Here is a 57,671-nt window from a genome sequence, read left to right as displayed (position 1 = left end):
GACGCCTCGCCCCCGGTGCCGAAGGCCCGGTCGAGCCGTTCGGCCGCGTCGGCGGGCGTGCGGCCGCGGACGAGGCAGACCAGCCGGCCGCCGGACGGGGCCAGCCGGCGGAGCCACTCCAGGCAGAGGAAGCGGCCGAGGAACCCGTTGGCGCCGGTCAGCAGGACGGTCCGGGGGGACTCCGCGGGGCCGGGCAGGCCCGGCGCGGCGGCCAGGGTCGGGGCGTCGATGAACCGGTCCGGGGTGAGGTCGCGGGCCCGGACCTCGGTCGCGCCGCCGCCGTGCACGGAGGCGGCCGTGGGCCTGCTCCCCGGGGCGGTGCGCCGGGCCTCGACGTACGCCGCCACCCCGGCCAGGTCGGTGGCCGGGCCGAGGACGACGCCGACCGGCACCTCGACGTCCAGGACCTCCTTCAGGAGGGTGGTGAAGGACAGCGCGGAGAGCGAGTCGCCGCCGAGCTCGGTGAACCGCGCGCCGGTGTCCGCGCCGGCGTCGGCCCGGCCCAGGACGGCGCGCACGGCCCGGTTCACGGTCTCCTGGACCGGCCGGTCGGCACCGGTCCGGCGCAGTTCCCGCAGCTGCCGGCCCTGTTCGTCGGCGAGTTCGGCGTAGCGGCGCTCCAGGGCCGCGCCGTAGCGTTCATGGAGCCGGGGGCGCAGCAGCTTGTGGCTGTCGGAGAGCAGGCCGTTGGCCGGGCTGAAGGGCTCCGTCTCGACCAGGAAGTCCCGGGGCACCTCGTACGGGTTGAGCCCGTTCTCCCGGGCGGTGCGCCGCAGTTCCCGGTCGATCAGCAGCTTGAGCGCCGCCGGGTCGCCGTCGGCGCGGGCGATCGCCTCCGGGGTGGGCACCACCACGGCGAGCAGGTGGGAGCGTTCGCTGTTGCCGTACACGAAGACCTGCCGGACCAGCGGGCTGCCGAGGAAGACGCCCTCCAGCCGGGAGACGGTGACGAACTCGCCCTGGGACAGCTTGAGCACGTCCTTGGTGCGGCCGACGTAGACCAGCCGGTCCGGCCCGACCTCGGCCATGATGTCGCCGGTGCGGTAGTAGCCGTCCTCGTCGAAGACGGCGGCGGTGAGCTCGGGCCGCCGGTAGTACCCGGGGATGGCGGCGCTCGTCCTGAGCAGCAGCTCGCCGCGCGGGTGCGGCCGGTCGGTGCGGAAGCAGCCCAGCTCCGGGACGTCGACCAGCTTGTAGTCGAGGACGGGCGGGCGCTGCACCACGGTGTCCAGCAGCACCCCGCCGGCCTCGGTCGAGCCGTACCCGGTGTACAGGTGCAGTCCCAGGCAGGACTCGACGAACTCCGCGACCTCGGCGGACAGCGGCGCCGTCCCGCAGAAGGCCTTCGCCACCCGCCCGCCGAGGACGGTCTCCCGCAGGTGGGCCTTGACGGCCGCGTCGACGTCGCCGGGCTCGCCGGCCCGCCGGTCGAGTTCGCCGCGGTACCGCTGGAAGAGCATGTCGCAGATCCGGGGGACCATGGTCAGCTCGGTGGGCCGGACCAGCGCGATGTCCTCGAACAGGGAGGACAGGTCGCTCCTGGCGGTGAAGCAGCCCAGGCCGCCCCGGGCGAGCGTGCCCAGCACCGACATCCGGCCCGCCTGGTGGCTCTGCGGCATGTAGTGGACGACGACGGACGGCACGTCGGCGGGCCCGTAGACGAATCCCCACCACGCGTTGCGGGCGAGGCGCTGCGGGTACATCGCCCCCTTCGGGGCGCCGGTGCTGCCGGAGGTGTAGAGGAGCAGGGCCAGCGGGTCCTCGCCCGGGGCGGGGACGTGCAGCGGGGGGTCGGGCAGCAGGGCGCCGCGCCCGACCGCGGCGGTGAGCGTGTCGAGCACGGCGGTGCCGCCGGCCTCGGCCAGCCGCCGGGCGGCGGCCTCGACGGCGGCGCGCTCGGCGGGGACCCCGGGGTGGTGGTCGAACACCAGGAGGCGGCGGACCGACGGCTGCCCGAGCACCGCGGCGACGGCGGTGTCCAGCCGTTCGACGCTGGTGGCGAGGAGCCGCGGCCCGGTCTCCGCGACGATCGGCGCCAGCTGGGAGAGCGGCGCGCTGGCGTGCAGCGGCACGGAGACCAGGCCCAGGTGGACGCCGGCCAGGTCGACGGTGGCGTGGTCGGTGCTGCTGAAGCCGAGGACGCAGATCCGGTCGCCCGGGGCCAGCCGGTACCCGGGCTCGTGCGCCCAGGCCCCGGCGAGCGCCCGGACGCGCGCCCACAGCTCCCCGTAGCTGACGGTGTCGTACCTCGGGAGCAGCCGCCCCGTCGCCTGGTCGCGGGCGCGTTCGCCGAGGGCGGGCCGGTCCCGGTAGGCCGCCATGACGGTCGCCATGATCTCGGCCGGGCTGGTGGCCGGATCGGCGAGCGCCGCCCGTACGGCCTCCGACTGCCCCGTCGCGCCCGGCCCTTCCGACTGCCCCGTCGCGCCCGGACGGTGGCCGGCCCCGGCCGTGGCGGAGCTCACCAGGCGACCGGCAGGGCGTCGGCCCCGCGGATGAGGCGTTCGGTGCGCCAGCTGATCCGCTCGGGCGGGACGGCGAGGTGCAGCCCCGGCAGACGGCGGACCAGGGAGCCGAGCACGGTGCGCAGTTCCATCCGGGCGAGCTGCGCGCCGAGGCAGTGGTGCACGCCGTGCCCGAAGGTGACGTGCGGGGATGCGCTGCGGTGGAAGTCGATGCGGTCGGGCTGCTCGAAGACCTCCGGGTCCCGGTTGGCCAGCCCGAGTTCGGCGACCACGGCGTCGCCGGCGCGGATCTTCTGCCCGCTGAGCTCCAGGTCCTCGACGGCGATCCGGGTGAACCCGGCGGTGGCGCTGATCGGGACGACCCGGGAGAGTTCCTCCACCGCGCCGGGGATCAGGCCGGGGTCGGCGACCAGCTCCCGCCACAGCTCGGGGCGGGTCAGCAGGGTGTAGACGAAGTTGCCGATCTGGTTGGCGGTGGCCTCCTGGCCGGCGGAGAGCAGGCTGACCCCGAGGCCGACCAGTTCCTCCTCGGTGAGCGCGTTCTCCTCGCCCTCGACGGAGGCCAGTTCGCCGAGCAGGTCGGCGGTGGGGTGGACCCGGCGTTCGGCGACCAGGCCCGCCAGGTAGTCGTTCAGGTGCCCGCGGTCGCGGGCGGACAGCTCGGGGTCGGAGAGCGTCAGCAGGCCGTCGACCCAGGAGTTGAACCGGTCGCGGTCGGCGAGCGGCACCCCGAGCAGTTCGCAGATCATGGTGACCGGCAGCGGCCAGGTCAGGGCCTTGGTCAGGTCGGCCGGCGAGCCCGACGCGATCATCGCGTCCAGCAGCTCGTCCACGATCTCCTGGGCGCGCGGCCGCAGCGCCTCGACCCGGCGGAGGGTGAACGGGTTGGCCACCCGGCGCCGGAGCCGGGTGTGCTCGGGCGGGTCCATGCTCAGCATCGAGGTGCGGGGGAGGCCGGCCGAGACCGTGCGGGGCACGTGGTCGCCGACCGCCTCGGCCCGGCTGAACCGGGGGTCGGCCAGCACGGCGCGGACGTCGGCGTAGCGGCTGACCAGCCAGGCGTCCCCGCCGAACGGCAGACGGACCCTCAGCACGGGCTGCTCGCCGCAGACCGCGGCCAGCTCCGGGTCGATGTCGAGCCGGTGCGTCGGGCCGAACGGATAGGCGCGGGGCCCGTCGTCCGTCGCGGTCATGTTGTCAGTCCTTCCGGTCCCGGGGGCGGTCACAGTGCCGCGATCCGCCCGCCGTCGATGACGAGGTTGCTGCCGGTGATCCAGGAGGCGCGCGGGGACACCAGGAACCCGACCGCCTCGGCGATGTCCTCGGTGCGCCCGATCCGGCCGAGCGGGATCCCCTCGGCCCAGTCCGCCGTGTCCGTCCCGAGCCCGAGGTAGTCGGCGATCCCGTCCCGGGCCTCGTCCGCGCCCGGCGTCATGACGTTCCCGGGGGAAAGCGCGACGACCCGGATGCCGTCCGGCGCCAGTTCGGTCGCCAGCCCTTTGTGGTAGACCTCCAGGGCGGCTTTCGCGGCGGCGTAGTGCAGGATCACCGGATAGGACGAGACGGTGGCGATCGAGGACATGTGGACGATGACGCCGCCGCCTCCCGAACGCATCGCGGGGACGAGTGCGGAATTGAGCCGGACGGCGGAGAGGAAATTGATGTCGACGGTGTACTGCCAGTCCTTCTCGATGTCCAGCGCGCTCTGGAAGGTCCGACAGCCGCCGGCGTTGTTGACCACGATGTCCACGCCGCCGAGGATTTCCAGCGCGGTGTCGGCGAATTCCCGGACACCGGCCGCCGTGCTGAGGTCGGACGGTACGAAGGCGGATTCGGCCGGGGTGTCCCCGGTCGGTTTGCGCGCGGTGGTGACGACGGTGGCGCCGCTCTCCAGCAGCTTCCGTGCGATGCCGGCGCCGATGCCGCGGCTTCCGCCGGTCACCACCGCCCGCTTTCCGGCCAATTCCCGTTCCATTCCGGTTCCGCCGCCTCTCCCTGGTCGGAAAACCTGTCCGCGACGCCTTTCGGCAGAAGAGACGCTTTTCGGCGTACGGGCGGGTACGGCCCGGTGCCGGTGCGGAAGGGCGGCGCGGAACCACCGCGGACCACTATCCGCGACCCGCTTCGGCAAGGTCAAGAAGATTGTGTCGATGCAGTGCATCGCCTGGCGCGGTGCAGAAAGGCGGTCGGCCGCCGGGCGGGCCGATGCCGCTGGACGCCGGGAACGATAGCCCCGATAATCGTCGAATTGCCGACGCACGGACCTCCGGTATGAGACGGACGGAAACACCGCCGCGGCGCGGCGGGATATCGCCCGGGGCGTCCGGCCCGGAATTCAGACGAACTCGGGAGGAACAATGGCGGGCTTGGGAGAGCCGTTCACCGTGGGCGACCTGACGGTCCCGAACCGGATCGTGATGGCGCCGATGACCAGGATGAAGTCCCCCGGAGGGGTGCCGGGCCCGGACGTCGCGGAGTACTACGCCCGCCGTGCGGCCCACCGGGTGGGGCTGATCGTCACGGAGGGCACCTACATCGGCCGCCCCGCCGCCGCGGCCTACGACGGGGTCCCCCGGTTCCACGGCGAGGAGGCGCTGGCGGGCTGGTCCCGGGTGGTGTCGCTGGTGCACGCGGCCGGCGGCCGGATCGTCCCGCAGCTGTGGCACACCGGGGTGCAGCGCCCGGGCACCGAACCGCCCGCCGAGGGGCCCTCGGGGATCGGCCTGGACGGCGGCCCGGCCGGGCGGGCCATGAGCCAGCAGGACATCGACGACGCGGTGGCCGCCTTCGCGCGCGGCGCCGCGGACGCCGAGCGGCTCGGGTTCGACGGGGTCGAACTGCACGGCGCGCACGGCTACCTGATCGACGACTTCCTGTGGCACGGCACCAACCGCCGCACCGACCGCTACGGCGGCGACCCGGCCTCCCGGGCCCGGTTCGCGGCCGAGGTGGTGCAGGCCGTCCGGGCGGCGGTCAGCCCCGGGTTCCCGGTCCTCTTCCGGCTCTCCCAGTGGAAGGTCGGCCGCTACGACGCCCGGATCGCGGAGAGCCCAGAGGAGCTGGAGCAGTTGCTGACCCCGCTGGCCGAGGCGGGGGTCGACGCCTTCCACGCCTCCACCCGCCGCTACTGGCTGCCCGAGTTCGAGGGCAGCGACCTCAACCTGGCGGGCTGGGCGCGCAAGCTCACCGGCAGGGCCGCCGTGACGGTCGGCTCGGTCGGCCTGGACCGCCAGTACGGCGAGGGCGTGTTCACCGACGGCTTCACCCGGCCGGCCGGGCTCACCGGCATCGAGGAGCTGGTCGAGCGGCTGGAACGCGACGAGTTCGACCTGGTCGCGGTCGGCCGGCCGCTGCTGGCCAACCCCGACTGGGCGGAGCGGGCGCTCGGCGGCGGGCTGGCCGGGGCGGTCCCGTACGACCCGTCGGTGCTCGCGACCCTGGTCTGACCACCGGACCGGCTGACAGAAGGAGGGCCGCCACCCAGTCGTCCGCCAGCCACCGGGCGGTGGCCTCCTCGAACAGCCGGGTGTCGTACTTCAGGAAGGCCTTGTAGCCGTCCTCGTCCCGGTAGACCTCCAGGGCGAGGGGATACTCCCCCGGGTAGGGCAGGTCGTCGAAGGCCCGGAGGTCCAGGTCGCCGGGAGCGGTGGGCGCCCCGTTGGTCAGCAGCTCCGCGCCGTCGAAGTTCTGGAACAGGAAGTTGGTCCGCACCAGCGGTCCGTCCCCGTCGCCCCGGGCCCGGACGATCTCGGCCAGCGGGTAGGCGCCGTGCTCGATCCCGGCCAGCACCCGGCGGTGGAGGGAGCGGAGCAGCCCGGCGACGTCCTCCGTGGCGGTGGACCGGATCGGCAGGCAGTTCGCGAACTGGCCGACGACGTCCTGGAACCGCTCCTCGTAGCGGGCGGCCGTGGTGACCCCCGCGATCAGGTCGTCCTGGCCGGTCACCCGGTGGAGGAAGCGGGTGTAGCCGGCGAGCAGCACGGTCGAGGCGCTGACCCGGTGGCTCCTGGCCGTCGTGGCGACCGCGTCGGCCAGCTCCCGCGGCAGCCGGGTCACGACCACGTCCGCGCGCGGCAGCCGCCCCGGGACCGGCGGGCGGTCGTACGGCAGGTCCAACCGCCCGTCCGCGCCGGCCAGTTCGGCCAGCCAGTGGTCCCGGTGCCGCTGCCCGCGCGGGCCGGCCAGCAGCTCCTCCTCCCAGGCGGTGTAGTCGCCGAACTCGGCGCTCCGCAGCCGTCCCCGGCCCCGGTAGGCGTCCTTGAGGGTGCGGACCAGCAGGGCCGTCGAGGTCCCGTCCAGCAGGATGTGGTGCGCGGTGACCAGCAGGAGCCGGCGGCCGTCGGGCAGGGCGGCCAGGTGCGCCCGGACCAGCGGGCCGGCGGCCAGGTCGAAGGGCGCGCCGACCAGGTCGCGCAGCGCGGCCAGCCGGCCGTCCCGCGTGGTGGGTGTGAGGTCGACCCGTTCGAAGGAGGGCCCCCGGGCCGGATCGACGTCCAGGTACGGGACGCCGTCCCGCTCGGCGACCACCGCGCCCAGCAGCGGGTGGATCCGGGCCTGCTCCCGGACCGCGCGTTCCAGCGCCGCCTCGTCCGGGTCGCCGTGGACCTCGAACAGGAGCGGGAGGTGGTAGGCGACGGAGTCCGGGCAGCGCACCTGGTCCCGGTACATGGTCAGTTGGCCGCGGGACAGCGCCCAGCGCCGGCCGGGTTCACCGGTGGTGCCGGTGCTGTCGGGGGCGCCGGTGGTGTCGGGGGTGCCGGCGAGGCGGGCGCAGAGGGCGTCGACGCTCTCGGCCTCGAACAGCAGGGTGGGGGAGACGTCCTCGCCGAAGTCCTCGCGCAGGGCGTTGGTGAGCTGGAGGACCAGGATCGAGTCCAGGCCGTAGTCGGTGAGCGGGGCCGAGGAGTCGATCCGCTCGGCCGGGATGCCGAGCACGGTCGCCGCCTTGGCCAGGACCAGCGCGGCCGGATCGGCCGGCGGCCGGGCGGGCAGGGTGTCCACCGGCAGGGTGTCCACCGGCCGGGCGGGCCGGGCGTCGACGGGCCGGCTGTCGACGGGCCGGGCGGGCCGGGGGTCGACGGCGGGCGCCTGCGGTCGGGCCGGCGGGGTGTCGACCACCCGGGCCGGCGGCCGGGCCTCCGAGCGTCGGTCGGGCGCCGCGGACGTCTCCCGTCCGCCTCCCGCCGGTGCCGCCGGCACCCGCTGCCGGGCCACCCCGTCGCTCTCCGCCGCGATCACCTGCTGCCCCAGCGGGAGTGCCCGGGACACCGGGAACACGACGGTGCGGAAGCCCTCACCGGCCAGCACGTCCCGCCAGTTCCCGGGCGACAGCGCCGGCGAGCCGGGGATCCGCAGCGACCGGTCGTCGAACAGCCACCAGCCCTCCAGCAGGCCGAAGGTCACGTGGCTGAACAGGTCGAACGCCGAGAGCTCGTTCAGCAGCAGCCAACCGCCGGGCCGCAGCGCGGCCTTGGCGTTGCGCAGGGTGTTGCGGGTGTCCTTGGTCGCGTGCAGCACGTTCGCGGCGATGACCAGGTCGAAGGCGCCCTCGGCGACCTCCTGCCCGGCCAGCGGCCGTTCGATGTCGAGCAGCCGGCAGTCCAGGTACGGGACCTCCGGCCCGTACGAGGCCCGGGCGTGGTTCAGGAAGGCCTTGGAGACGTCCGTGTAGACGTAGCGCTCGATGCTGTCCCGGTACGGCTGGAGGGCGGCGAACATCCCCACGCTGGTGCCGCCGGTGCCCGCGCCGACCTCCAGGATCCGCAGCCGGGCGCCCGGGTCGCGGCGCAGCCGGTCGGCGACCAGGCCGGCGGCGGTGGCGGCCATGGCGCGGTTGAACAGGTCGGCGGCGCGGTTGTCGCGGTAGCAGCCCTCCACCAGCTCCATGGAGCCGCGCGGGAACATCACGTCGGTGGGCCGGACACGGCCGGTCAGGATCCCGGGCAGGGCCCCGAGCATGGCCGCGGCCAGGCGCAGCTCCGCCGCCCGGTCGGGGTCCGCGGACCACCGGGCGCACTGCCGCTCCCACCGGGCCAGCACCTGGTCCGCGGGCTCCGCCGGCACCAGGAGCCGCTGGGCGTGCTCCCACCACTGGGCGTACTGCGGCAGGACCGCCGCGCGGTCGACGTCGGCCAGCTGGGCGGCGAGGACCTTGGCGAGCCACGGGTCCCGCTCGGCCCGCCGCCACCGGACGACCTCGTCCAGGGCGGCGTCCGTCTCGTCGGCGCCGGCCGGCAGCGTGCCGGGGCGCGGCAGGACGGCCGGGCCGTGCGCGGAGACCCGGGTGGCGCGGTCGAAGTTGGGCAGGGTGTTGCGCCGGTCGGTGCGGACGTAGGCGAGCTGCCGCTGCGGGCCGCCGAGCAGGGCGGCCAGGGCGGCGAGCCCCTCCGGCGGTTCGATCGACACCAGCCCGACCCGGGTCATCCGCTCCCGGTAGAACTCGGAGGTGACGCTCCCGAGTCCGCCCCACCAGCCCCAGTTCATGACCCGGACCGGGGTGTCCCAGTGCTGCCCGAGGGCGTGCGCGTAGGCGTCGCTGAAGGTGCAGCCGGCCGCGTAGTTGCCCTGGCCGGCGGCGGTCGTGAAGGACTGCATGGAGGACAGCAGGACCGCGAAGTCGAGCGGTTCGCCGTCGAAGGCCTCGGCCATGGCGGTCGTCACGTCGACCTTGGCGGCCAGCGCGGCGCGCAGGTCGGCCTCGTCCATCCGCGCGACGGTGCTGTCCCGCAGCACCAGCGCCGCCTGGACGACGCCGTGCACCCGGGGGTGGCGGCGCCTGACCTCGGCCAGGACCCGGCGCAGCGCGGCCGGGTCGCCGGCGTCGGTCTGGAGGTAGCGGACGTGCTCCGGGCCTCCGGCGGAGCGGATCCGGTCCGCCACGGTGGCGTCGTGCGCCCGGCGGCCGATCCAGGTGACGTGGGCGCCGTGGTTCCGCACGACGTGCCGGGTCCACGCGGAGCCCAGCCCGCCGGCGCCGCCGATGACGACGTACACGCCGCCGTCCCGGTACACCGGCCGTTCCGGGGCCTCGCACGGGGCCCAGCGGCGGGCCAGCCACTGGCCGGTGCGCCGGACCCAGGCGTCGTCGGGGGACTGGGCGGGCAGGGCGGTGAGGTCCGCGGGCCAGCCGGAGCCGTCCAGGTCGACGCGGCGGACGGTCCAGTTGCCGTACTCCCGGCCCAGCGAGCCGAACAGGCCGTGCAGCCCGGCGTGCGCGGGCTGGACCTCGTCGTCCGCGTGGGTGGCGAGCGCACGGGTCGTCACCAGGGTGATCCCGAGCGGCCTGGCGTCGTAGCCCGCCGCGACCAGCGCCTTCACCAGGCGGAACGCGGCGACCACCCCGTCCTCCTGGGCGGCGGTGTAGCCGGCGGCGTCGGTGGGCGCGAGGTCGGCCTCGGGGGCGGCCCACACCAGGTGGTCGACCGGTCCGAGTCCGCGCAGTGCGGCGGTGGCCTCCTCGACGCTCGCCGAGGCCGGCAGCGGCCAGTGGAGCGCGCCGTCGAGCGGGGCCGGTCCGCCGACGACCAGGACGCGGTCGGCGCCGGAGGGCACCGGGGGGCCGTCCGCGGGGATCGGGTCCCAGACCGGGGCGTAGAGGGCCGGTTCGACGGCGGTTTCGACGGTGGCCTCGACGGCGCCTTCGACGGCGGGTTCGGGCCGGTCCGCGCCGGCCGTTCCGGTACGGGCCTCCGGGCGGGGTTCGGTGCGGCTCCCGGTCCGGCGGGAGCTGTAGCCGACCAGCCGTACCCGGACCTCGCCGTCCTCGTCCACCAGATCGATGTCGAGCCGGCCGAGCGGCCCGGCCGCCAGGCCCCGCACCACGGCCGTCATGGCCGGGGTGCAGGGGGCGAACAGCTCGAGCCGCTCCAGCGCGAACGGCACGGCGGTGTCCCGCAGTTCGGTCAGGTGCGCCGCGACGGTGGCCTGGATCGCCGAGTCCAGCAGGGCCGGGGTGAGCGCGCCCGGCTCGGCCGCGTCGGGCAGGACCAGGTCGGCGAGCACCGTGTCGGGGCCCACGTGCGCCTGCCGGACGGCCCGCAGGCTCGGGCCGTGCTCGATGCCCATCGACCGCAGGGCCTGGTGGATCCGTTCGCCGGGCACCGTCTCCGGGCACCGCGCGCGCAGCGCGGCGAGGTCCACCCGGGCCGGGCGCGGGGCGTCGGAGGGGGCCAGGGTGCCCTCGCTGCGGACCGTCCCGCCGGTCGACAGCGTGAACCGCCGGCCGCCGCGGGCGTCGGTGCGCAGGTCGACCAGCACCTCGACGGGTTCCGGCCCGACCTCCAGCGGCCGGACCCACGTCACGTTGGTCATCCGGACGCGGGTGCCGCCCAGGGCCCGACGGGCCAGTTCCAGGTGGGCGACGGCGGGCAGGATGTGCCGGCCCTGTACGACGTGGTCCCGCAGCAGCCCGTCCGTACGGGACAGCGTGACGCGGTCGCGGTCGCGGCCCGCCGCCGGCCCGTGCCGGTCCGGGGCGAACGGGTAGGTCGGCAGCGGGACGAGGCGTCCCCCGGCCGGGGCCGGCGCGTCCCCGACCGGACGGGCGGGCGCGATGCCGTCGAGCACCGCGACCAGTTCGGCGGTGTCGCCCGCCAGGCACTCGAAGCGGTGCTCGAACCGCTTCCGGCCGACCCACAGGGTGTGGGCGAGGTCGCGCAGCTCCACCGAGGGGTGGGCGCGCAGGTGCGCCGCGAGCCGGCGCCGCTGCTCGGCGAGCTGCTGCTCCGTCCGGGCGGACAGGACCACGGGGTGGTCCGCCCTCGGCGCCGGGGGCCGCTCGGCCGACGGCGCCTCCTCGATGACGACGTGGGCGTTGGTGCCGCTGGCCCCGAAGGAGCTCACCACGCCGCAGCGCGGGCCGCCGGCGGGGGCCGCCCAGTCACGGGTCCGGGTGTTGACGTAGAACGGGCTGCCGGCCAGCGGGACCGCCTCGTTGGCGGTCTCGAAGTTCAGCGCGGCGGGGATCCGCCGGTGCCTGAGCGCCAGCAGGACCTTCAGTACGCCCGCGATGCCGGCGGCGAACTGGGCGTGTCCGATCGTGGTCTTCACCGAGCCCAGCGCGCAGTACTCGGCGCGGTCGGTCCGGGCGCGGAAGACCCGGTCCAGGGCCCGGAACTCGATCGGGTCGCCCAGCGGCGTGCCGGTGCCGTGCGCCTCGACCAGGCCGATCCGCTCCACGTCGACGCCGGCCCGCTCGTACAGCCCGCTGATCAGGCTCTCCTGGGAGACCGAACTCGGGGCGGTGATGCCGTTGGTGGCGCCGTCCTGGTTGACCCCGACGGCGGTGATCACGCCGTGGACGTGGTCCCCGTCCGCCAGCGCGTCGGCGAGCCGCTTGAGCACCACCACCCCGACGCCCTCACCGGGGACGAAGCCGTCCGCCCGGTGGTCGAAACTGTGGCAGCGCCCGCTCGGGGAGAGCATCCCCGCGCGGCCCGCGAGCCCGTACAGCCGCGGCGTGGACTGGACGAACACCCCGCCGGCCAGGGCCATCGAGGTCTCGCCGGACCAGAGGTCCTTGCACGCCAGGTCGAGCGCCACCAGCGAACTGGAGCAGGAGGTGTCGACGGCGATCGCCGGGCCCTTGAGGTCCAGGGCGTAACTGACCCGGCTCGGGATCACCGAGGCCATGTTGCCCCACAGGGCCTGGGCCGGCGCGTCCCCGTCGAGCAGCTCCAGGTAGTCCCCGGCCCAGGCGCCGACGTACACGCCGCACGGCCGCCGGTCCATCCGGCCGGCGTACCCGGCGTCCTCCAGGGCCTTCCACGACTCCTCCAGCAGCAGCCGCTGCTGGGGGTCCATCGCGGCGGCCTCGGTGCCGGAGATGTTGAAGAACAGCGCGTCGAACTCGTCGATCCGGTCGAGGAACCCGCCCCGGGTGCACGCGCTCAGGCCGTCGAGGCGGAAGCGGGTGGCGTCGGTGACCAGGTCGTCCCCGTTCTCCAGCCGCGTCCACAGCTCGTCCAGCGAGCCGGTGCCCGCGAACCGGCCGCTCATGCCGACGACCGCGATCGGGCCGCGGTCCACCGGGCCGGGGGCGGCCACCGGCTGTCCGGTGGCGGAACGGCGGCTGGTGGCGGGACGGCGGTCGGTGGCCGGGGTGCCGCCGTCGGCGGCTCCGGCGTTCGGTGCGGCGCCCGGTGTGGCGTCGAGCGCGGCCGAGGGCCGGGCCGCGCCGCCGGTCCGGGCCGGCACCATGGCGTCCCGGTGCTCGGCGAGCAGGTGCGCGGCCAGCCGGTCGACCGTGCTGTGGTCGAAGACCACGGTGGTCGAAAGGTCCAGCGAGAGCGCGGTGTTGAGCTCGTGGACCAGCCGGACGGCGAGGATGGAGTCCAGGCCCAGATCGGCGAACGCCGACCCGTCGAGGACCTCGCCGGCCTCCATCGCGAGGGCGGCGGCGACCTTCTCCCGCACCAGCGCGGGCACCAGCCCGTCCAGGTCGGCGGGTTCGGCCGGTTCGTCAAGACCGGCCAGGTCGTCCAGGTCGACCGGTTCGGCGGCCGCGGGGGGAACGGGTGCTGCGGGGGGAACGTCCCCGGACCGGGCCAGGTCGCCGATCCAGAACCGTTCCGCGGCGAACGGATAGGTGGGCAGGGCGATGGTCCGCCGCGCCTCCCGGTGCGTGCTCCGCCAGTCGATCGCGACGCCGGACGCCCACAGGGCCGCGACCTTGGACAGCTCCCCGGCGGCGCTCCAGCGCCGGACGAGCAGCTCCTGGAGCTCGCCGTCCGCGGTGAGTTCCGCGAGCAGCCCGTCGGGCGCCGTCCCCGCGCTGCCCCGGAGCCCCCGGCCCTCGCGCAGCGCGTCCCGCAGCTCCCCGGTGGAGGAGACCACGACCGCGTACCGCTCGGCCATCGCCTCCCGTCCCACCTGGAGGGTGTACGCGAGGTCGGCCAGCGGGGTGTCCGGGGCCCGGTCGAGGAACGCGGCCAACCGGTCGACGGAGGCGGCGAGTCGGTCGGGGGTCCGGGCGGAGAGGACGACGACGTGTTCGGCGCCGTCCTCGGTGCCGTCTGCGGGTTGCACGGGGTACTCCTCGACGATCACGTGCGCGTTGGAGCCGCCGGCACCGAAGGAGGACACCGCCGCGATCCGCGGGCCCTCGCTGTGCCAGGGCGCCGCTTCGCGCTGGAGCCGGAAGGGGGACGACCCGAAGTCGATGTTCGGGTTGGGCTGTTCGGCGTTCAGGGTGGGGACCAGTTCCCGGTGCCCGAGTTGCAGCAGCACCTTGGTGAGGCCCGCCACGCCGGCGGCGGCCTCCAGGTGCCCGATGCCGGACTTCACCGAACCGAGCGCGCAGTACTGGCGGTCCTCGGTGTCCTGCCGGAACGCCGCGGCCAGGCCGGCGACCTCGATCGGGTCGCCCAGCTCGGTGCCGGTGCCGTGCGCCTCGACGTACCCGACCTGCCGCGCCGAGACGCCGGCCCGGTCGAGCACCTGACGGATCAGCGCGGCCTGGGCGGTCGGGCTCGGCACGGTGTAACCGGTGCTGCGCCCGCCGTGGTTGACGCCGGTGGCGCGGATCAGGCCCAGCACCCGGTCCCCGTCGGCCAGGGCCCGGGACAGCGGCTTGAGCAGCACGCAGCCGACGCCCTCGCCCGGGACGAACCCGTGGCCGCCGGCGCCGAAGCTGCGGCAGTACCGGTCGGGCGAGAGCATGCCGGAGCGGCACAGCTCGACGTAGTCCAGCGGGTGGGTGTAGACGTTGGCGCCGCCGGCCAGGGCGACCTCGCAGGCCCCGCTGCGGAGTTGCTCGCAGGCCTCGTGGATCGCGGTCAGCGAGGCCGAGCACATGGTGTCCACGGTCAGGCTCGGCCCGCGCAGGTCGAGCAGGTAGGACACCCGGGCGCTCAGCGAGGCGAACGACAGCCCGGGGACGACGAGTTCACCCGAGGGCAGCCGGCCCGCAGGGTGCCGGGCGTGCCCGACCTTGGTGACGCCGGCGAACACCCCGACCCGGTGGTCGTGCTGCTCGGCGAGGCGGGCGCGGGTGTACCCGGCGTCCTCCAGCACCTCCCAGGCGGCCTGGACGAACAGCCGCTCCTGCGGGTCCATCGCGTAGGCGTCGCGCGGGGCGATGCCGAAGAACCTCGGGTCGAAGTCGGCGAAGCCGTCCAGGAACCCGCCCCACTTGCTGTAGCTGCGCCCGGTGGTCGCGGCGGTGGTGTGGTCGGGTTCGAAGAAGCCGTCCAGCGGCCACCGGTCGATCTCGCGGACGCTGTCGCGGCCGGCCCTGAGGTTCTCCCAGAACTCGCCCAGGTCGGCGGCGCCCGGGTAGCGGCCGCTCAGCCCGATGACGGCGATCGGCTCGTCGGGGCCGGCGGGGCGCCCGGCGGCACGTCCGACGGCGGGTTCCCCGGCGGGGACGGTCCGTCCCGAGGGGGCCGCCGGGGCGGGCCCGGTCGCCCGCTCCGGTACGGGTTGCGGTACGGGCTCCGGGCGGCGTGCGCCGCCGAGCCGGGCGGCCACCGCCCGCAGGTTCGGCTGCTCGTAGAACAGGGTCGAGGAGGCCTCGGGGTAGAACGGGGCCAGCGCACGGTTGAGCTGGATCACCATCACCGAGTCGAGACCGATGTCGACGAACGGCCGGTCCGGGTCCACCGCCTGCGGGGGCAGCTTGCTGACCTCCGCGAAGACCTCCCGCAGGTGGTCCAGCACGGCGCGGTCCGCGGTGCGGCCCCCGGACGGTGCGGGTGCGGGCGCGGGCGGAGCGGCAGCGGCAGGAGCAGCGGCCGGGGCGGGCGAGCCGTGGTGCACCCACACCCGGTCCGCCCCGGTGTGCCAGGCGTCGACCAGGGCGGCGAGGCCCGTCGGCGTCGGCATCGGGACCAGCCCCCGGTCCTCCCACAGGTAGGCCAGGGTGCGGTCGTCGACGGTCATGCCGCCGTCCTGCCACAGCGGCCAGGCCACGGAGAGCGTCCGGCCCCGCCGTTCCCCCCGGGCGACGGCCGCGTTGCGGGAGGCGGCGAACTCGTCGAGGAAGGCGTTGGCGGCCGCGTAGTCGCTCTGCCCGGGGTTGCCGGTGACGGCGGCGCCGGAGGAGTAGGCCAGGACGAACTCCAGCGGGCAGTGCGCGGTGGCCCGGTCGAGGTGGACGAGGCCGTCCGCCTTGGCGCCGAGCACCTCCTCCCACTGCGCCGCGGTCTTCTCGGCGACCAGGGCGTCGCGGACCACTCCGGCGGCGTGCACCACCCCGGTGACCTCGCCCGCCTCGGCGACGAGGTGGCGGACCTCCTCCCAGCGCGAGAGGTCGGCCCGCACGTAGCGCGCGACCGCGCCGGCCTGCCGCAGGTCGGCCAGCAGCGCCTCCACCCGCTCGTCGGCCGGCGACCGGCCCGCGAGGACGAGGGTGGGCCGTCGGACGTCGGCGGCGATCCGGCGGGCCGTCGCGGCGCCGATGCCGCCGGCGCCGCCGGTGACGAGGTAGACGCCGCCGTCCCGCCACGGCGGGGCGGAGCCGGTGGCCGGGGGAGCGGCGGGGGTCCAGCCGAGGGTCTGCCGGACGCCGTGGCGGTAGCGGACGAGGTCGTCCGCGCCGTCGGCGTTCTCCGTGACCGCGGTGGCCGGGTCGACGCCCGCGGCGCCGTCCAGGACGATCACCTGGCCGAGGACTCCCGGGTCCTCCTTGGCCACCGAGCGCAGCAGGCCGGCCAGGGCCGCGGTGTCCGTGACCACCTGGACCAGCACCGTGCCCTCCTCGGCCGCCAGGCCCCGGACGGTCTCCAGCAGTTGCCAGGACAGGTCGCGGAACCGGCTCTCCGGCCGCTGTTTGGCGGTCTCCAGCCGGATCGCCCCGGGGACGTCGCCGTCGACCCCGCACAGCACGACCGCGCGGCGGTCGTGGCGGCGGCCCGGCGCGGCGGGGGCCGGAGCCCAGGCCGGGACGGACAGGACCGTGACGGCCTCCGGGGCGGCGGCCGCTTCGGTGTCCGGTGCCGCGACGGGCGCCGGGGCGGGCTCGGCCTCCGGGTGCCAGAAGCGGTCCCGGGCGAAGGGGTACCCGGGCAGGTGCACCCGGCCGGGCGTCGCTCCGCCGGTCCAGGCCGACCGGTCGAGGGCCTCGCCCGCGATCCAGCGCGCCGCCGGACCGGTGGCCTCGCCCCGGTCGCCGGTGGCGACGAACGCCCGCAGCCGCTCCGTGAGTTGGGCCACGCTGGACACCGTCCAGGCGATCCGCTCGGCCATCTCCTCCCGGCCGGCCAGGAGGGTCCAGGCGACCGAGCGCAGGGACACCCCCTCCGACCGCTCCAGGAAGGCCAGCAGGTCCCGGGCCCGGTCGGTCAACTGCCCCGGGGTGCGCGCCGAGAGCGGCACCAGGACGTCCCCGGCGGGCTCCTCCCGGCCGGCCCGGACCGGGACGTACTCCTCGACCACGACATGGGCGTTGACGCCGCCGAAGCCGAAGCTGCTGACCCCGGCGCGCCTCGGCCCGTCCCGGCCGTCGCGGTCGCGCGGACGCGGCCAGGGCTCGTTCTCCCGGACCAGGTGGAAGGGCCCGTCGTCGAGTTCGACGAACGGGTTGACCCGCCGCAGGTGCCGGTTCGCGGGCAGCACCCCGTGCCGGAGCGAGAGCAGCACCTTCAGCAGCCCGGCGATGCCGGCGGCGGACTCCAGGTGCCCGATGTTGGTCTTGACCGAGCCCAGGCCGCAGGCGCCGTCGTCGCTGCGGCCGAGCCGGCGGAAGGCGGTGCGCAGCGCGCGGACCTCGACCGGGTCGCCGAGGGCCGTGCCGGTGCCGTGGGTCTCGATGTAGCCGATGGTGTCCGGGTCGAGGTCGCCGACGGCCGCGGTGACCAGCTCGGCCTGGGCGTCGGCGTTCGGCGCGGTGAGCGAGTTGGCCCGTCCGCCGTGGTTGTAGGCGCTGCCCCGGAGCACGCCGAGGATCGCGTCGCCGTCCCGCTCGGCCGCCGCCAGCGGTTTGAGGACGACGGCCCCGACGCCCTCGCCGCGCACGTAGCCGTTCGCGTCGGCGTCGAAGGTGCGGCACAGGCCGTCCGGGCTGAGCATCCCCGCGCGGTGGGCGCTGACGAAGGTGCCGGCGTCGAGCAGGACGTTCACCCCGCCCGCGATCGCCAGGTCGCAGGCGCCGGACCGGATGGCCTCCATGGCGCGGTGCACCGCCACCAGCGAGCTGGAGCAGGCGGTGTCGATGGGCTCGCTCGGGCCGCGCACGTCGAGCAGGTAGGAGATGCGGTTGGCCAGGATCGAGTGGTTGGTGCCGGTCGCGGTGAAGGCGTCCGGCCGCACCCCTCGGGTGCTGAGCAGGGTCGCGTAGTCGTTGTTGGTGACGCCGATGAACACCCCGGTGTTGGAGGGGAGTTCGCTCGGGCGGTGGGCGCTGTCCTCCAGTGCCTGCCACACCGTCTCCAGCACCAGCCGGTGCTGCGGGTCCATCAGTTCGGCCTCGCGCGGCAGGATCCGGAAGAACGCCGCGTCGAAGGCGTCGACCTCGTCGAGGGCGCCCATCCGCCGGGGGAAGTCCAGGGCGGTGATGGCCCGGCGCTGCTCCTCGTCGTAGCGGTCCAGCGGGAAGGCGGTGACGGAGTCCCGCCCGGCCAGCAGGTTCGCCCAGAACTCGCCGAGGTCGCGGGCGCCGGGGAAGCGTCCGGCCGCGCCGATCACGGCGATCGGCGTGTCCGGGGCCCTCCCGGGCCGGTCCGGGAGGGGCCGGCGCCCGCTGGCGGGGGTCGTCACGGCGGCGGTCGCGGGGACGGCTGCCGGGACGGTCGCGGGGCGGGCCGCCGGGCGGCGCGGCGCGGCCGAGGCCCCGTGCTCCGCGACCAGGTGGGCGCCCAGCGCCTCCAGGGTGCTGAGGTCGAAGAACACGGCCGGGCTGACCTTGGCGCCGAAGCGCTCCTCGATCTGCTTGGCGAAGTACACCAGGGAGATCGAGTCGAAGCCGAACTCGTCCATCCCGGTCCGGGGGTCGAGCTCCTCCGGCTCGAACTTCAGCAGCCCCGCCGCGATCTCGCGCAGCACCTCCACGACCCCGTCCGCACCCGAAGGTCCGGACGTGCCCTCCGCCGGCGCGGGAGTACCCGGCTCGGGGCGGAGTACGGCGGGCCGGGGGGCCCGGCGGGCCGCCGGTGGCGTCCCCCCGGTGCCGCACAGCACGCCCTCCAGCGCGCCGAGCACCTCGCCCGAAGCGTCGGCCAGGAGGATCCGGTCGGCGCCGAGGAGGACGTGGGCGACCGGCCCGCCGGACCGGACGGTGACCCGGTCGATCCGGTGCGGCGCGACCCGCTGCCAGTCCGGGTGCCCGGCCCGGCGGGCCGTCCACTGCACGCCCAGGGCGATCGCCGCGAGGACGGACGGTTCGACGGTCACGTTCCGCCGGGCGTGGTCCTGCTGGACGCCGGGGCGGGACAGGTGCAGGACGGTGCCGCCGTCCGGGGCGGCGGACACCGCGTCGACGGCGCAGGAGGCGGCCCGGGGGACGACGCCGCCCTCGGCCAGTTCGGCCAGGAGGCCCGCCCGGTCCAGCACCTGCCGCAGGCCGGTGAGGTCGATCCGGCCGGTGGGCGCGTCGGCCGCCCGGACGGTGAACTCGACGGCCGGCGGCCCGTCCCCGGCCCGCACCAGGCCGTGGCCGTCGGCGAACTCCGTGACGAGGCGGTCGGTGGCCGACCAGTCGACCGGCCGCAGCACCCGCAGGTCCTGGACGGCCGGCTCGGCCGCGTACCCGCTGACCTTCGCGGTGGCGAGCGCGAGGTCCACGGCGAAGGTGGACACCACGACGGGGAGCCCGTCCTGGCGGTAGGTGTAGTCCTGGAGGTCGTCGAGCCGCAGGTCCGCGGTGTAGCGCAGGCCGTGGACGTCGGACTCGTTGCGTCCCAGGAAGGGGTGCAGCCGCTCGCGGTGGGCCAGCGGGGCGAGCACGGTCGGCGCGTCCTCGTCCACCTCGACCCAGCAGCGCACCCGGTCGAAGGGGTACGGGGGCAGCGGGACCCGCCGGGCCGTGGGCAGCCGGTCCCAGTCGACGCTGCGGCCCGCGAGCCAGGTCCGGGCGATCTCGTGCTCCGGGAGGTCCCGGCGGCCCGCCGCCCAGCCGTCCAGGGCGGCCAGGGCGGCCGCCTTGTCGGCCGCCACGAAGGCCCAGCGGTGCGGCAGTTCGTTCCTGCCGACCCGCAGGGTGAAGGCGATGTCGGGGAGGTCGGCCTCGCGGGCCCCGGCGAGGTGGTCGCGGAAGACGGCCAGGTGGCGTCCGAGGGCGGCCTCGTTCATGGCGGAGAACACGAACAGCTGCTCGCCGAAGGGCTCCTGGCGCACCGGCCGCAGCGGGTACTCCTCCAGGATGATGTGGGAGTTCATGCCGCCGGCGCCGATCGAGGTGAGGCCGGCCCGGCGCGGGTGGGTGACCTCCCGGCCGTCGACCGTGGTGACGACCGGCTGCCAGTCGGCGAGGGTCTGCTGGACCCGGAACGGGGTGTCCGCGAAGTCGATGTCCGGGTTGAGCTCCGTGCTGTGCAGGGACGGCACCAGCTTGCCGTGCCGCAGCTGGAGCAGCACCTTCGCCAGGCCCACCATCCCGGCGGCGGCGAGCAGGTGGCCCATGGTGGCCTTGACCGAGCCGAGGGCGCAGAACTGCCGGTCCTCGGTGTACTTCCGGTACGCCGAGGTGAGGGCGCGGACCTCGATCGGGTCGCCCAGGGCGGTGCCCGAGCCGTGGCCCTCGACGTAGCCGATCGTCCTCGGGTCGATCCCGGCGTCCTCGACGGCCTTCTCGATCGCGCGGGCCTGCATGCCGGGGCTCGGCACGGTGAAGCCGTTGCGCACACCGGCGTTGGACAGGGCGGTGCCCTTGATCACGGCGTACACGTGGTCGCCGTCGCGCTCCGCGTCGACCAGCGGCTTGAGCACCACCGCGCCGACGCCCTCGCCGAGGATGGTGCCGTCCACGCCGACGCCGAAGCTGCGGATCACGTCGGAGGTGCCGGTGGTGAAGTGCTCCTGCGAGGAGGTGATCAGGTTGTACGGGTGCAGCAGCAGGTTGATGCCGCCGGCGACCACCATCCGGCACTCGCCGGCCCGCAGCATCTGCACGGCCTGGTGGACACAGGTCGAGGAGGCCGAGCACATGGTGTCCACGAAGATCGACGGCCCGGTCAGGCCGTAGAAGTAGGACAGCATGTTCGGGATCGTCCCGGTGTAGCTGCCGCTCTGCGGGGCGCCGCGGGTGAGGCTGTTCTGGAAGCCGTACAGGTTGTAGTGGTTGCTCATCGTCCCGACGAGCACGCCGACGTCGCCCTGGTAGCGGCGCCGGATGGTCTCCCGGGAGTAGCCCGCGTCCTCCAGCGCCTGTACACCGGCCTGGAGGAACAGCCGCACCTCCGGGGACATCTGCTCGGCCTCGCGCTTGGAGATCCGGAAGTACCGGGGGTCGAAGGCGTCGATGTCGCGCAGGAAGGTCCCGGTCCGGATCACGCTCTTGCCGGGTACGGCCCGGTCGCTGTCGTGGACGACGCGGTGGTCCCAGCGGTCGGCGGGGACCTCGGTGAAGCTGTGCCGACCGTTCTCCAGCAGCTCCCACAGCTCGTCGAGGGTGTCGGCGCCGGGGTAGCGCCCGGAGACCCCGATGATCGCGATGTCGTGCCGGTCGTCGCGGTCCCGGTGCGGCCCGGACGGCTCCGCGCGGGCCTCGGCGACATCGACGGCGGCGACGGCCTCGGGGGTGGTCCGGACGGGCACATCGACCGGCTCCGGCTCGGGTTCGGCCTGCGGCGCCGCCCCGCCGAGGACGGCCTCCAACTGCTCCCGCCGGGACTCCACGAAGTGGGCGGCGACGTCGGCGATGTTGAGGTACTCGAAGAAGATGGTCTTGGACAGCGGCCCGAACAGCTTCTCCAGCTCGGCGGTCACACCCATGATGCTCAGCGAGTCGATGCCGTACGCGACGAGGTCGGTGGCCGGGTCGAGGTCCTCCGGCCGGTGCCGGAGGACCTCGGCGACGATCCGCCGCAGCAGTTCCTCGGTCCGCTCGGTCAGGTCCCCGCCGTCGCCGCCGGGTACCGGGCCGGCGGGTACGGCGGTCCGAACCGGTGTGCCCGGTACGGCGGTTCGGACCGGTGAGGCGGGCCGGGCCGCGAGCGTGGCGCCCGCGCCGTAGCCGACCACGACGTGCGCCGGGGCGTCGGCGCGCAGCGCCCCGCCGAGCGCGCGCAGCCCGTCCTCGGTGGGCAGCGGCTCCCAGCCCCGCTCGCGGCGCATCGCCTCCCGGCCGGCCGCGTCCATCGTCATGCCGCCGTCGGCCCACAGCGGCCAACTGACCGCGACGGTACGGCCGGTGCGCTCGCCGGCGTCGACCAGGGACTGCCGGTGCGCGGCGAACGCGTCCAGGAAGGCGTTGGCCGCGGCGTAGTCGGACTGGCCGGGGTTGCCGTACACCCCGGCGACCGACGAGAAGAGCACGAAGTGGTCCAGGTCGAGGTGGCGGGTGGCGGCGTCGAGGTTGAGCGCGCCGCGGATCTTCGGCGCGCCCACGGTGCGGACGTCGGCCAGGTCCTTGCGCACCAGGTACTGGTCGCGCAGGACGCCGGCCGCGTGGACGACGCCGTCGAGCGAGCCGTGGTCGCGCAGGATCGTCTCGACCGCGGCCCGGACCTCCTCGGCGTCGGCCACGTCCACCGGCAGGTGGTGGGCGTCGACGCCGTCGGCGCGCAGCTCGGCGAGCGGGCCGGTGGCGGACCGTCCGCTGAGCACCACCGTGGCCCCGGCGCGGCCGAAGTAGCGGGCCAGGTGCGGACCGAGGCCGCCCAGGCCGCCGGTGATCCAGTACACCCCGCCGGTCCGCAGCTCCGGGACGGCCGGGCCGGCCGCGAGCGGGGCGTCGACGGGTTCCAGCACCTGCCGGACCCCGTCGGCCCGGCGGCGGACCTCGCTGTCGGCGCCCTCGTCCGCGCACTCCTCGGCGACGATCCGCTCGATCGTCGCCGGGTCCGCGCCCTCCAGGCCGTCGACGCGCACCACCCGGCCGGTGACCAGCGGGTTCTCCAGGGCCACCGTGCGGAACAGCCCCGCCAGCGGCCGGTGGAAGTGCGCCGGGACCCGCCCGTCGACCAGCACCACGAACCGGTGCTCGGTGGTGGGCCGGGTGAGCAGCAGCTCCCGGACGGCGGCGAACACCGTGTCCGTCACGGCCTCGACGCCGTCGGCCGGGGCCGAGGGGGCGACGCCCGGCAGCTCCGGGGTGTGCGGGGTGCGGGCCGGGCCGCCGGGGACGGCCGGCCGGTCCGTCCACCGGGTGGTGGCGGTGACGACCCGCGGGCCGGTGCCGGTGCCGGTGGCGCGCTGGGCGAGCCCCCGGATCGTGGCGTGCACGGTGCCCTCGTGGTCGCACAGGTCGATGTCGAAGGTGGCCACTGCGCCGGAGCCGCCGGAGCCGCCGGAGGCCCCGGAACCCCCGGAACCGCCGGTCCGCCGGATCCAGGCCCAGCTCTCGGCCGGGCACGGCCCGTGGACCAGGACCTCGTCCAGGGCCAGCGGCAGGGTCGGCCCGGCGGTGTCCGGCATCAGCGTGACGGAGACCTGGAAGGCCGCGTCCAGCAGGCTCGGCGGCAGCAGGTGTCCGGCTCCCTCGGGCTCGGTCGGCCGGATGCGGGCGAGTGCCCCGTCCGGGCCGGTGCGCAGCTCCCGCAGCGCGCGCATGGCCGGGCCGTACTCCAGGCCCTGGGCGCGCAGCCGCCGGTGGACGGCGTCGGGCTCGGCCGGGTCCGGGCAGGAGGCGCGCAGCGCGGCCAGGTCGAGCGGGGCCGGCGGCGCGGGCAGGACGAGCTCGGCGCGGCCGGTGCCGTGCTCCGTGCCGTCGCGTACGAACGCGACGGCGATGCCGTGGTCCCCGGGCGTCAGTTCGACCTGGACGTCGACGGGTTCCTCGTCGACGGTGATCGGCCGCACCCAGGCCAGGTCGTGCAGCCGGACGGTCCCCGTCCCGGTGGCCGAGAGCGCCACGGCGGCCCGGGCCATCTCGACGTAGGCGGCGGCGGGCAGCACCCGCCGGCCGCCGACCCGGTGGTCGTCGAGGAAGGGCTCGGCGCCGGTGAACGTCGAGGTGTAGCGCTGCTGCGCCAGGTCGGAGGTGTTGCGGTGGACGAGGGGGTGCAGCTGCCCGGTGGCGGCGGGGGCGACGGGCTCCGGCACGCGGTACCAGTGCCGGTCCCGCGCGAACGGGTAGGTGGGCAGCCGCACCCGCTGGGCGCCGGGGTGGTGCGGCCAGCTCGCGTCGCCGCCCGCCAGCCAGTCGGCGACCGCGGTCATCAGCTCGGGGTCGGCGCCGGCGGGGTTGGCGGCCTCGCCCGCCGGGAGCTCGCCGGACACCAGCGTCCCCAGCGCGGCCACGAGCTGGTCCCGGTCGGCGACGACGAGCGCGGCCCGGACGGCCAGCGGTTCGCGGCCCACCCGCAGGGTGTGGGCGATGTCGGCCGGCGACTGGTGCGGCAGCAGCGCGGACTCCGGCGCGAGCAGGTGCTCCCGCAGCAGTCCGGCGAGCACCCGCAGCCGCTCGGGGCTGCGCGCCGACAGCGGGACGACGTACGGGCCCGGCGCGCCGGCCGAGGAGGTGCGGCGGCGCGGTTCCTCCATCAGCACGTGGGCGTTGGTCCCGCCGAAGCCGAAGGAGCTGACGCCGGCCCGGCGGGGCGCGCCGTCCACGGCCGGCCAGGGCCGGGTCCCGTCGACGATGTAGAAGGGGCTGCCGGCCAGGTTGATCAGCGGGTTCAGGCTCCGGAAGTTGACGGTCGCGGGCAGCACCCCGGCCGTCATGGCGGCGACGACCTTCACCATGCCCGCCACCCCGGCGGCGGATTCCAGGTGCCCGATGTTGGTCTTGACCGAGCCGATGCCGGTGGTGTCCGGGTCGGGTTCGGTCCCGGCGGCCTCGTGCAGGTTGCGGAAGGCGCGCTTGAGGCCGACGATCTCGATCGGGTCCCCGACCGGGGTGCCCGGCCCGTGTGCCTCGATGTAGCCGACGGTGCCGGGCGCGACGCCCGCCCGGGTGTAGACGTCCTCGATCAGCGCGGCCTGGGCGGTCGGGCTGGTCACGGTCAGCGAGTTGGTCCGGCCGCCGTGGTTGGTGCCGACGCCCTTGATCACCCCGTGGACCGGGTCGCCGTCCGCGATCGCCCGGGCGAGCGGCTTGAGCAGCAGGACCGCCCCGCCCTCGCCCCGGACGAACCCGTCGGCGCCCTCGTCGAAGGCCTGCGCCCGGCCGGTGGGCGAGAGCATGCCGGCCTTGCTGAAGGCCACGAAGTGCTTCGGGGACCAGCACAGGTTGACGCCGCCGGCCAGCGCCAGGTCGCAGTCCCCGTTGTTGAGCGCGGTCACGGCCTCGTAGACGGACACCAGGGAGCTGGAGCAGGCGGTGTCGTTGGTGATGCTCGGGCCGTGGAGGTCGAAGTGGTAGGAGAGCCGGTTGGCGACGATCGAGTACGCCGTTCCGGTCGGGAAGTAGGCGTCGGTCGCCACGTCGTCGCGCTCGATGAGTTCGGCGTAGTCGGCGTGGCAGACGCCCATGAAGACCCCGGTGCGGCTGCCCGCGAGCTCGCTCGCGCGGTAGCCCGCGTCCTCGACGGCCTTCCAGGCGAGTTCGAGGGCGAACCGCTGCTGCGGGTCCATCGTCTCGGCCTCGCGCGGGGAGATGGCGAAGAAGGCGGCGTCGAAGCGGTCCGCGTCCTCGATGAACCCGGCCCAGATGCTGTTGGTCCGTTCGCCGCCGTTGCGCGGGTCCCCGAAGTAGCGTTCCTTGGACCACCGTTCGGCCGGGACCTCGGTGATCAGGGAGCGTCCGGCGGCGAGGTGGTCGAAGAGCGTGGCGAGGGTGTCGGCCCCGGGGAAGCGCAGGGCGAGTCCGATGATGGCGATGCCGTCGGTGGTCACCGGGCCTCCTTTCCGGTCCGGACGGCGTGGCGCCGGTCCACGGTCACTTTCAGGTCGAGCGCCGGGGCGGCCGATCCGCCGTTCCGGCCGGCGCCGTCGAGCACGAACTGCCGGTGGAGCACGGCGGTGGTGAGCAGGTAGACGAAGGCCTGGTCCTCCTTGGTGCTCACGTCCTCGGCGGGCGAGGCCATGACGCGGTCCGTCAGGCGGCGGGCGAACCGCTGGTCCAGGAAGTCGAGCTTGCCCAACTCGGCGTCGGACAAGAGGAGTTCCAGGTAGTCCGGGCGGTGCTCCTTGAACACCTCACTGCCCGGGGCGCGGTAGGGCTGCTTGGGGCGGTCCGTGGTCCACTGCGGCAGCTCGGCGCGGAACGCCTTCTTCAGGACGGCCTTCTCGTTCCACCCGTCGTCGAAGCGGAGGTTGACCGCGGAGGCGGCCCGGACCACCGCCGGGTCGAGGAACGGGCAGCGGTTCTCCACGCTGTGCGCCAGGGCGACGCGCTCGCCCTGGGTCGAGAGCAGGAAGCCGGGCAGCAGGGTCTTGTACTCCAGCCACTGGGCCTTCTGCACCGCGGACATGGCCTGGTAGCCCGGCGCCCGGGCGACCAGGTCGAGCAGGTCGGCGAACGGGTCCTCCCGGGAGGCGAGCAGCCGGGCCGCGAACCTGCCGTTCTGGTACCGCAGTTCGTGGGAGAACAGGCCGGGCAGCCGCTCGGTGGCGAACTGCTGGTACAGGCCGAGCAGGTGGCCCTGGTGGGCCGGGCCGAAGTGCGCCAGCTCCGGGTGCAGGGTGGCGAGTCCGGCGCGCCGCTCGGTGTCGGTGAGCCCGTGCCAGCGTTCGCGCAGCATGGTCTCGCGGAACAGGGAGTAGCCGAGGAAGGCCTCGTCGGAGCCCTCGCCGCTGAGCACGGTCTTGATGCCCGCGTCGCGGACGTGGCGGGAGAGCAGGAACATCGGGACGAAGGAGGTCCGGAAGGCGGGCACCTCGGCGTGGTACACCGCCGACGGGAGGTTGTCGGCGATGTCCGCGCCGGTGACCGGGAGGGCGGAGTGCAGGGTGCCCAAGTGCTCGGCGACCAGCAGTTGGCTGTCGGACTCGTCGAAGTTCTTGTCCCGGAAGGCCACCGAGAAGGTGCGGACCTGGTGCCGGGACAGCTGCGTGGCGAGGCTGGTGACCACGGAGGAGTCGAGGCCGCCGCTCAGGTAGACGCCGACCTCCACGTCGGAGCGCAGGCGCAGCTCCACCGCGGTCCGCAGGCTCTCCCGGACGAAAGCGACCGCCTCCGGCTCGGTGCCGTCGAAGCCCGGTACGTCGAAGGAGAGTTCCTCGTACGCGCGCGGCGAGCGCCGGTCGCCGCCGGCCTCCAGGTAGCAGCCCATGGGCAGTTGGCGGACGCCGGCGAACGGCGTGCGGTCGGGCAGCGGCGTCCACACCGCGTAGATCGACGCGAGGTCCGGCGGGGAGAGCTCGAAGCGGAAGCCGGGGAACGCGCCGAAGGCCTTCGCCTCGGAGGCGAACAGGAGGGCGCCGCCGTGCTCGGCGTAGTACAGCGGGCGCTTGCCGTAGCGGTCGCGGGCCAGGACGAGCCCGCCGGTGGCGGTGTCCCTGATCGCGAGCGCGAACGGGCCGTTGAAGCGGGCGAAGCAGGCCGGACCCCACTGGATCCAGGCCTGGAGGGCGACTTCGGTGTCGGAGTGGTCGGTGCGGAACGGGCGGCCCAGGCCCTCCAGTTCCGCGCGCAGTTCGACGTGGTTGTAGATCTCGCCGTTGAAGCAGATCCAGTAGCGCTCCGTCGGGTCCGACATCGGCTGGGCGCCGTCGGCGGGATCGACGATCGCCAGCCGTACGGTGCCCATCGCGAGCCCGTCGTCCAGGTAGTAGCCGGCCTGGTCCGGTCCGCGGTGGCGGATGGTCGAGAGCATCGAGGTGATGACCTCGTCGGGTGCTCCGGTCAGTGGTGGGTCCGCGAGGAACCCGGCGATTCCGCACATGGCAGTCCCCCTATTCCCCGGCGAGCTTCTTCTGGACGAATTCATCGATCGCGTTGAGCGATACGAGGACGTTCATGAGGATCTCGTCGCCGTCGAGGGCCAGCGAGAACTCGGACTCCAGGAAGCGCATCATCCTGACGTAGCCGAAGGAGTCGATGACCCCGGCCTTGAACAGGTCGGTGTCCGGGGTGGTCTCATCGTCGAACTCGAAGAGGAAGCGCTCCTCCAGGTACGTCCGGATCGTGTCCGTCGTCGATTCCATCGTTCAGGCTCCAGACGTGATTTTGTCGACCATGCGGGTGAGGGAGGTGCCCCCGATCTCGGTGAACTCCACGTCGTCGTCCCGGTCGAGGAGACTTCGTACGCAGTCGGTCCAGCGCACCGGGGCGACGAGCTGTTCGGCCAGCAGCCGGGCGGTCTCCTCCGGCCGGTGCGGCCGGGCGGTGACATTGGAGACGACCGGGGTGCGGGGTGCGGCGAATGCGAAGCCGGTGAGGAATTCCGCGAAGCGCACGCGGGCCGGCTCCATGTAGCGGGAGTGGAAGGGCGCGCTCACCCTCAGGCGGGCGACCCGGATCCCGTTCTCCTCGAGGCATTCGACCGCGGCGGCCAGCACGGGGGGAGTGGCCGCGATGACGAGTTGTGACGGGGTGTTCAGGCCGGCGATGTCGACGCCGTCGATCCCGTGCTCGGCGAGGAGCTCCAGCAGCCGTTCCTCGGGGGTGTCCAGGACGGCGGCCATGCCCCCGTCGGAGGCCGCGGCCATGAGCTCGCCGCGCTTGGCGACCAGCCGGAGCCCGGTCTCGAAGTCGAACACCCCGGCGGCCAGCAGGGCGTTGTACTCGCCGAGGCTGTGCCCCAGGTAGACGTCCGCCGGGCGGTCCTCCCGGTGGGTGCGCTCGAAACCGTGCAGGGCGTTGACGACGAAGATCGCCGGCTGGGTGTACTCGGTCCGGCCGAGCAGGCCGTCCGGGTCCTTGGTGCACAGGGCGGCGAGGTCGTACCCCAGCAGGTCGGAGGCGAATCCGACCAGTCCTGGGTAGCGTTCGAGGACCTCGGCGCCCATTCCCTTGTGCTGGCTGCCCTGGCCGGCGAAGAGCATGGCGAACACGGCATTCCTCCGACGGGTGTCGCGGGGATGAGGGGGTGTGGCGAGAAGGGGGCGCGCGCCCGGTCTCACAGACGGCAGGTCGGGACGACCGACCTGAGCACGTTCAGGACCGCGCGGCCGCGCCGGTCGAGGGCGAGGCCGGGGGCGGCGGCCACGCCGAGCGACGCGGTCGGCGCGTCCCCGGCGAGTTCGACCGAGCGGATCCGGCCGCCGTCCAGCGTCGTGGCCCGGTGGGCGCGCTGGTGGACGAGGGCGAACCCGCACCCGGCGGCCACCAGGCCGCGGACGGTCTCCGGCCCGGTGGCGGTGACCACCGGTGGCAGCGGGACGCCGACGTCGGCGAAGAACTTCTCGAAGTGGAGCAGCAGCGGCGGGTCGTCGAGGGCGACGAACGGCCGCTCGGCGAGCTCGGCCAGGCGGACGGGGTCGGCCCGGCCGCACGGGTCGTCGTCCGCGACGAGCGCCCGCATGGGCAGCTCGGCCAGCGGGACGAACCGGGAGCCGCCGCTCAGGAAGTCGTAGGTGACGGCCAGTTCGCACTGCCCGTCCCGGAGCAGGGCCAGCAGCCGGTCGGCCGGTTCCTCCCGGGTGGTCAGCCGCAGGCCCGCGTGGCGTTCCGCGGTGATCCGGTGGGTCTGGGGGAGCAGGAACGGGGCGACCGGGGTGAGGAACCCGACGCCGAGCCGGCCTTCGATGCCGCCGGCCAGCGCGTCCCCCTGCTCCTGGAGGCTCCTGGCCTGTCCCAGCAGCGCGCGGGCGCCGAGGAGCAGGTCCCGCCCGTTCGGGGTGAGGGTGACCCCGCGGGCGTGGTGGCGCAGCAGCAGCTGCACGCCGAGTTGGCGTTCCAGCCGCATGATGGCCGAGGAGACGGTCGATTGCGAGGCTCTGAGCTTCTCGGCCGCTTCCGAGATGTTTCCGAGTTCGGCCGATTCCACGAAATAGCGCAACTGCGTGAGGCTGAAGTCCAGGCGGTCGGTCATTCTTCACGTCCGGAGTGATTTCTCGGTCGGTCGGATCGTGTGGGCGCGGTTCGCGCGCGTTCCGGCCGCTTCAGGTCCGGTGCGCGTTCCGGGGCGATCGTCTGGGCGTACGCGGCGCGGTTCCGGCGCCGGGACAGTGGAACCGTGGCAGGCGGTACCGGTCGTACGTGTGCGATGGCGACATGGCGGGGCTCTTCTCTGGCTTCGGGAGCGAGGAGAACACTGTCGAGCGGGTATCGCGGAACGCTGTGTGTCATGCGCGTGTCAAGAAAGTAAAAAGCGCAGGCCGGAGGGTCGTGGCCAGGAGTGTGCAGGAAGGTTCAAGGGTGCACACGGAACGAAGCGCTTCGCTCACCTTAGGCGACAGGTTGACCGTGGAACAAGGTCGCCCTGGGGCCGGGATGTGAGGAACTCGCGGGCGTATCCGGTGGGCCGGATTCCGCGGGCCGGACCGTACGGGGGCGTCCGAGGCCGGACCGTCCGGGACCGTCCGGGGTCGGATCGTCCTGGGGTGACCGGGGTCGGACCGTCCTGGGGTGTCCCGGGCGGAAACGGCGAGCGGCCCGCCCGGTGTCCTCCAGGACACCGGACGGGCCGCGTACGCACCCGAGCAACCCCTGCGCGTCAGTGCACCAGCACCGGCACGTCGTTCTCGGCCGCCGAGCCCGCGTCCGAGCCCGTCGAGGCACCCGGCCGGCCGGCGTTGATGAAGGTGAAGGCGACCACGCCGGCCGCCACCAGGATCCCGAAGGACACCCAGATCGCGGTCGAGAAGCCGTGCACCATGCCCTGGAACTGCAGCACCTTGGCGGCCTCCGGCGAGGCGGCGGCCGCGGCGGTGGCGTGCGAGGCGAGCCAGCCGGTGGTCGCGCTGGCCGCGATGGTGTTCAGCAGCGCGGTGCCGATGGCGCCGCCGACCTGCTGCGAGGTGTTGACCATCGCCGAGGCCACACCCGCGTCGCGCGGCTGGACGCCGTGCGTGGCGAGGCTCATGGCCGGCATGAACGCGGTGCCCATGCCGAGGCCCATCAGGACCAGGCCCGGCAGGATCAGCGCCGGGTAGGAGGTGTCCAGGCTGATGTGGGTCAGCAGGAACATGCCGGCCGAGGCGACCAGGAAGCCGGGCGCCATCAGGTAGCGGGCCGGGACCCGGGTCATCAGCCGGGCGCCGATCTGGGTCGAGCCGGTGATCATGCCCGCCACCATCGGCAGGAAGGCCACGCCGGTCAGCACCGGGCTGTAGCCGAGCACAATCTGCAGGTAGTAGGTCAGGAAGAGGAACAGGCCGAACATGCCGATCACGGCCATGCCCAGCGACAGGTACACCCCGCCGCGGTTGCGGTCGAGCACCACGCGCAGCGGCAGCAGCGGGGCCTTGACCCGGAGCTCCACCAGCACGAAGGCGGCCAGCAGCACGGCGGCCGCGACGAACAGGCCGATGGTGGTGCCGGACGACCAGCCGTCCGACTCGGCGCGGGTGAAGCCGTAGACCAGCGAGACCAGGCCGGTGGTCACCAGCAGAACGCCGGGGACGTCCAGCCGGTTGCGGTTGCGGCCCTCGGCGGGCTCGCGGATCACCATCACGGCGCCGACGGCGGCCACGATGGCGAACGGGATGTTGACGAAGAAGGTCCAGCGCCAGTTCATGTACTCGGTGAGCAGGCCGCCGAGGATCAGACCGATGGCGCCACCGCCACCGGCGATCGCACCGTAGATGCCGAAGGCCTTGGCGCGCTCCTTGGCCTCGGTGAAGGTCACCGCGAGCAGCGACAGCGCGGCCGGCGCGAGCAGCGCGCCGAACACGCCCTGGAGTGCGCGGGCGCCCAGCAGCATCGCGGTGTTGGCCGCAGCGCCGCCGAGCGCGGAGGCCAGCGCGAAGCCGGTCAGGCCGACGATGAAGGTCCGCTTGCGGCCCCAGAGGTCCGCGATCCGGCCGCCGAACAGCAGCAGCCCGCCGAAGGCCAGCGCGTAGGCGGTGATCACCCACTGGCGGTTGCCGTCGGAGATGCCCAGGTCCCGCTGTGCGGACGGCAGGGCGATGTTCACGATGGTCGCGTCGAGGACGACCATCAGCTGGGCGAGGCCGATGAATATCAGCGCCTTCCAGCGCCGGGGATCGGGCAGCGTCGCCGGTCGGGCGGCGTCGGTTCGAGACATGGGGGTACTCACTTCACGGTGCGTGTGGTGTGCGTGAACGGTCGGGTGCCGTGCGGCGGGCACGGCGGGTCGCCGCACCGGGAGGGTGCGGTGGCAGGGCGCGCCGGGGCACGGCGGCGCGCGCCCGGACGGCTGGTACTGGTCGGGCCCCTACTGGCAGGGGGTCGGTACTGGTGGGTCGGTCAGTTCTGGGGCTGGAAGTCCTCGAAGGTCGCGGCCCGGCCGGGCAGCACCGAAGGAGCCGGTGCGCGCAGGCCGTCCAGGAAGATCTGCAGGTGCCGGTGGACGAAGTCGTCGAGCAGTCGGCAGGCGGTGTTCGGCAGTGGCCGGGTCAGCTGGCTCATCGCGATGAACAGGTCACCGTGGTCGACGTCCGACCGCAGCTCGCCCGCGGCCCGGGCGCGCTCCATCAGCCCGCCCACGGCGGCCTGCAGGCGCTCCCGGATCTCGGTCAACTCCGGGTCGTACAGGTCGACATGGTTGCTGAACAGGGTGCACAGACCGCCGACCTTCTCCCCGACGGACGCGTGCGCGAACCGCTGGAGGGCGTCGAACGGCCCACTGCCGTCAGGGGCGTCCGCCTCCGCCGTCGCCGTCTCGGCGAGGGCCAGGATGCGGTTCTTGACGAGCACCGCCACCTCGCGGATCAGCGCCACCCGGTCCGGGAAGTTCCGGTACAGCGTGGCATTGCCGACCCCCGCCCGCTTCGCGATCTCGTCCAGCGGCGCGTCCGCACCGTACTCGACGAACGCCTCCCGGGCCGCCAGCACGATCCGCTCCCGGTTCCGGCTCGCGTCCGCACGCAACTTCGGCGTACGTGCGCTCCCCGCGGGACGGACCGACTCGGCGGTGGTGGTCACGACGACTGCTCCTCATCAGGATACCGGGGAAAATCTCCCCGCTTCTTCCAACGTACTCGGAAACGGGGAATCCGTCCCCGGAATTTCCCCTCCGCATGTGACCTGCGTCACACAATCCCTCTGCTCTCGGGCAGGGATGTCACACCCCGGCCCTACGGTCGCGGTATGTGCACGACTCCTGACGCACCGCGCCGATCGCAGATGCGGCCCGAAGAGTTCGAGGAACTCGCGCGCCTGGCTTTCCGGGCGCTCGAGGGTCTCCAGTTGGAGTTCCTCGGCGGGCGACTGGGAGTGAAACCGAGGTCGGGCGGCAACCACGGCTGTGTGATCGAGTGGCTGGTGCGGAGCTGCTTCCAGGCGCGGCCGGAGCTGTGGCTGCACAGCCATGGCCTGAGGATGCGGGGAACCGACGGCGGACGGGTCCATCCCGATGGCACTCTGGCCCCCGCCGAGGCCTTTGTCGGGCAGGGGGAGTGGGTCGATGCGGATCGCGTGCTGATGGTGGTCGAAGTGACCGATGCGGACGTCGACGCCGATCGGCGCGACCGGGTCGAGAAGCCCCGCGCCTACGCCGAGGCCGGCATCCCCGTCTACCTGCTGATCGACCGGGACTCCGCGGAGATCATCGTCCACAGTCAGCCCGACGGCGTCCGCTACGAGACCGTCCACACCCTGCCGTTCGGCAAGGCCGTCCGCCTCCCCGACCCGGTGGGCATCTCCCTGGACACCGAGCCCCTCAAGAACTGGGTGCGCTGATCCCGGGCATGGCTTCCCCGGGGCGGTGAGGGTGGCGCCCTAGGCTGTGGGCGTCCCGGGCGGCCGGTGGGCCGTGGGAGTCGGGAGGGGCCCGGCGGCCGGGTGGGCGGAGGAGGTTCGCGATGGGCAGCGGTGAGACGGTCGCCCGGGTGCGCTGTGTGGCGGCCGTGCCGTGCTGGGTGAGCCTGATGGCCCCGGATCTGGAGGACGCGAAGAAGTTCTACGGCCCGCTGCTCGGCTGGGAGTTCGAGCCCGGGCCGGACCGCTTCGGCCCGTACGTGCACGCGGTGACCGGCGGGGAGGCGGTGGCCGGGCTGGGCGTCGCCGGTGTCGGGGCGGTTCCGCTCGCGTGGACCAGTTACTTCGGGACGGAGAGCGCCGACGCCGCCGCCGACGCGGTGCGGGAGCGCGGCGCGACCCTGGCGGTCGGCCCGCTGGCCTTCGACGCCGGACGGGTGGCCTTCGCGGCGGACCCGGCGGGCGCGGTGTTCGGCATCTGGGAGGGCCCGCCGGGCCGGGCCCGGAAGCTGGACCTGCCCGGGGCGCCGGTCTGGATCGAGCTGCGCACCCCGGACCCGTTCGCGGCGGCGTTGTTCTACGGCGAGGTGTTCCGCTGGGACGGCCGCGACCCGGAGCGCTTCGACGTCCGCTGGGAGCACGACCGGGTGGTGCTGCGCGCCGAGGGGCACAGTGTCGCGGCGCTGGCCAAGGAGCAGGCCGGCGGCCCGGCCGGGATGCCGCCGCACTGGGAGGTGTCCTTCGCCGTCCCGGACACGGACCGGGCGGTGGCCCGGGCCGCGGAGCTGGGCGGCGGGGCGCTCGGGCCGGCCTTCGACTCCCCGTACGGGCGGGTGGCCCGGCTGCGGGACCGCGAGGGTGCCCGGTTCGCGGTGATCAGCCCGAAGCATTGATCCGGCCCGGAGGAATGATCCGGCCTGAAGGAATGAGCGGGCCCGGAGGGACGGGCCGGCGGGAACGCTGATCAGTCCGGGGCGTCCAGTTCGGCCCGCTCCGCCCGCAGCCGGTCGCCCAGCGCGGTGCGGGCGGCCGCGGGCAGGGCCTTGCGGGCGGCCGGGAACAGCTGCTCCTCCTCCCCCCGCAGGTGCCGCCGCAGGGTTTCGGCGAGGCCGCGCAGCAGGGTGTCGAAGGCCGGTTCGGCCGGTCCGAGCCCCTGGAGGTCGGCGAGGTACTGCCCGATCGCCAGGTGGTCGTGGATGCTGCGGAAGACCAGAGCCCCGCCGTCGGGCACGTCGTGCTGGACCACCGGGAAGAGGTGTTCCTCCTCGGCGGCGCAGTGGGTGAAGAGGAGGTCGGTCAGCCGGGCCACCAGCTCGCCGCGTCCGGGGTCGTCGGCCGGTGCGGCCTCGATCCGGTCGAGCAGTTCGGTGACCGCCCGGTGGTCGGCGGTGAACTCGCCGAGGATGTCAGGCCTGCGGCTCATGGCCCGCCCGCCTCTCGCACGGAAGACTTCCCCCGCTGTCTTCCAGTATCCGGCGCCGGGCCGCCCGCCCGGAGGCACGCGCCGCTCACCCCCCGTCGAGCCCGCTTACCCTCCGTCGGTCCCGCTCACCCCCCGTCCCGCCGCCCGGTGAGGGCGAGCAGCTGGGTCTGCGGGTCGGCGTCCTCGGGCACCGGCAGCGGCGGGTCGAAGAGCCCGCTGCCGGAGAGGTCCCCGTACCCGGCGAACTCGCCGAGCGCGAACGCGACGAGCCCGTCGGGGAGCCGGGTGCGCCGTCCGATGCCCTCGGCGAGGTCCCAGGAGTGGATCACCAGGTCGGTGGTGAGCTGGTCCAGGTAGTACTGCCCCGAGGTGTCCCCGAAGGAGAGGTGGACGGTCAGCTCGGTGGCGCCCGGGACGGCCCAGGCCTCCCGGGCGGCCTCGGCGGCGCCGGTCCAGGCGGTGACCGGGTCGTCGCCGAGCACGTCGCCGTCGAAGCGCTCGCCGACCTCGCCGACGGTGGCGCCCATCAGCAGCTCGGGCACCCAGAGCTGTTCGCCGGTGAGGTGGTTGACGAGGTCGCGGACGGACCAGTCGCTGCACGGGGTGGGGGAGTCCCACTGTTCGGGGGTGATCAGTCGGACGCGCTCGCCGAAGGCGTCCAGCGCCTCGGGGTACGGGGTGCCGGTCCGGGTCTCCCGTCGGTGCTGTCTGTGGTGGGCCATGTCTCCACCCTCTCCGGCCGGGGCGGGGCCCGCGAGTCGCCGACGGCCCGTCAGTTGTTCAAATTCGAACTTCGGGGTACGGTCGGTGAAGCGGCGGTTCAAATTTGAACAATGGCGCCGGGTGACGATCCCTGCCTGCCGCACCACCACAACCCTTGACCGTGTCCGGCCGCGCCGGACGACGACCGAACCCCGATCGATGGAGACGCGCATGCCGAGCAGCAGCCCGAGCACGACCGCCGCCACCACCACCGTCAGCCCGACCCGGGACACCGCCGGGTCCGCGACGACCTCCCCGCACGCCTACGACGCCGGACTCCTGCTCCTGCGCCTGGCCCTCGGCCTGACCATGGCCGCGCACGGCAGCCAGAAGCTGTTCGGCTGGTTCGGCGGCGGCGGGATCGACGGCACCGGTCAGTTCTTCACCATGAGCGGCTACCCGGCCGGCAACGCCATGGCCGTGGTGGCCGGCCTCACCGAGACGCTGGGCGGACTCGCCCTCGCCGTCGGCCTGCTGACCCCGCTGGCGGGCGCCGCGATCGTCGGCACGATGGTCAACGCGATAGCCGTCACCTGGGGCGGCGGCTTCTTCGCCCCGAAGGGCAGCGAGTACGAGCTGCTGCTGACCGCCGGTGCCGCCGCGCTCGCCCTGACCGGCCCCGGCCGCTACGCCGTGGACCGCTTCCTGCCGGTGCTGCGGGCGCACCGCCTGGCGTACGGCGCGGCCGCCGTCGTGGTCGGCCTGGTGACGGCGGGCGTGATCCTGCTGCTCCGCAAGTAGCCGGAATCCGGCGGTAGTCGGTTCCACCGATCCGCGGGCCCGAAGGGCATGGCGACGACGACGTCGCCATGCCCTTCCGCTTTTCCGGATGGGTAGGGCTTGGGTAAAGGCCTTCACAATGATGTGTGATGTGTGCAATATTACATGGCACATCCCCACTGTTTCCACGACGGACCCGCCCCACGGGTCCCGTCGCGGACGGTCCTCGCTCCCCCGTAGGCCGCGCCCCAAATCGCGGCCGATGACGGCCCGGAGGCCCCCACGTGAATGGCCAACGCTTACTGCGAGTCCCGCGGTTGGCACGACTGTTGACGCTCGTCCTGTCCCTGTTCCTGACGGTCGGCCTGTTCGCCCCGCTCAGCCAGGCCGCCCCCGCCGGCCCCACCCCCGGCGGAACCACCCCCGGCGGCACCCCCGCCGGTACGCCCACGGGCACGGCGCCCGCCCACCTGGCGCCGCCGCCCGCGATCGGCGAGAGCCGCGCCGACACCACCCCGGCGAAGCCGGACGGCCGCAAGCGCCTCAGCCCCGAGGACCTGGTGCCCCAGTCGCCGACGGCCCCGCTCACCGGCCTGCCGACGGCCGGGCAGCCGCAGGCCAAGGCCTTCGGCCTGGACGCGGCCGCCGCCCGGCCCTGCAACGTCGGCGACTTCACCAGCCGGACCGGCAGCGCGCTGGTCCAGCAGATCAAGTCCGTCGACCTCCAGTGCGTCAACTCGCTGTTCAAGATCGGCCGCGGCGACGCCGCCAACGCCTTCCGCGAGTCGCAGATGGTCACCGTGGCGAACGCGGTGCGCGACGCCGCCAACGGCTACCAGGGCAACGACAGCGGCTCGATCGCGGAGCTGATGCTCTACCTGCAGGCCGGCTACTTCACGCAGTTCTACAACCCCGACGTGGTGGGCCCCTACGGCAGCGGCCTGAAGGACGCCTCCCGCGCCGCGCTGGACGCGTTCTTCGCCAACCCCCGCTCGCGGGACGTCACCGCGGACAACGCGAGCCCGCTGGCCCGCGCGGCCACGCTGATCGACAGCATCAAGGACAGCGCCCGCTACCTGCCCGTCGTCAAGCGCCTGCTGTCCGACTACGACAGCGCCACCTGGAACCCGAACGGCATGGTCTACGCGGTGACCCCGGCGCTCACCGCGCTGTTCGCCGGCCACTGGGAGGCCGACTTCCTCCCCGCCGTCAAGGCCGACCCGAGCGTGCTGGACGCCCTGTTCACCTTCATCTCCCGCAACCAGGGCCTGCACGGCGGCACCTACGGGCGGACGGTCTACGAGGCGACCAACGAGCTGACCCGCTTCATGCAGTACCCGGACCTGCTGCCCCGGCTGCGCCCCTACGCGCGGGCCCTGGCCCAGCAGTCCGCCCCGACCGGCCCCACGATGTACCAGCGCGGCTCGGTGACGCTCGCGGTGAACTGGTGGGACAAGGGCAACTGCTCGTACTACGGCACCTGTGACGACCCGGCGAAGTTCAAGGCCGCCAACCTGACGGTGAAGCACAGCTGCAGCCCGAGCATCGTCATCCTGGCCCAGGCGCTGGACGCCGCCCAGCTGAACACCGCCTGCACCAGCCTGAACGGCCAGGACGCGTTCTTCCACGCGGTGGCCAAGGACAACGGCCCGGTCAAGGACGACAACAACAAGACGATCGAGGTCGTGGCCTTCCACTCCTCGCTCGACTACCAGGTGCTCGCCGCGGTCATCTACGACATCAACACCAACAACGGCGGCATGTACCTGGAGGGCGACCCGGCGGCGGTCGGCAACCAGCCGCGCTTCCTCTGCTACGAGGCCGAGTGGGCCCGCCCGTCCTTCGAGATCTGGAACCTCAACCACGAGTACACCCACTACCTCGACGGCCGGTTCAACGTGTACGGCGACTACGACGCCGGCCAGGTCCAGCCGATCGACTGGTGGGTCGAGGGCTTCGCGGAGTACGTCTCCTACTCGTACCGCAAGGTCGTCAACGACGGTGCCATCGCGGTCGCTTCGCAGCACGCCTACCGGCTGAGCGAGCTGTTCGACACCGTCTACGCCACCAGCAGCCAGGACCGGGTCTACCGCTGGGGCTACCTGGCCGTGCGCTACATGCTGGAGCAGCACCGCTCGGACCTCGACGCGGTCCTCGCCAAGTACCGCGCCGGTGACTGGAACGGCGCCCGCGCCATCCTGAAGACCACCATCGGCACCCGCTACGACGCCGACTTCGACAGCTGGCTGACCAAGTGCGCCGCCGGCGCCTGCGCCACCGACACGCCGGGCCAGCCGCAGCTGCCGGAGTGCGCGGGCAACGACGTCCGGCTGCTGGCGGCCGACTGCGTGCGCGGCAACGTCGCGGCGACCACCGGCAACTACGCGCACTTCTACCTCCTGGTGCCGGCCGGCACCAAGCAGATCAAGGTCACCAGCAAGGGCGGCACCGGCAACGGCGACCTCTACTACAACCCGACGAGCTGGGCCTACACCAACGCGTACGTCACGCGCTCGGCGGGTCCGGACAACGCGGAGACGCTGACCGTCACCAACCCGCCGGTCGGTGGCTACGTCTTCTTCAGCCTCTACGCCCAGCAGGGCTTCAGCGGGGTGAGTGTCACGAGCGAGATGTGAGCCGACCCCGGCTGACCCCAGACAGGTGACCGCCCCGGGCGGAGCGCTACGGCGCCCCGCCCGGGGCGGGTCTGTTGACGGACCGTCACCACGATCCCTCCGTGAATTCCCCGCAAACTGCGCACAACGCCCCGGGTTCCCAAGGCCATGTGAGATGTGCCATGGTACATGTCACACCCCCCACCGTGCCCGACGGAACCGCTCCCCACGCGGCGCCGTCACCAGCGGTCCTCGACACCCCCCACCGGCCGCGCCCCAAATCGCGGCCGACGACGGCCCGGAGGCCCCCACGTGAGTCCTTCACGTCTGCTGCGACTCCCGCAGCTGGCACGATTGCTGACGCTCGTCCTGTCCCTGTTCCTGGCGGTCGGCCTGTTCGCCCCGCAGTCCCAGGCCGCCCCCGCCACCCCCACCCCCGGCGGCTCGCCCGCGCCCGTCCCCACCGGGCCGGCCCCGCAGCCCGCCACCGGCGCAGCCGAACGAGCCGACAGCGGGCAGCAGTTGGCCTCGGTCGACCAGCGTGCCCCGCTCTCGGTCGACACCCGGCCGGCCGAGGTCCGGCCGACCGCCAAGGCGCTCAGCCTCGGCGCGGCGGCCGAACAGGCCTGTACCGTCGGCGACTTCAGCGGCCGGACCGGCAGCGACCTGGTCCAGCACATCAAGAGCGCGGACATCAACTGCATCAACAGCCTGTTCCAGCTCACCGGCGGCGACGCGCGCGGCGCGTTCCGCGAGGAGCAGATGAGCACGGTGGCCTACGCGCTGCGCGACGCGTCGGCCAACTACCCCGGTGACAACAGCACTTCGGTCGAGCAGCTGGTGCTCTACCTGCGCGCCGGCTACTTCGTGCAGTGGTACCACAAGGAGGACGTCGGCGAGTACGGCGCCGGCCTCAAGACCGCGATCCAGTCCGGGCTGGACGCCTTCTTCAACAGCGCCCACTCGCGCGACGTCGCCTCGGGCAACGCGCCCATCCTGGGCGAGGCCGTCACCCTGATCGACAGCGCGCAGGAGAACGTGCGCTTCCTGCCGGTGGTCAAGCGGCTGCTGGGCGACTACAAGGCCGACACCTGGAACCCGGCCGGCATGGCCTGGGCGGTCAACCCGGTGTTCACCGTGCTGTTCCGCGGCCACCAGGTGCCCGGCTTCGACGCGGCCGTCGAGGCGGACCCGAGCGTGCTGGACGCGCTGTCCGACTTCGCGACCCGCAACAACGCCCTGCTCGGCGACAGCTTCGGCGTGCTGGTCTACAACGCGACCAAGGAGCTGACCCGCTTCCTGAAGGACACCGCCCTCCAGGCCAAGGTCCGTCCGCTGGCCAAGACGCTGGTCGAGAAGTCGGAGCCGAAGGGCCGCACCGTCTACCAGTGGGCCGCGGTCGCGGAGGCGGTCGACTACTACGACCAGGGCAACTGCTCCTTCTACGGCACCTGTGACAAGTCCGCCCAGCTCAAGGCCGGCGTGCTGACCGTGAAGCACACCTGCAGCCCGAGCATCACGCTGCTCGCCCAGGCGCTGGACGCCACCCAGCTGAACACCGCCTGCACCAGCCTCAACGGCCAGGACGAGTACTTCCACTCGGTGGCCAAGGACAGCGGCCCGGTCAAGGACGACAACAACAAGACGATCGAGGTCGTGGCCTTCCACTCCTCGCTCGACTACCAGGTCCTCGCCGCCGCGATCTACGGCATCGACACCAACAACGGCGGCATGTACCTGGAGGGCGACCCGACCAAGGCCGACAACCAGCCGCGCTTCCTCTGCTACGAGGCCGAGTGGGCCCGTCCGTCCTTCGAGATCTGGAACCTCAACCACGAGTACACCCACTACCTCGACGGCCGGTTCGACATGTACGGCGACTTCGAGGCCGGCATGAAGACCCCGACCGTCTGGTGGGTCGAGGGCTTCGCGGAGTACGTCTCCTACTCGTACCGCAAGGTGAACAACGACGGCGCCATCGCGGCGGCCGCCCGCCACACCTACAAGCTGAGCGACCTCTTCGACACCGGCTACGGCGACCAGGACCGGGTCTACCGCTGGGGCTACCTGGCCGTGCGCTACATGCTGGAGCAGCACCGCTCCGACCTGGACGCGGTCCTCGCCAAGTACCGCACCGGTGACTGGGACGGTGCCCGCACCATCCTGAAGACCACCATCGGCACCCGCTACGACGCCGACTTCGACAGCTGGCTGACCAAGTGCGCGTCCGGCGGCTGCGCCACCGACGGCAGCGGCAACCCGCCCACCACGCCGGGCACCCCGCTGCCCGAGTGCACCGGCACCGACACCCGGCTGCTGGCGGCCAACTGCACCCGCAGCAACGTCGCGGCCACCACGGGCAACTACGCGCACTTCTACCTCCTGGTGCCGGCCGGCACCAAGCAGGTGAAGATCACCACCAGCGGCGGCACCGGCAACGGCGACCTCTACTACAACCCGACGAGCTGGGCCTACACCGACACGAACACCGCGCGGTCGACCGGCCCGGACAACTCCGAGACGCTGACCGTCACGGACCCGCCGGCCGGCGGCTACATCTTCTTCAGCCTCTACGCCCAGCAGAGCTTCAGCGGGGTGAGCGTCACGAGCGAAATGTGAGCCGAGTACGGCGAACGGACAGGTGACCGCCCCGGGCGGAGCGCTACGGCGCCCCGCCCGGGGCGGGTCCGTTCCGTACGGGCGCCCTACGCGCCGACCCGCACCAGCGCCAGGGTGATGTTGTCCGGCCCGCCGGCCTCGATCGCCGCCTTCCACAGCTCGAACGCCGCCCTGCCGTCCGAGCGGTCCGCCCCCTCGAACGACCGCTCCAGCAGCCCGGCCAGTTCCTCCTCGGGCACCGGGTCGGTCAGGCCGTCGCTGCACACCAGGTACCGGTCCCCGGCGGTCAGCGGCACGGCCCGGACGTGCGGCTCGACGAAGGTGAGCCCGAGCGAGCCGCCCAGGGTCTGGGTGACCACCGAGGTGGTGCGCCGTCCGGGCGGCAGCGGCGGGCTGTCGTCCACGCTCACCCGGCGCAGCCCGTCCCCGGTGATCCGGTAGACCCGGCTGTCGCCGACGTTGAAGGCCAGCGCCCACTCGGGCAGCAGCACCAGCCCGGCGACGGTGGTGCCCATCGCGGCGAGCTCCGGCTCCTCGGCGGCGGCCGCGTAGACGGCCCGGTTGCAGGCCAGGAGCTCCTCGCGGACGGCCTCCTCGCCGTCCAGCGCGCCCCCGTCGGCGGCGAGCCGGCGGGCGACCAGGGCACTGGCCACCTCGCCGCCGGGGTGGCCGCCCAGGCCGTCGGCGACCGCGATCACGCAGGGCGGGCCGAGCGGGAAGAGCAGGGTCTGCGGGTTGGTGGTCACGGTGGCGCAGAGCGTCCACGGCCCGACCGTGAGGCTGTCCTCGTTGTGCTCCCGCACCAGGCCCTCGTGGCTCAGCGCGCTCACCGCGATGTACGGACCCATCGTCCGCCGCCCTTCCGGAGCCTTCCCTGGCCGCCCGCGCCTTCCATTGTCGCCGCTGGGGAGGGGGGACGACGAGGGGGAGCGGGGGAGGGGGAATAACGGGCCCCACCCGGATGCTAAGGTGGTTGAAAGTTGGACTACCTGGGATGTGGTGATCAGCATGCAGTTCGGAATCTTCTCCGTCGGCGACGTGACGACCGACCCGACCACCGGCCGCACCCCGACCGAGCACGAGCGGATCAAGGCGATGGTCGCCATCGCCCGCAAGGCCGAGGAGGTCGGCCTGGACGTCTTCGCGACCGGCGAGCACCACAACCCGCCGTTCGTCCCGTCCTCGCCGACGACCATGCTCGGCTACATCGCCGCGCAGACCGACCGCATCATCCTCTCCACCTCGACCACGCTGATCACCACCAACGACCCGGTGAAGATCGCCGAGGACTTCGCGATGCTCCAGCACCTGGCCGAGGGCCGGGTGGACGTCATGATGGGCCGCGGCAACACCGGCCCGGTCTACCCCTGGTTCGGCCAGGACATCCGCCAGGGCATCCCGCTTGCGATCGAGAACTACGCGCTGCTGCACCAGCTGTGGCGCGAGGAGGTCGTCGACTGGCAGGGCCGCTTCCGCACCCCGCTCCAGGGCTTCACCTCCACCCCGCGCCCGCTGGACGACGTCCCGCCGTTCGTCTGGCACGGCTCGATCCGCAGCCCCGAGATCGCCGAGCAGGCCGCCTACTACGGTGACGGCTTCTTCGCGAACAACATCTTCTGGCCCAAGGAGCACTTCAAGAAGCTGATCAACCTCTACCGCGAGCGCTTCGCCCACTACGGCCACGGCACGCCCGAGCAGGCGGTCGTCGGCCTCGGCGGACAGGCGTTCATGCGGAAGAACTCCCAGGACGCGGTGCGCGAGTTCCGTCCGTACTTCGACAACGCGCCGGTGTACGGGCACGGGCCCTCGCTGGAGGAGTTCACCGAGCAGACCCCGCTGACCGTGGGCAGCCCGCAGGAGGTCATCGAGAAGACCCTGACCTTCCGCGAGTCCTTCGGCGACTACCAGCGCCAGCTGTTCCTGATGGACCACGCCGGCCTGCCGCTGAAGACGGTGCTGGAGCAGCTGGACCTGCTCGGCGAGGAGGTCGTGCCGGTGCTGCGCGAGGAGTTCGCCAAGGGCCGCCCGGCCGGGGTGCCGGACGGGCCGACCCACGCCGCGCTGGTCGCGGCCAAGGACGAGAAGGACGAGAAGGACGAGAACACCGTGGAGGTGGCCAAGTGACCGCGTTCAAGCTGGTGGTGGTGAGTGCCGGGCTGAGCAAGCCGTCCTCGACCCGGCTGCTGGCCGACCGGCTCGCCGACTCGACGGTGCGCCGACTCGCCCTGGAGGGGCGGGAGGCGGAGGTCACCGTGGTCGAACTGCGGGACCTGGCGGTGGAGATCGCCAACAACCTCGTCACCGGCTTCCCCGGCGCCGGGCTGCGCGCGGCGATCGAGGCGGTCACGGAGGCGGACGCCCTGATCGCGGTGACGCCGATCTTCACGGCCTCGTACAGCGGCCTGTTCAAGTCCTTCTTCGACGTGGTCGACAACGACGCGCTCACCGGCAAGCCGGTGCTGATCGCCGCCACCGGCGGCACGCCCCGGCACTCGCTCGCCCTGGAGCACGCCGTCCGCCCGCTGTTCAGCTACCTGCGCGCGGTGGTGCTGCCGACGGCCGTCTACGCGGCCACCGACGACTGGGGCGCGGCGGGGGACGGGCTCACCGACGGCCTGCCGCGCCGGATCGACCGGGCGGCCGGCGAGCTGGCGGCCCTGCTGGCCGGGCGGGCCCCGGCGGCGCCGGCGCTGCCCGACCAGGTGGTGCCGTTCGCCGAGCAGCTGGCGGCCCTGCGGGTCTGAGCCGGCCTCGGCCCCCGGTCCGAACGGCCCCGTCGGGACAGCCTCCCGGCGGGGCCGTTCGGCGCGTCCGCTCGGCGGGCCCGTCCGGTGGGCTCGTCCGGCGGGGTCGTCCGCCGATGCCGTTCGGATGCGCGTCGGCCGTGCCGGATTGTCCGCTTTGCGGTGTAATCATTCCCATGATCAGATTAGTGCTGGTCCGTCCCCCGTTCGGCGTCCCCGCACCGCGGCGGGGGCGGCTGCCGTGAGCCTGCTGCGGGAGAACCCCGTCCTCGCGCTGTTCGTCTGCCTGGCGCTCGGCTACCTGCTCGGCAAACTGCGCGTCGGGCCGATCCGACTCGGCGGAATCTGCGGCACGTTGATCGTCGCCATGCTGATCGGCAGCCGGCACGTCAGCGTCGACGCCGACGTCAAGAACGTCGCCTTCGCCCTGTTCATCTTCTCGCTCGGCTACATCGCGGGCCCCCAGTTCTTCGCCAACCTCAACGCCAAGGGCCTGCGCTTCGCGGTGCTCTGCGTCATGGAGGCGGTGCTGGTCGTCGGGATGGCCTACGGCATCGGCAAGGCCTTCGACCTGGACGTCGGCACCGCGGCCGGCATCCTGGCCGGGGCGGCCACCGAGTCGGCCGTGGTCGGCACCGCCCAGGAGGCGATCGCCAACCTCTCCGGCATCAGCGCCGACCAGTCCGCCCAGCTGCAGAACCACGTGGCCGCCGCCTACTCGGTCTGCTACCTCTTCGGACTGGTCTCCATCGTGCTGCTGACCAGCCAGATCTTCCCGCTGGTCATGCGGATCAAGCTGCCCGACGCCTCCCGGGAACTGTGGGAGGGGCTGCGCGGCGGCAAGGGCGCGCCGGCCGCCGACGAGCAGCCCGCACTGCCCCCGCTGGTCGGCCGTACCTACCTGGTCTCCCAGGGCGAGGGCTCGGCCATCGCCCGGGTCGAGGAGGTCCAGCCCGGCCTGGTCACCGTCGAGGGCGTCCGGCGGGACGGCCGCACCCTCCACCCCGACCGGGACTTCCGGCTGCGCCGCGGCGACCTCGTGCTGCTGGTCGGCCGCCGCGAGGCGGTCATCGACACCGGCCACGAACTGGGCCCGGAGACCTCCGGCGTACCCGGCCTGGACAGCCCGCTGGTGGTCCGCGACATCGTCCTCACCAACCGGGACTTCGTCGGCCGGACAGCGGGGGAGCTGGCCGAGGAGCAGCCGTCCACGACCTCCGGGATCTACCTGACCGACATCCAGCGGGTCGACCAGCACCTGCCCGCGATCGCCGACACCGAGCTGCACCGCGGCGACACCGTGACCGTCACCGGCGCCCGTTCGGCCGTCGACCGGTTCGCCGCCAAGGCCGGCGTCGGCATCCGCAAGGACGCCATCGACTACATCTACATCAGCCTCGGCATCTGCGTCGGCGTGCTGATCGGCCTGGTCACCGTGCACGCCGGGAACGCCGCGCTCTCGCTCGGCACCGGCGGCGGCTGCCTGGTCTCCGGTCTGGTCTTCGGCTGGCTCAGGGCCCAGCGGCCCACCTTCGGGGCCTATCCGCCGGTCGCCGCGCAGACCGCCAAGGACCTCGGGCTCTCCGTCTTCATCGCGGTCACCGGCCTGGCCGCGGGCCCGGACGCGGCGGCGCTGCTCAAGGACCACCCGGTGCTGCTGCCGCTGTCCGGCATCCTCATGGTCACCGTCCCGGCCGTGCTCTCGCTGTTCGTCGGCCGCAAGCTGCTGAGGATCGAGCCGCCGATCCTGGTCGGCGCCATCGCCGGCCAGCAGTGCAGCACCCCGGCGATCACCGCCGTCACCAACGTCGCGCAGAGCAGCATCCCGATGCTGGGCTACACGATCACCTACACCATCTCCAACTTCCTGCTCCCGCTCACCGGACCGATCCTGGTCGGCATGCTGGGGAGCTGACATGACGGACCGTCGCATCATCGCGTCGAGCGCCGGCGCCGCCGCCGTGCGGCGAGGAGAGCCGTCCGGGGCGCCGCCGCCGTCGCCCTGCCGGGCCGAACGCCCGTCTTCCCGAGGAGAGTCGAGAACGCCATGACGAAGCCCACGACCGGCCGCGAGGAGATCCGCCGACTGGCCCGGCTCAGCCCCTTCGAGCTCAAGGCCGAGTTCGTCCGGCTCGCCGAGGCCTACCAGCGCGACGAGCCCGGGCAGAAGGGCAAGTCCACCGCCCACATGCTCAACGCCGGTCGCGGCAACCCGAACTGGGTCTGCACCGGCCCCCGCGAGGCCTGCCTCGCGCTCGGCCACTTCGCGCTGGCGGAGAGCCGCCGGGTCTGGACCGCCGACGACCTCGGCGGCATGCCGGAGCGGTCCGGCATCGCCGGCCGCTTCGACGCCTTCGTCCGCGGCCACCCCGGGCTTCCCGGCATCGAGCTGCTCCGGCGCAGCGTCGAACTCGCCGTCGACCGCTTCGGGTTCGAGCGCGAGGCCTTCCTCCACGAGCTCGCCGACGCGAGCATCGGCGACAACTACCCCGTCCCCGACCGGATGCTGGTGCACGCCGAGCGGATCGTCCGCGGCTACCTCCAGGAGGAGCTGATGGACCGGCGGCCCCCGTCGCCGCAGCAGCCCGAGCTGTTCGCCACCGAGGGCGGCACCGCCGCGATGTGCTATGTCTTCGACTCGCTGACGAAGAACGGCCTGCTGCACAAGGGCGACCGGATCGCCCTGATGGTGCCGGTGTTCACCCCGTACATCGAGATCCCCGAACTGGACACCTACGGCTTCGAGGTGGTCCGGATCCAGGCCGACAAGCTGGTCGAGACCGGGGTGCGGGAGTGGCGCTACCCGGCGGACGAGGTCGCCAAGCTGGCCGACCCCGGGATCAGGCTGGTCTGCCTGGTCAACCCGAGCAACCCGCCCTCCCTGGCGCTGTCCCGCCAGGTCACCGACCAGATCAAGCAGATCGTGGCCACCACCAACCCCGACCTGATGATCGTCACCGACGACGTGTACGGCACCTTCGTGGACGGCTTCCGCACCCTGGCCGCCGAACTGCCCCGCAACACCCTGCTCGTCTACTCGTACTCCAAGCACTACGGCGCCACCGGCCACCGCCTCGGGGTGATCGGCCTGGACCGGGACAACGTGATCGACGACCTGATCGCCGCCCTCCCCGCGGAGTGGAAGGAGCGCCTCGCGCGCCGGTACGGCACGCTGAGCCTGGAACCCGGGAAGCTCCGCTTCATCGACCGGCTGGTCGCCGACTCCCGGCAGGTCGCGCTCAACCACACCGCCGGGCTCAGCCTGCCGCAGCAGGCCCAGATGGTGCTCTTCTCGCTGTTCGCGCTGCTGCCCGAGGGCAAGGCGTACAAGGCGCGGGTGCAGGGCATCGTCCGCCGGCGGCTCGACCTGCTGATGGAGGGCTCCGGCATGAAGATCGCGGACGACCCCGGGCGGGCCGGCTACTACGTCGAGCTCGACCTGCTGGCCGAGGCCGAACGGGTCGCGGGCAAGGACTTCGCGACCTTCCTGGAGAAGAACTACGAGCCCACCGAACCGCTGTTCCGGCTCGCCGAGCAGACCGGCGTGGTGCTGCTCAACGGCGGCGGCTTCGACGGGCCCGAATGGTCCGTCCGGGTCTCGCTGGCGAACCTCGACGACCTCGACTACCTGAAGATCGGGCACCACCTCAAGCAGATCTTCGCGGACTACCGCGCCGAGTGGGACGCCTCCCGGGCGTCCTGAGAAAAGCCACGACGACGAGGAGAACCACCACCATGCAGGCCGAATCGCAAGCCGTCCTCTCCCCGCTGACCAGCGCGGCCGTCTTCCTGGTCCTCACCGTCGAACCCGGCCGCGAGGCCGCCGTCCGCGAGCTGCTGCCCGAACTCGCCGGACTGCGCCGCGCGGTCGGCTTCCGGGCCCCCGACGGCGGCCTCACCTGCGTCACCGGCATCGGCTCCGAGCTCTGGGACCGCCTCTTCACCGGCCCCCGCCCGGCCTCCCTGCACCCCTTCCAGGAGGTCGCCGGCCCCCGCCACCGCGCCCCGGCCACCCCCGGCGACCTGCTGCTGCACCTGCGGGCGGAGCGGATGGACCTCTGCTTCGAACTGGCCGCGCAGCTCACCGGCCGGCTCGCCGGGGCCGCCACCGTCGTCGACTCCGTCCAGGGCTTCAAGTACTTCGAGGACCGCGACCTGCTCGGCTTCGTCGACGGCACCGAGAACCCGGAGGGCCGGGCCGCCGAACGCGCGGCCCTGGTCGGCGCCGAGGACCCGGGGTTCACCGGCGGCAGCTACGTCCTCGTCCAGCGGTACGTGCACGCCATGGACAAGTGGAACGCGCTGAGCGTCGAGCAGCAGGAGGGGGCGGTCGGCCGCACCAAACTCGACGACATCGAACTGTCCGAGGACGCCAAACCCGCCGACTCGCACGTGGCACTCACCGTCATCACCGGCCCGGACGGCGAGGAGCGGAAGATCGTCCGCTTCAACATGCCGTACGGCACCTTCGGCTCCGCGGACCGCGGCGGCGAGTCCGGCACCTACTTCATCGGCTACGCGGCCGACCCCGGGGTGACCGAGCAGATGCTGCGCAACATGGTCGTCGGCAACCCGCCCGGCACCACCGACCGGCTGCTCGACTTCTCCACCGCCGTCACCGGCGGGCAGTTCTTCGTCCCGACCGCCGACTTCCTCGACTCCCCGCCCCCGGCGCCCGGCTCCGCCCCCGCGTCCGCCGCCCGCTCCGGGGACGGCTCGCTCGGCATCGGCAGCCTCAAGCAGACCCCCTGACAGACCCTTTGAACAGGACCCCGCCCATGGACAACCTCCACCGCGACCTCGCCCCGATCTCCGCCGCCGCCTGGGAGGAGATCGAGGAGGAGGCCCGCCAGACCTTCAAGCTCCACATCGCCGGCCGCCGCGTCGTCGACCTCAACGGCCCCGAGGGCGCCACCCTCGCCGCCGTCGGCACCGGCCACCTGACCGCCATCGACCCCCCGACGGACGGTATCCAGGCCCGCGCCCGCACCGCCCAGCCGGTGGTCGAGCTACGCGTCCCCTTCACCGTCCGCCGCGATGCCGTGGACGACGTCGAACGCGGCTCCCGGGACTCCGACTGGCAACCCGTGAAGGACGCGGGCCGCAAGCTCGCCCTGGCCGAAGACCGCGCCGTCTTCGAGGGCTACCGCGCGGCCTCCATCGACGGCATCCGTGCCGCCTCCACCAACCCGCCGGTCCAACTCCCCGAGGACGTCCGCGAATACCCGGAGGCCGTCAGCCGCGCCCTCACCGCCCTCCGCCTGGCCGGCGTCGGCGGTCCCTACTCACTCCTGCTCGGCGCCGCCGCCTTCACCACTGTCAATGAGGCCAGCGACCAAGGTTTCCCGGTCCACAACCACCTCGCCCGCCTCCTCGACGGCGAGATCATCTGGGCCCCGGCCATCGAAGGCGCCTACCTGCTCTCCACCCGAGGCGGCGACTTCGAACTCCACCTTGGCCAGGACGCCTCCGTGGGCTACCTCTCCCACGATGCCGAAACGATTCAGCTCTACCTTCAGGAGACGCTGACGTTCCGCGTGTACACGGGAGAGGCGGCCGTCGTCCTACGCGGCTAGCACCAGAGCGGGCTCGACGTGAAGATCCCGATGGCGATGTGGGCTATGTAGACAAACGTGCTCATGGCGCTCTTGCTTCCTGTCCCGGTTCGGTCGGCAGGGGCCGCTTGTGGCGTAGAGCGTCGCATAGCCAGGCGGGAAGATCCAAATCGTTATCCGAGTATCGAACTCCACTTCGATGAATGGTGATCATATGAAGATTACGATCAAACGTCGTCGATCGCCGATTGGATCCGTGCAACCTCGTCCGCGATACCGACCTTCTCGGCCAAAGTGAGGGCCGATGTCAGATGGGCGAGCGCGGCAGACCGGTTTCCGGCTGCCGCCTCGCACGTGCCCAAGCCGCGCATGGCGGCCGCTTGCTCGCGGGCGGTGCCGATGGAACGTGCCAGCTCCAGGGCGAGCAAGTGCTGTTCCAGGGCCTCCTCGCGCCGACCGGCGGCGAGCAGGGCCCGCCCGAGCCCGTTGCGGCCGTCGGCCTCGTGGCGGACGGTTCCGAATTCACGGAAAGTCGTCAGAGCCGACCGGTAGAGCGCGAGGGCGGGTTCGAGTTCACCCGGGATTTCCAACGTTTCCGCAAGATTGGCGCGGGCTACGGACAGGTCCAGCGGGGGGATTGCCTCGCCTGCGCCGTCCAGAATCCGCTCGAATACCTTCCGTGCTGTCGAATTTCGCCCGGCACTGAGGTGGAGCTCGCCGAAGTTGTTCAGGATCCGGAATTCGAGAACCAGGTCATTGAATTTACGGGCCAATGGTAATGCGCTGGTGTAGACGGCGTGCGCTGATTCCGAGTCGCCCACCGACCGGTGCAGGATGCCGATGTTGACGAGGCAGCGGGCGACGTTCCACTGGTCGTCCTGTTCCTCTCGAATGGCCAGCACTTCTTGTTGTACCGTCAGCGCCTCATGGAGTCGGGTCTGCTCCCAGTGCAGCCGGCTGAGCAGGTTGAGACCGTTCGCCGCCGCGTCGAGTTCGCCCTGCGATCGGGCGAGCGCGAGCCCGTCCTCCAGGGTCTCGATCGCCGGTTCGTAGCGGGAGGCGTAGGCGAGCGTCGCGCCCAGATCGATCAGCGCCCGTGACTCCTGCCGGTGGTTCGCCTGCGACCGCCAGTACGCCGCGGCTGCCCGGTGCATGTCCTGGGCCTCACCCCAGTAGGCTTCGGCGTTCAGATGGCCGGCCAGGACGTGGGCGAGCCAGGCACCGCTCTCCGCGAGCCCGATGCGGTGTGCGTGCGAGGTCAGCGCTACCAGGCTGGTGTGCTCCGCCTCCAGCCAAGTCCTGGCACATTCATGCGAGTTCATGTCCATATCACCCAAAAGCTCTTCCAGGTCGTCGAGTTGTCCGCCCCCTGGAAGTGATGCTCTCGATCTGTGTGGATAGAGCAGGCGGTCTGCGCGGTCGGCGACGCACAGGGTGAAGCGGAGCAGTCTCCGGGCCGCCGATTCCCACTGATTCCGATCGACCCCCAGGGCAACTGCGAACTCCCTTAGAAGATCGTGTAGTTGATAGCGCTCTGGCGCGATCTCCTGGATCAGGTGGCAGTTCAACAATGCCTCCAGAACCTCATCAGTCTCATCGACACTCCGCCCGAGCAGGGCCGCTGCCGCATGGACGCCGAAATCCGGTCCGGGGTAGAGGCCGAGCAGCCGGAATGCCGACCGCTGGCTGGCGGAAAGGTACTGGTAGGAGACCTCGAAGACCCGGGCGATGCTGGAGGTGCCGCTGCGGATCTCGGCGAGCCTGCCGTTCTTCCGGGAGAGGCGCCGGGCGAAGTGGGCGAGGGTCCAGGACGGGCGGCCCTTGAAGCGGCTGGCGGCGATCTCGATGGCGAGGGGCAGGTGGCCACATCGCTCGACGATCTCGATGATGCTCTGCGGGTCCGTCGAGCGCTCGGGGCCGACCACGTTGGTGAACAGGGCCACGGCGTCGTCCACTGTCAGCACGTCCAGGAACACCGGCCGGGCGTCCGGGAGCTCCGTCAGCCGCTGGCGACTGGTGACGAGTACCAGGGCGGACGGGGCGGGCGGCAGCAGCGGGCGGACCTGAGCGGCGTTCGAGGCGTCGTCGAGGATGACGACGGCGCGGCGCGAGGACAGCGCCTCGGCGCACAGTGCGAAGACCTCGTCGGCGTCGAGCGGGATGGTGCTGGCGGGCACTCCCAGGCGTCTGAGCAGCAGGGCGCCTGCGGCCTCCGGGGTGAGCGGCGGCTGGTTGCCGACGTGGGCGCGCAGGTTGAGGTAGACGTAGCCGTCTGGGAAGTGCTCGCGCATCAGGTCGGCGGCGTGCAGGGCGAGGGTGGTCTTGCCGACCCCGGGCATGCCGAGGATCGCCGAGACGGTGACGACGCCGCCGCGGGCGAGCCGGGTGTCAGGGCCGGGCAGGACGCGGCGGAGGTCGTCCTCCCGGCCGATCAGCCGGTGCCGCCCGGGGATGTCGGTGGGCGGTACGGCCTGGGGGGCGGGGGTCAGTACGGCCTCGTTCCGTACCGGCGGCCCGGGGAGCGGGTCGCCGTGCAGGATGAGCTGGTGGAGGCGGGTGAGCGGTTCGCCGGGCTCGGTGGCGAAGTGGACTCGGAGCAGTCGGGCGACGGCGGGGTAGACGGCCAGCGCGTCGGTCTGTCGGCCGACGGCGTAGAGCGCGGTCATCAGGTGGCCGGCGAGGCGTTCGTCGGTGGGGCGGTGCTCGCGCAGGGCGGTGAGTTCGGGGATCAGTTCGGCGAAGTGGCCGATGCGCAGGTCGATCTCGATCCGGCGCAGCGTGGTGGTGAAGTGCTGGTCGGCCATGGCGGCGCGGGTGTTCTGGGCCCAGGTGCCGGGCAGGCCGGCCAGGGGTTCGCCGCACCAGAGGTTGGCGGCGCGGCTGAGCACGGTTCTGGCCTGGTGGTCCTGTCCGTTCTCGGCGAGTAGTCCGGCTTGGTCGGAGAGGTCCAGATATCGGTGCCAGTCAATCAGCAGTGGGTCCGCCCGCAGAATGTACGTGTGCGATTGGGTGTCGATCGTGGGCACGTCCCCGGTGGCATTCGCCCCCGAGGCCTGCGCCGCCCGCCGCAGTAGTGCGCGCAGGTGGGAGACGTGGCTGTAGAGGCTGGTCAGTGCGCTGGGCGGAGGTTCCTCGCCCCACAGTCGGTATGCGAGCGAGTCGTGGGAGAGCGGCCTTCCGACCTCCAGGGCCAGGGCGGCCAGCAGTTGCCGTCGCTTGTCGGACGGAATCGTCAATGGCTCTCCGTTCACCGACAGTTCAACTGAACCGAGGAGATGAACCTTCATCGTGACGTCCCCCGCCGGTTGGCTACCAGCTTGCTGTGTCGCGGGTGAGCATCGCATGCGTCCGGGGCAACCGGCTATACCACTGTGGGGTTCCGGGGCCGTACTTTTGGGAATAATCTCGACTTGACGATACGTCATGTGATAGCGCCGCACCGATAATTCGTCCGAGGCTGGGGGGCCAGTGACAGGATCGACCGTGCTCGGCGGGTGCCCGTGAACGACGTCAACCTGCCGTACGGAGTGGTACGGAACTCGCTGGCCGGTGCCGCGACGGTCTCCGGCCCGGTGGTGCAGGCCGGCGCGATCCACGGCGGGTTGCACCTGCACGGGTCGTCGGCGTTGCCGACGCCGCGGCAACTCCCGCCCTGCCCTCGCAGGTTGGTGGGGCGGGAAGCCGATCTGGAGGCGCTGGACGATTCCTTGGCCGCCGAGGCGGCGTCGGCCGACGTCACCGTGGTGGTGACCGGTCCGGCCGGGGTCGGGAAGACGGCGCTGGCCGCGCAGTGGCTTCGTGGCCTGGCCGGCCGTTTCCCGGACGGCCAGCTCTACGCGGACCTGCGCGGTTACGCACCCGGAGGCCCCGCCGACCCCGCCGAGGCCCTGGGCGGTTTCCTGCGGGCCTTCGGGGTCTCCCCGGTGCCCGGGAGCATGGCGGAGGGTGCCGCGCTCTGGCGCTCGCTGGCGGCGGGGCGCCGGATCGCGGTGCTGTTGGACAATGCCTCGACGGCTGCCCAGGTGCGGCCGCTGCTGCCCGGTTCGGACCACACGGTGGTCGTGGTGACCAGCCGCCGCCGGCTCACCGGGCTCGGCATCGACGGCGCGGTGTTCCGGTCCTTGGGCCCGCTCGCCACGGAGGCCTCCGCCGAGATCCTTGCCGAGCGGGTGGGCAGGAGCCGGGTGGTGGACGAGAGCGATGCCGCCGCCGAGGTGGTGGACGCCTGTGGCGGGCTGCCCTTGGCGATCTGCCTGGCGGCCGCGCGGATCGCGGCCCGCCCGGTGCAGTCGCTCGCCGCGACGGCCGAGATCCTGGGGCGCGGCGCCGACCGCCTCGGGGCGTTGCACGCGGACGGCGAGGCGGTGCGGGACCTGCTGGACGCCTCCTACGACGTGCTGCAGCCGGATGCGGCCCGGTTGTACGGACTGCTCGGACTGCTGCCGTTCGCCGAGTTCACCGTGGAGGCGGCCGCCGTGGTGGCGGACGTGGACCGGGTGGCGGCGGACCGGCTGGTGGACGAACTGATGGACGTCCACCTGCTGGAGGAGGTGCTGCCCGGCCGGTTCCGCTTCCACGACCTGGTCCGGCTGCACGCCCAAGGGCACGGCGCCGGACTTCGCGACGCCCAGGTCGGCCGCGCCGCCACCGACAGGATCGTCGACTGGTACCTCGCCTCGACGACCGCCGCCGAGGCGGTCGTCTCCCCGAGCCACCGCACGCTGCCGCGCGAGTACCGGACCCTGCCGGTGCACCCGGCCCGGGAGTTCGCCGACGACACGCAGGCGCTCGGTTGGCTCGACGAGGAGCGCGACCGCCTCGCCGACCTGCTGCGCTGGGCGCCCGCCTGCGGCCGGAACGCCGCCACCTGGCAACTCGCCGACGCCATGTGGCCGTTGTTCCTCCGGTTGCGTCCGGCCCGGCTCTGGGTCGAGGCCCACCGGATCGGCCTGCGTGCGGCCCGGGCGGACGGCGACCGCCGTGGCGAGCTGCGCATGCTCACCTCCGGCGGGAACGGTCTGCGGAACGCCGGCGAGGCGGCCGAGGCGGCTCGTTGGTTCAATGAAGCACTCGACCTCGCAGGGGAGTTGGCGCAGCCGCTGGCACAGGCCGACGCGCTGTACGGGCTCAGCCAGACTCACCGGATGACCGGTCGTCTGGACGAGGCCGCCGACTGTCTGCGCGAGGTGGTCCGGATCCGGGAGGCCCAGGACTACCTGCGGGGCTCGGCACTGGCCCGGCTGGCGCACGGGGAGGTGCTGTTGCTCGCGGACCGGGCGGCGGAGGCCGTCACCTCCATCGAGCGGGCGCACCGCGAGTTGGCCTCGATCGGGGACGACTACGAGGCGGCCCGGGCGATCGCCTTCCTCGGGGTGGCCCATACGACGCTGGGCGGGTACGACCGTGCCGACCGCTGCCTCCAGGAGGCGTTGGCCGGCTTCCGGGCCCGGCTGTCGGGGCATTGGGAGGCCCGGACGCTGGAGTTCGCCGGAGAGCTGGAGGAGCGGCGCGGCCGCCCCGCCGCCGCGCGCGCCCGGTTCGAGGAGTCGTTGGCCCGCTACCGGGAACTCGCCGCGACGGCGGAGGCGGCCCGACTGGCCGACCGCCTCGCCGCCTACGACACGGAATCCGGCCCCCCGGCTACACCCGGCCGCCCGGCCGGTCCACGGCCCTGAAACAGGACCGCGGGAACACGGGGGAATGCCACCCGAGCACGTCGACCCGGGCCAGTTCGGCCAGCCGGCGGCCGAGCGTGAGCCAGGCGTGGGCCATCGAGCCGACGGCCAGCGGCGGGACAGGTTCGCCGGCCGCCCGGGCCGGCTGCAGGACCAGCGGCGCCCCGTCCCGGGCCAGGAGCAGCAGTGCTCCGGCGCGGTGCTCGGCGGTGGCCAGCGCACAGCCCGGGTAGGTGGCCAGGACCGCCCTGAGCCGGGCGAGGACGCCGTCTGTCGTCAGCCGTCCGGCGTGCAGCACGTCCGCCTGGTGGCGCCAGCGTGCCGCCGAGGTCCGGGTGAGGTCGAGCGCGAGGTGCTCGTCCACGTATCCGGGACCGGCCGATGCGGGCCCGGCTCCGGCGGGCAGTTCCGCCGCCAGCAGCCCGTGCACGGTGCCGACGGCCGAACTCACCTGCGCCTCGAACAGCACCGCGGTCCGTCGGGCGTCCATCGGCCCGGCCTCCGGAGCGGCCCCGGTCTCCGCCCGAGCGGGCCGTTCCACCCCGGTGGGCCCGGTCGCCCCCGCGACCGGCGCCAGCCGCACCCTGTGCACCGCCGCGCTCATCCGTCCCGCCGCGACCCGGCCGCCGCGATCGCGTCCAGCGGGTCGGGCAGGTGCAGCGGCTCCGGGCCCGGGACGTGGGCGGGCTGGCCCAGCCTGAGGACGCGGTACAGCAGCCGACGGGCGTTGCGGTCGAAGCGGCCGGGCTCGGAACTGATCCGGGCGGCGATGGCGGCGTACTCCTCCGGGCGGTACTGCTCGGCGGCGTAGCCGAGCTGGTCGACGAGGGGGTGTCCGGGAGCGAGTGCCGGAGCGGTGGCAGCCAGCTGGGCGGCCGGCGACCGCGGGTTGACGTGGCGGTGGGGGTACTCGGCGAGCAGGACGGGAGCGCCGGTCATCGCTCCGTACAGGGTGACCGAGCCGTGGTCCCCGATGATGAAGTCGGCGGCGACGAGCAGCGGCCGCCAGTCCGTCTCGGGCGGGATGACCGTGACGGCCCCGCGTGCGGTGGCCCTCGCCCAGGAGTGCACGGCGTAGGAGCCGTGCGCGGCCGCGATGTTGGGGTGCGTCAGCAGGACGGTCCGGTAGCCGTGCTGGGGCAACTCGGAGGTCAGCCGGGGCAGCACGGCGTCGAGCCGGGTGAAGAGCGAGCCGTTGCCCCAGGTGGAGGAGACCAGCACCAGCTTCTCCTCCGGCCGCAGTCCCAGTGCTGCCCGGTAGCGCTCCCGGTGCGGCACCGCGGCGGCGATCCGGTCGTAGCAGGGGTCGCCCACCACTTCGGCGATCGGGACGGCCTCCGGGCAGGTGCGCCGGAGTTCGAGCAGTTCCTCCTCGTGGGCGAGCGCGAAGGAGGCGGGGACGAGCCGTCCCTCCCAGCACAGGTAGTCCGGGCCGAGGCCGATGGCCGCCCGCTCGCCGTCCGGCGTGCTGCGCCGGGACAGTTTGATGTTGCCAGCGCCGTGAGGCAGCCGGACGACCGGGCCGTGCAACTGCTCCATCCCCTGGGAGCCGGCGGCCAGGATCAGGTCGAACTCCTGCCGGACGGCCTGCTCCCACGGCAGGACCGTGCCGCCCAGTGCCCGGAGGACCTCCGTGGCGCCCCTGTTGAACACGTGCGGTGCCACCGTGAACTGCACGTGGACCCGCAGGTCCGAGGCGAGCAGCGAGTAGAAGTCGTGGAGCCGTTTCGCGTACACCATGGTCTGGGCGACCACCAGCACCTCCTTGCGGTCCTGCAGCGTCTCCCACGGCCCGTTGTTGCTCCAGGCCGTGCTGCCGCGTTTCCCGCGGGGTGGCGTGGTGTCCTGTTCCCCGTGTACCAAGGTCATCCTTCTCCCCCTCCTTGATCCCAGGTCTGGCCCTCGACGGGCCCCGTGGCCGATGGTCCCCGGACGCCCTGACGGAATCCATGAGGGGATCTGGCGGGTGCTTGCGGAAACCTTGTGTCCGCTTTCCGCGCCCGTTCGTCCGGCCCCGGGAGCGGGAAGGGTACTGAGTTCCTTTACGAGGGGTACTGAGTGCCGTATTCTCTCCGTGGAGCCTCTGACGCCAGTCGACGGGAGTCGACACGGTCTGCCGGTCCAGGTGGCGCTTGCGGTGCGCGGGTCGTGCCCGGGCCGGACTTGGCACTCAGTACCCTCGGCATGCCTGAGGCCATGGATCAGTGCACCCGTGCACCCGTGACAGGAGAACCGCTCATGAGCTTGAGGATCGTCGTCTGTGTGAAGCACGTGCCGGACGCGACGGGTGACCGTCGTTTCGCGGACGACCACACCACCGACCGGGAGGGTGTGGACGGCCTCCTGTCGGA

At 73.3% G+C, this 57,671-nt stretch carries 28 protein-coding genes and 2 pseudogenes (1 of these 30 running past the window's edge); 14 read left to right on the top strand and 16 right to left on the bottom strand.

Annotated elements, in window-relative coordinates; all coding sequences use genetic code 11:
• The 3 genes in view from car to ACFCY1_RS18240 are tightly spaced (at most 29 nt apart) and all read right to left on the bottom strand, a layout consistent with a single transcriptional unit that may run on beyond the window.
• On the bottom strand, positions 1–2,465 hold the 5' portion of the coding sequence (car, locus tag ACFCY1_RS18250) for a carboxylic acid reductase (RefSeq protein WP_375875200.1). The gene continues 1,021 nt to the left of window position 1, outside the view; only the first 2,465 of its 3,486 coding nucleotides appear in the window; it begins with the start codon at positions 2,463–2,465; its stop codon lies off the left edge, out of view.
• The gene (locus tag ACFCY1_RS18245; RefSeq protein WP_049658615.1) at positions 2,462–3,658 is read right to left on the bottom strand and encodes a cytochrome P450; all 1,197 of its coding nucleotides are present in this window, start codon (positions 3,656–3,658) and stop codon (positions 2,462–2,464) included. The genes car and ACFCY1_RS18245 overlap by 4 nt, the downstream gene beginning before the upstream one ends.
• Positions 3,659–3,687: 29 nt before the next feature.
• On the bottom strand, positions 3,688–4,440 hold the full coding sequence (locus ACFCY1_RS18240; protein ID WP_074002290.1) for an oxidoreductase: 753 nt from the start codon (positions 4,438–4,440) through the stop codon (positions 3,688–3,690).
• Between the two features lie 382 nt (positions 4,441–4,822).
• Between ACFCY1_RS18240 and ACFCY1_RS18235 the strand changes: the two genes are divergently transcribed.
• Positions 4,823–5,911 (top strand): NADH:flavin oxidoreductase, encoded by a 1,089-nt coding sequence (locus ACFCY1_RS18235; RefSeq protein ID WP_375875199.1) that lies wholly within the window; start codon positions 4,823–4,825, stop codon positions 5,909–5,911.
• 82 nt (positions 5,912–5,993) lie between these two features.
• Here the strand turns inward: ACFCY1_RS18235 and ACFCY1_RS18230 are convergent.
• The 7 genes and pseudogenes from ACFCY1_RS18230 to ACFCY1_RS18200 all read right to left on the bottom strand — a co-directional run.
• Positions 5,994–25,334, bottom strand: a pseudogene (locus ACFCY1_RS18230) (SDR family NAD(P)-dependent oxidoreductase); the annotation flags it as partial.
• Positions 25,331–27,325 carry an asparagine synthase (glutamine-hydrolyzing) gene (gene asnB, locus ACFCY1_RS18225; protein WP_375875198.1) on the bottom strand — a complete coding sequence of 665 codons (1,995 nt, stop codon included), beginning with the start codon at positions 27,323–27,325 and terminating at the stop codon, positions 25,331–25,333. The pseudogene ACFCY1_RS18230 and the gene asnB, both read right to left, overlap by 4 nt.
• A 10-nt stretch (positions 27,326–27,335) precedes the next feature.
• The gene (locus tag ACFCY1_RS18220; protein WP_049651481.1) at positions 27,336–27,587 is read right to left on the bottom strand and encodes an acyl carrier protein; all 252 of its coding nucleotides are present in this window, start codon (positions 27,585–27,587) and stop codon (positions 27,336–27,338) included.
• Between the two features lie 3 nt (positions 27,588–27,590).
• Positions 27,591–28,427 (bottom strand): ACP S-malonyltransferase, encoded by an 837-nt coding sequence (locus tag ACFCY1_RS18215; protein WP_375875271.1) that lies wholly within the window; start codon positions 28,425–28,427, stop codon positions 27,591–27,593.
• Between the two features lie 74 nt (positions 28,428–28,501).
• Positions 28,502–29,416: a LysR family transcriptional regulator gene (locus ACFCY1_RS18210; RefSeq protein WP_049651483.1), complete on the bottom strand. Its 915-nt coding sequence runs from the start codon at positions 29,414–29,416 to the stop codon at positions 28,502–28,504.
• A 624-nt stretch (positions 29,417–30,040) separates the two neighbouring features.
• A complete protein-coding gene (locus ACFCY1_RS18205) occupies positions 30,041–31,573 on the bottom strand; it encodes an MFS transporter (RefSeq protein WP_049651484.1) in 1,533 nt (510 codons plus the stop codon).
• Positions 31,574–31,755: 182 nt separating this feature from the next.
• Positions 31,756–32,433: a TetR/AcrR family transcriptional regulator gene (locus ACFCY1_RS18200; RefSeq protein ID WP_049651485.1), complete on the bottom strand. Its 678-nt coding sequence runs from the start codon at positions 32,431–32,433 to the stop codon at positions 31,756–31,758.
• Positions 32,434–32,598: 165 nt separating this feature from the next.
• Between ACFCY1_RS18200 and ACFCY1_RS18195 the strand changes: the two genes are divergently transcribed.
• Together ACFCY1_RS18195 and ACFCY1_RS18190 are read left to right on the top strand one after the other, a co-directional pair.
• Complete coding sequence (locus ACFCY1_RS18195; protein WP_375875197.1) at positions 32,599–33,189, top strand: Uma2 family endonuclease; 591 nt, start codon at positions 32,599–32,601, stop codon at positions 33,187–33,189.
• Positions 33,190–33,311: 122 nt separating this feature from the next.
• The gene (locus ACFCY1_RS18190) at positions 33,312–34,100 is read left to right on the top strand and encodes a VOC family protein (RefSeq protein WP_375875196.1); all 789 of its coding nucleotides are present in this window, start codon (positions 33,312–33,314) and stop codon (positions 34,098–34,100) included.
• Between the two features lie 71 nt (positions 34,101–34,171).
• Here ACFCY1_RS18190 and ACFCY1_RS18185 read toward each other — a convergent pair whose 3' ends face one another.
• Complete coding sequence (locus tag ACFCY1_RS18185) at positions 34,172–34,630, bottom strand: hemerythrin domain-containing protein (RefSeq protein WP_375875195.1); 459 nt, start codon at positions 34,628–34,630, stop codon at positions 34,172–34,174.
• A 125-nt stretch (positions 34,631–34,755) separates the two neighbouring features.
• Positions 34,756–35,352 carry a TIGR03086 family metal-binding protein gene (locus tag ACFCY1_RS18180; RefSeq protein WP_375875194.1) on the bottom strand — a complete coding sequence of 199 codons (597 nt, stop codon included), beginning with the start codon at positions 35,350–35,352 and terminating at the stop codon, positions 34,756–34,758.
• A gap of 211 nt (positions 35,353–35,563) precedes the next feature.
• On the opposite strand from ACFCY1_RS18180, the gene ACFCY1_RS18175 reads away from it, so the two are divergent.
• The 3 genes from ACFCY1_RS18175 (at position 35,564) to ACFCY1_RS18165 (ending at position 41,346) form a co-directional block, all read left to right on the top strand.
• On the top strand, positions 35,564–36,133 hold the full coding sequence (locus ACFCY1_RS18175; RefSeq protein WP_049651490.1) for a DoxX family protein: 570 nt from the start codon (positions 35,564–35,566) through the stop codon (positions 36,131–36,133).
• Between the two features lie 296 nt (positions 36,134–36,429).
• Entirely contained in the window at positions 36,430–38,748 is a 2,319-nt protein-coding gene (locus ACFCY1_RS18170; protein ID WP_375875193.1) for a M9 family metallopeptidase, read from the top strand.
• A 291-nt stretch (positions 38,749–39,039) separates the two neighbouring features.
• Positions 39,040–41,346: a collagenase gene (locus ACFCY1_RS18165; RefSeq protein ID WP_375875192.1), complete on the top strand. Its 2,307-nt coding sequence runs from the start codon at positions 39,040–39,042 to the stop codon at positions 41,344–41,346.
• An 86-nt stretch (positions 41,347–41,432) separates the two neighbouring features.
• Here ACFCY1_RS18165 and ACFCY1_RS18160 read toward each other — a convergent pair whose 3' ends face one another.
• Positions 41,433–42,194, bottom strand: coding sequence for a PP2C family serine/threonine-protein phosphatase (locus tag ACFCY1_RS18160; protein WP_049651491.1), 762 nt, complete (start codon positions 42,192–42,194; stop codon positions 41,433–41,435).
• A 160-nt stretch (positions 42,195–42,354) separates the two neighbouring features.
• Here ACFCY1_RS18160 and ACFCY1_RS18155 point away from each other — a divergent pair, with 160 nt between their 5' ends.
• The 6 genes from ACFCY1_RS18155 to ACFCY1_RS18130 all read left to right on the top strand — a co-directional run bounded on the left by ACFCY1_RS18155 (position 42,355) and on the right by ACFCY1_RS18130 (position 49,666).
• Positions 42,355–43,470: an LLM class flavin-dependent oxidoreductase gene (locus ACFCY1_RS18155; RefSeq protein ID WP_117491565.1), complete on the top strand. Its 1,116-nt coding sequence runs from the start codon at positions 42,355–42,357 to the stop codon at positions 43,468–43,470.
• Complete coding sequence (locus ACFCY1_RS18150) at positions 43,467–44,090, top strand: FMN reductase (protein ID WP_074002300.1); 624 nt, start codon at positions 43,467–43,469, stop codon at positions 44,088–44,090. Before ACFCY1_RS18155 ends, ACFCY1_RS18150 begins: the two co-directional genes overlap by 4 nt.
• Before the next feature lie 241 nt (positions 44,091–44,331).
• A complete protein-coding gene (aspT, locus tag ACFCY1_RS18145; protein WP_375875191.1) occupies positions 44,332–46,005 on the top strand; it encodes an aspartate-alanine antiporter in 1,674 nt (557 codons plus the stop codon).
• A 132-nt stretch (positions 46,006–46,137) separates the two neighbouring features.
• Positions 46,138–47,793 carry a bifunctional aspartate transaminase/aspartate 4-decarboxylase gene (locus tag ACFCY1_RS18140; protein ID WP_049652684.1) on the top strand — a complete coding sequence of 552 codons (1,656 nt, stop codon included), beginning with the start codon at positions 46,138–46,140 and terminating at the stop codon, positions 47,791–47,793.
• 32 nt (positions 47,794–47,825) lie between these two features.
• The gene (locus ACFCY1_RS18135) at positions 47,826–48,842 is read left to right on the top strand and encodes a Dyp-type peroxidase (protein ID WP_375875190.1); all 1,017 of its coding nucleotides are present in this window, start codon (positions 47,826–47,828) and stop codon (positions 48,840–48,842) included.
• A gap of 26 nt (positions 48,843–48,868) precedes the next feature.
• Positions 48,869–49,666: a family 1 encapsulin nanocompartment shell protein gene (locus ACFCY1_RS18130; protein WP_375875189.1), complete on the top strand. Its 798-nt coding sequence runs from the start codon at positions 48,869–48,871 to the stop codon at positions 49,664–49,666.
• 206 nt (positions 49,667–49,872) lie between these two features.
• Here the strand turns inward: ACFCY1_RS18130 and ACFCY1_RS18125 are convergent, their stop codons facing one another.
• Entirely contained in the window at positions 49,873–52,932 is a 3,060-nt protein-coding gene (locus ACFCY1_RS18125; protein ID WP_375875188.1) for a tetratricopeptide repeat protein, read from the bottom strand.
• Positions 52,933–53,139: 207 nt separating this feature from the next.
• On the opposite strand from ACFCY1_RS18125, the gene ACFCY1_RS18120 reads away from it, so the two are divergent.
• On the top strand, positions 53,140–55,320 hold the full coding sequence (locus ACFCY1_RS18120; RefSeq protein WP_375875187.1) for a tetratricopeptide repeat protein: 2,181 nt from the start codon (positions 53,140–53,142) through the stop codon (positions 55,318–55,320).
• Here ACFCY1_RS18120 and ACFCY1_RS18115 read toward each other — a convergent pair.
• Both ACFCY1_RS18115 and ACFCY1_RS18110 read right to left on the bottom strand, forming a co-directional pair.
• The gene (locus ACFCY1_RS18115) at positions 55,286–55,810 is read right to left on the bottom strand and encodes a hypothetical protein (RefSeq protein ID WP_375875186.1); all 525 of its coding nucleotides are present in this window, start codon (positions 55,808–55,810) and stop codon (positions 55,286–55,288) included. The genes ACFCY1_RS18120 and ACFCY1_RS18115 overlap by 35 nt on opposite strands.
• A 110-nt stretch (positions 55,811–55,920) precedes the next feature.
• On the bottom strand, positions 55,921–57,189 hold the full coding sequence (locus ACFCY1_RS18110; protein WP_241852862.1) for a hypothetical protein: 1,269 nt from the start codon (positions 57,187–57,189) through the stop codon (positions 55,921–55,923).
• Positions 57,190–57,558: 369 nt separating this feature from the next.
• On the opposite strand from ACFCY1_RS18110, the pseudogene ACFCY1_RS18105 reads away from it, so the two are divergent.
• A pseudogene (locus ACFCY1_RS18105) lies at positions 57,559–57,671 on the top strand (electron transfer flavoprotein subunit beta); the annotation flags it as partial.

Origin of the sequence: Kitasatospora sp. NPDC056273, from assembly GCF_042268845.1 — a bacterium.
GTDB lineage: Bacteria > Actinomycetota > Actinomycetes > Streptomycetales > Streptomycetaceae > Kitasatospora.
This window is presented reverse-complemented; position numbering and strand designations above follow the sequence as displayed.

Bases quoted from the DNA above. Each gene is read 5' to 3' on its own strand.
- ACFCY1_RS18215 (WP_375875271.1), bottom strand. From the start codon at position 28,427: ATGCTCTTCGCCGGCCAGGGCAGCCAGCACAAGGGAATGGGCGCCGAG.
- ACFCY1_RS18115 (WP_375875186.1), bottom strand. From the start codon at position 55,810: ATGGACGCCCGACGGACCGCGGTGCTGTTCGAGGCGCAGGTGAGTTCG.
- ACFCY1_RS18205 (WP_049651484.1), bottom strand. From the start codon at position 31,573: ATGTCTCGAACCGACGCCGCCCGACCGGCGACGCTGCCCGATCCCCGG.
- ACFCY1_RS18130 (WP_375875189.1), top strand. From the start codon at position 48,869: ATGGACAACCTCCACCGCGACCTCGCCCCGATCTCCGCCGCCGCCTGG.
- ACFCY1_RS18235 (WP_375875199.1), top strand. From the start codon at position 4,823: ATGGCGGGCTTGGGAGAGCCGTTCACCGTGGGCGACCTGACGGTCCCG.
- ACFCY1_RS18160 (WP_049651491.1), bottom strand. From the start codon at position 42,194: ATGGGTCCGTACATCGCGGTGAGCGCGCTGAGCCACGAGGGCCTGGTG.
- ACFCY1_RS18240 (WP_074002290.1), bottom strand. From the start codon at position 4,440: ATGGAACGGGAATTGGCCGGAAAGCGGGCGGTGGTGACCGGCGGAAGC.
- ACFCY1_RS18110 (WP_241852862.1), bottom strand. From the start codon at position 57,189: ATGACCTTGGTACACGGGGAACAGGACACCACGCCACCCCGCGGGAAA.
- ACFCY1_RS18220 (WP_049651481.1), bottom strand. From the start codon at position 27,587: ATGGAATCGACGACGGACACGATCCGGACGTACCTGGAGGAGCGCTTC.
- ACFCY1_RS18135 (WP_375875190.1), top strand. From the start codon at position 47,826: ATGCAGGCCGAATCGCAAGCCGTCCTCTCCCCGCTGACCAGCGCGGCC.
- ACFCY1_RS18175 (WP_049651490.1), top strand. From the start codon at position 35,564: ATGCCGAGCAGCAGCCCGAGCACGACCGCCGCCACCACCACCGTCAGC.
- ACFCY1_RS18190 (WP_375875196.1), top strand. From the start codon at position 33,312: ATGGGCAGCGGTGAGACGGTCGCCCGGGTGCGCTGTGTGGCGGCCGTG.
- asnB (WP_375875198.1), bottom strand. From the start codon at position 27,325: ATGTGCGGAATCGCCGGGTTCCTCGCGGACCCACCACTGACCGGAGCA.
- ACFCY1_RS18125 (WP_375875188.1), bottom strand. From the start codon at position 52,932: ATGAAGGTTCATCTCCTCGGTTCAGTTGAACTGTCGGTGAACGGAGAG.
- ACFCY1_RS18195 (WP_375875197.1), top strand. From the start codon at position 32,599: ATGTGCACGACTCCTGACGCACCGCGCCGATCGCAGATGCGGCCCGAA.
- ACFCY1_RS18140 (WP_049652684.1), top strand. From the start codon at position 46,138: ATGACGAAGCCCACGACCGGCCGCGAGGAGATCCGCCGACTGGCCCGG.
- ACFCY1_RS18210 (WP_049651483.1), bottom strand. From the start codon at position 29,416: ATGACCGACCGCCTGGACTTCAGCCTCACGCAGTTGCGCTATTTCGTG.
- ACFCY1_RS18155 (WP_117491565.1), top strand. From the start codon at position 42,355: ATGCAGTTCGGAATCTTCTCCGTCGGCGACGTGACGACCGACCCGACC.
- ACFCY1_RS18245 (WP_049658615.1), bottom strand. From the start codon at position 3,658: ATGACCGCGACGGACGACGGGCCCCGCGCCTATCCGTTCGGCCCGACG.
- ACFCY1_RS18185 (WP_375875195.1), bottom strand. From the start codon at position 34,630: ATGAGCCGCAGGCCTGACATCCTCGGCGAGTTCACCGCCGACCACCGG.
- ACFCY1_RS18180 (WP_375875194.1), bottom strand. From the start codon at position 35,352: ATGGCCCACCACAGACAGCACCGACGGGAGACCCGGACCGGCACCCCG.